47 protein-coding genes and 1 tRNA gene are annotated in these 52,857 nt (G+C 41.0%); 31 read left to right on the top strand and 17 right to left on the bottom strand.

Annotated elements, in window-relative coordinates; translation table 11 throughout:
• Positions 1 to 187 precede the first annotated feature (187 nt).
• The 4 genes from gap (at position 188) to ACOYVE_RS08040 (ending at position 3,880) form a co-directional block, all read left to right on the top strand.
• On the top strand, positions 188 to 1,246 hold the full coding sequence (gene gap / locus ACOYVE_RS08055; protein WP_014856584.1) for a type I glyceraldehyde-3-phosphate dehydrogenase: 1,059 nt from the start codon (positions 188 to 190) through the stop codon (positions 1,244 to 1,246).
• Positions 1,247 to 1,336: 90 nt separating this feature from the next.
• On the top strand, positions 1,337 to 2,536 hold the full coding sequence (locus ACOYVE_RS08050) for a phosphoglycerate kinase (protein WP_041356046.1): 1,200 nt from the start codon (positions 1,337 to 1,339) through the stop codon (positions 2,534 to 2,536).
• 116 nt (positions 2,537 to 2,652) lie between these two features.
• The gene (locus ACOYVE_RS08045; protein ID WP_422881498.1) at positions 2,653 to 3,573 is read left to right on the top strand and encodes a rhomboid family intramembrane serine protease; all 921 of its coding nucleotides are present in this window, start codon (positions 2,653 to 2,655) and stop codon (positions 3,571 to 3,573) included.
• Positions 3,551 to 3,880: a hypothetical protein gene (locus ACOYVE_RS08040; RefSeq protein WP_422881496.1), complete on the top strand. Its 330-nt coding sequence runs from the start codon at positions 3,551 to 3,553 to the stop codon at positions 3,878 to 3,880. The genes ACOYVE_RS08045 and ACOYVE_RS08040 overlap by 23 nt, the downstream gene beginning before the upstream one ends.
• Here ACOYVE_RS08040 and ACOYVE_RS08035 read toward each other — a convergent pair.
• Positions 3,873 to 6,416 carry a RecQ family ATP-dependent DNA helicase gene (locus ACOYVE_RS08035; RefSeq protein WP_422881494.1) on the bottom strand — a complete coding sequence of 848 codons (2,544 nt, stop codon included), beginning with the start codon at positions 6,414 to 6,416 and terminating at the stop codon, positions 3,873 to 3,875. The two genes, ACOYVE_RS08040 and ACOYVE_RS08035, sit on opposite strands and share 8 nt — an antisense overlap.
• A gap of 146 nt (positions 6,417 to 6,562) precedes the next feature.
• Between ACOYVE_RS08035 and ACOYVE_RS08030 the strand changes: the two genes are divergently transcribed.
• The 12 genes from ACOYVE_RS08030 (at position 6,563) to ACOYVE_RS07975 (ending at position 21,998) form a co-directional block, all read left to right on the top strand.
• Positions 6,563 to 7,510, top strand: coding sequence for a 3-hydroxyacyl-CoA dehydrogenase family protein (locus tag ACOYVE_RS08030; RefSeq protein ID WP_014856589.1), 948 nt, complete (start codon positions 6,563 to 6,565; stop codon positions 7,508 to 7,510).
• A gap of 9 nt (positions 7,511 to 7,519) precedes the next feature.
• A complete protein-coding gene (locus ACOYVE_RS08025) occupies positions 7,520 to 8,737 on the top strand; it encodes an acetate/propionate family kinase (RefSeq protein ID WP_014856590.1) in 1,218 nt (405 codons plus the stop codon).
• A gap of 145 nt (positions 8,738 to 8,882) precedes the next feature.
• On the top strand, positions 8,883 to 9,674 hold the full coding sequence (locus tag ACOYVE_RS08020; RefSeq protein ID WP_014856591.1) for an SDR family oxidoreductase: 792 nt from the start codon (positions 8,883 to 8,885) through the stop codon (positions 9,672 to 9,674).
• A 1-nt stretch (position 9,675) separates the two neighbouring features.
• Positions 9,676 to 11,229 carry an NAD(P)/FAD-dependent oxidoreductase gene (locus ACOYVE_RS08015; RefSeq protein WP_422881492.1) on the top strand — a complete coding sequence of 518 codons (1,554 nt, stop codon included), beginning with the start codon at positions 9,676 to 9,678 and terminating at the stop codon, positions 11,227 to 11,229.
• Between the two features lie 69 nt (positions 11,230 to 11,298).
• Positions 11,299 to 11,748, top strand: coding sequence for a hypothetical protein (locus tag ACOYVE_RS08010; protein WP_014856593.1), 450 nt, complete (start codon positions 11,299 to 11,301; stop codon positions 11,746 to 11,748).
• 15 nt (positions 11,749 to 11,763) lie between these two features.
• On the top strand, positions 11,764 to 12,108 hold the full coding sequence (locus ACOYVE_RS08005; RefSeq protein ID WP_014856594.1) for a nuclear transport factor 2 family protein: 345 nt from the start codon (positions 11,764 to 11,766) through the stop codon (positions 12,106 to 12,108).
• Positions 12,109 to 12,215: 107 nt separating this feature from the next.
• Positions 12,216 to 12,749, top strand: coding sequence for an outer membrane beta-barrel protein (locus tag ACOYVE_RS08000; protein ID WP_014856595.1), 534 nt, complete (start codon positions 12,216 to 12,218; stop codon positions 12,747 to 12,749).
• Between the two features lie 172 nt (positions 12,750 to 12,921).
• Complete coding sequence (gene mutS, locus ACOYVE_RS07995) at positions 12,922 to 15,540, top strand: DNA mismatch repair protein MutS (protein ID WP_014856596.1); 2,619 nt, start codon at positions 12,922 to 12,924, stop codon at positions 15,538 to 15,540.
• Positions 15,537 to 16,148, top strand: coding sequence for a DUF1684 domain-containing protein (locus ACOYVE_RS07990; RefSeq protein WP_014856597.1), 612 nt, complete (start codon positions 15,537 to 15,539; stop codon positions 16,146 to 16,148). Before mutS ends, ACOYVE_RS07990 begins: the two co-directional genes overlap by 4 nt.
• Positions 16,149 to 16,162: 14 nt before the next feature.
• On the top strand, positions 16,163 to 17,176 hold the full coding sequence (gene aroF, locus ACOYVE_RS07985) for a 3-deoxy-7-phosphoheptulonate synthase (protein ID WP_014856598.1): 1,014 nt from the start codon (positions 16,163 to 16,165) through the stop codon (positions 17,174 to 17,176).
• Between the two features lies 1 nt (position 17,177).
• The gene (locus tag ACOYVE_RS07980; RefSeq protein ID WP_014856599.1) at positions 17,178 to 18,266 is read left to right on the top strand and encodes a prephenate dehydrogenase/arogenate dehydrogenase family protein; all 1,089 of its coding nucleotides are present in this window, start codon (positions 17,178 to 17,180) and stop codon (positions 18,264 to 18,266) included.
• Between the two features lie 90 nt (positions 18,267 to 18,356).
• Positions 18,357 to 21,998, top strand: a complete 3,642-nt coding sequence (locus tag ACOYVE_RS07975) for an alpha-amylase family glycosyl hydrolase (RefSeq protein WP_014856600.1) — start codon at positions 18,357 to 18,359, stop codon at positions 21,996 to 21,998.
• Between the two features lie 69 nt (positions 21,999 to 22,067).
• Here ACOYVE_RS07975 and ACOYVE_RS07970 read toward each other — a convergent pair whose 3' ends face one another.
• The 6 genes from ACOYVE_RS07970 to ACOYVE_RS07945 are packed head-to-tail and all read right to left on the bottom strand — an operon-like array spanning position 22,068 to position 27,998.
• Positions 22,068 to 22,592 carry an outer membrane beta-barrel protein gene (locus tag ACOYVE_RS07970; RefSeq protein WP_014856601.1) on the bottom strand — a complete coding sequence of 175 codons (525 nt, stop codon included), beginning with the start codon at positions 22,590 to 22,592 and terminating at the stop codon, positions 22,068 to 22,070.
• Entirely contained in the window at positions 22,589 to 23,749 is a 1,161-nt protein-coding gene (locus ACOYVE_RS07965) for an ABC transporter permease (RefSeq protein ID WP_014856602.1), read from the bottom strand. Before ACOYVE_RS07965 ends, ACOYVE_RS07970 begins: the two co-directional genes overlap by 4 nt.
• Positions 23,746 to 24,867 carry an ABC transporter permease gene (locus ACOYVE_RS07960; protein WP_157867377.1) on the bottom strand — a complete coding sequence of 374 codons (1,122 nt, stop codon included), beginning with the start codon at positions 24,865 to 24,867 and terminating at the stop codon, positions 23,746 to 23,748. The genes ACOYVE_RS07965 and ACOYVE_RS07960 overlap by 4 nt, the downstream gene beginning before the upstream one ends.
• 51 nt (positions 24,868 to 24,918) lie before the next feature.
• Complete coding sequence (locus ACOYVE_RS07955) at positions 24,919 to 25,899, bottom strand: HlyD family secretion protein (RefSeq protein WP_014856604.1); 981 nt, start codon at positions 25,897 to 25,899, stop codon at positions 24,919 to 24,921.
• The gene (locus tag ACOYVE_RS07950; RefSeq protein WP_422881487.1) at positions 25,892 to 27,364 is read right to left on the bottom strand and encodes a TolC family protein; all 1,473 of its coding nucleotides are present in this window, start codon (positions 27,362 to 27,364) and stop codon (positions 25,892 to 25,894) included. The genes ACOYVE_RS07955 and ACOYVE_RS07950 overlap by 8 nt, the downstream gene beginning before the upstream one ends.
• A gap of 46 nt (positions 27,365 to 27,410) precedes the next feature.
• Positions 27,411 to 27,998 carry a TetR/AcrR family transcriptional regulator gene (locus ACOYVE_RS07945; RefSeq protein WP_014856606.1) on the bottom strand — a complete coding sequence of 196 codons (588 nt, stop codon included), beginning with the start codon at positions 27,996 to 27,998 and terminating at the stop codon, positions 27,411 to 27,413.
• Positions 27,999 to 28,128: 130 nt separating this feature from the next.
• Here ACOYVE_RS07945 and ACOYVE_RS07940 point away from each other — a divergent pair, with 130 nt between their 5' ends.
• The 9 genes from ACOYVE_RS07940 (at position 28,129) to ACOYVE_RS07900 (ending at position 36,930) form a co-directional block, all read left to right on the top strand.
• Positions 28,129 to 29,193, top strand: coding sequence for a hypothetical protein (locus ACOYVE_RS07940; RefSeq protein WP_422881485.1), 1,065 nt, complete (start codon positions 28,129 to 28,131; stop codon positions 29,191 to 29,193).
• An 8-nt stretch (positions 29,194 to 29,201) separates the two neighbouring features.
• The gene (locus ACOYVE_RS07935) at positions 29,202 to 29,729 is read left to right on the top strand and encodes an FMN-binding protein (RefSeq protein WP_422881483.1); all 528 of its coding nucleotides are present in this window, start codon (positions 29,202 to 29,204) and stop codon (positions 29,727 to 29,729) included.
• Positions 29,726 to 30,217 (top strand): hypothetical protein, encoded by a 492-nt coding sequence (locus tag ACOYVE_RS07930; protein ID WP_422881482.1) that lies wholly within the window; start codon positions 29,726 to 29,728, stop codon positions 30,215 to 30,217. The genes ACOYVE_RS07935 and ACOYVE_RS07930 overlap by 4 nt, the downstream gene beginning before the upstream one ends.
• Before the next feature lie 52 nt (positions 30,218 to 30,269).
• Positions 30,270 to 30,437: a twin-arginine translocase TatA/TatE family subunit gene (locus tag ACOYVE_RS07925; RefSeq protein ID WP_014856610.1), complete on the top strand. Its 168-nt coding sequence runs from the start codon at positions 30,270 to 30,272 to the stop codon at positions 30,435 to 30,437.
• An 87-nt stretch (positions 30,438 to 30,524) separates the two neighbouring features.
• On the top strand, positions 30,525 to 32,444 hold the full coding sequence (htpG, locus tag ACOYVE_RS07920; protein WP_422881481.1) for a molecular chaperone HtpG: 1,920 nt from the start codon (positions 30,525 to 30,527) through the stop codon (positions 32,442 to 32,444).
• Complete coding sequence (locus ACOYVE_RS07915; RefSeq protein WP_422881480.1) at positions 32,437 to 33,381, top strand: NAD-dependent epimerase/dehydratase family protein; 945 nt, start codon at positions 32,437 to 32,439, stop codon at positions 33,379 to 33,381. The genes htpG and ACOYVE_RS07915 overlap by 8 nt, the downstream gene beginning before the upstream one ends.
• Positions 33,382 to 33,487: 106 nt before the next feature.
• Entirely contained in the window at positions 33,488 to 34,177 is a 690-nt protein-coding gene (locus ACOYVE_RS07910) for a sensor histidine kinase (RefSeq protein WP_422881478.1), read from the top strand.
• An 11-nt stretch (positions 34,178 to 34,188) separates the two neighbouring features.
• Positions 34,189 to 35,580, top strand: a complete 1,392-nt coding sequence (locus tag ACOYVE_RS07905; RefSeq protein ID WP_014856614.1) for a sigma-54-dependent transcriptional regulator — start codon at positions 34,189 to 34,191, stop codon at positions 35,578 to 35,580.
• A 105-nt stretch (positions 35,581 to 35,685) separates the two neighbouring features.
• A complete protein-coding gene (locus ACOYVE_RS07900) occupies positions 35,686 to 36,930 on the top strand; it encodes a hypothetical protein (protein WP_422881476.1) in 1,245 nt (414 codons plus the stop codon).
• Here ACOYVE_RS07900 and ACOYVE_RS07895 read toward each other — a convergent pair whose 3' ends face one another.
• Positions 36,931 to 37,581: an HAD family hydrolase gene (locus ACOYVE_RS07895; RefSeq protein WP_014856616.1), complete on the bottom strand. Its 651-nt coding sequence runs from the start codon at positions 37,579 to 37,581 to the stop codon at positions 36,931 to 36,933. It lies immediately after the preceding gene.
• Positions 37,582 to 39,378: a PQQ-binding-like beta-propeller repeat protein gene (locus ACOYVE_RS07890; RefSeq protein ID WP_422881474.1), complete on the bottom strand. Its 1,797-nt coding sequence runs from the start codon at positions 39,376 to 39,378 to the stop codon at positions 37,582 to 37,584.
• Positions 39,379 to 39,509: 131 nt separating this feature from the next.
• On the opposite strand from ACOYVE_RS07890, the gene lepA reads away from it, so the two are divergent.
• Genes lepA through ACOYVE_RS07865 form a run of 5 tightly spaced genes read left to right on the top strand, consistent with a single transcriptional unit; the run spans position 39,510 to position 45,300 of the window.
• Positions 39,510 to 41,303 carry a translation elongation factor 4 gene (gene lepA / locus ACOYVE_RS07885; protein WP_422881473.1) on the top strand — a complete coding sequence of 598 codons (1,794 nt, stop codon included), beginning with the start codon at positions 39,510 to 39,512 and terminating at the stop codon, positions 41,301 to 41,303.
• A 15-nt stretch (positions 41,304 to 41,318) separates the two neighbouring features.
• Positions 41,319 to 42,221, top strand: coding sequence for a signal peptidase I (gene lepB / locus ACOYVE_RS07880; protein ID WP_422881471.1), 903 nt, complete (start codon positions 41,319 to 41,321; stop codon positions 42,219 to 42,221).
• 6 nt (positions 42,222 to 42,227) lie between these two features.
• Entirely contained in the window at positions 42,228 to 44,225 is a 1,998-nt protein-coding gene (locus tag ACOYVE_RS07875; RefSeq protein WP_014856620.1) for a S8 family serine peptidase, read from the top strand.
• A 2-nt stretch (positions 44,226 to 44,227) separates the two neighbouring features.
• Positions 44,228 to 44,872 (top strand): O-methyltransferase, encoded by a 645-nt coding sequence (locus ACOYVE_RS07870; protein ID WP_014856621.1) that lies wholly within the window; start codon positions 44,228 to 44,230, stop codon positions 44,870 to 44,872.
• Positions 44,869 to 45,300, top strand: coding sequence for a hypothetical protein (locus ACOYVE_RS07865; protein WP_014856622.1), 432 nt, complete (start codon positions 44,869 to 44,871; stop codon positions 45,298 to 45,300). Before ACOYVE_RS07870 ends, ACOYVE_RS07865 begins: the two co-directional genes overlap by 4 nt.
• Positions 45,301 to 45,337: 37 nt before the next feature.
• Here the strand turns inward: ACOYVE_RS07865 and ACOYVE_RS07860 are convergent, their stop codons facing one another.
• Entirely contained in the window at positions 45,338 to 45,778 is a 441-nt protein-coding gene (locus tag ACOYVE_RS07860; protein WP_014856623.1) for an RrF2 family transcriptional regulator, read from the bottom strand.
• 102 nt (positions 45,779 to 45,880) lie between these two features.
• A complete protein-coding gene (locus ACOYVE_RS07855) occupies positions 45,881 to 46,513 on the bottom strand; it encodes an IMPACT family protein (protein ID WP_014856624.1) in 633 nt (210 codons plus the stop codon).
• 81 nt (positions 46,514 to 46,594) lie between these two features.
• Between ACOYVE_RS07855 and uvrA the strand changes: the two genes are divergently transcribed.
• A complete protein-coding gene (uvrA, locus tag ACOYVE_RS07850; protein WP_422881500.1) occupies positions 46,595 to 49,426 on the top strand; it encodes an excinuclease ABC subunit UvrA in 2,832 nt (943 codons plus the stop codon).
• On the opposite strand, the gene ribE is transcribed toward uvrA, so the two are convergent.
• From ribE to ACOYVE_RS07820, 6 genes are all read right to left on the bottom strand, one after another.
• Complete coding sequence (gene ribE, locus ACOYVE_RS07845) at positions 49,423 to 49,887, bottom strand: 6,7-dimethyl-8-ribityllumazine synthase (RefSeq protein WP_014856626.1); 465 nt, start codon at positions 49,885 to 49,887, stop codon at positions 49,423 to 49,425. The two genes, uvrA and ribE, sit on opposite strands and share 4 nt — an antisense overlap.
• Before the next feature lie 12 nt (positions 49,888 to 49,899).
• Positions 49,900 to 51,117 (bottom strand): bifunctional 3,4-dihydroxy-2-butanone-4-phosphate synthase/GTP cyclohydrolase II, encoded by a 1,218-nt coding sequence (locus ACOYVE_RS07840; protein WP_014856627.1) that lies wholly within the window; start codon positions 51,115 to 51,117, stop codon positions 49,900 to 49,902.
• Between the two features lie 3 nt (positions 51,118 to 51,120).
• Positions 51,121 to 51,756 carry a riboflavin synthase gene (locus tag ACOYVE_RS07835; protein ID WP_014856628.1) on the bottom strand — a complete coding sequence of 212 codons (636 nt, stop codon included), beginning with the start codon at positions 51,754 to 51,756 and terminating at the stop codon, positions 51,121 to 51,123.
• Positions 51,749 to 52,198 carry a bifunctional diaminohydroxyphosphoribosylaminopyrimidine deaminase/5-amino-6-(5-phosphoribosylamino)uracil reductase RibD gene (ribD, locus tag ACOYVE_RS07830; RefSeq protein WP_014856629.1) on the bottom strand — a complete coding sequence of 150 codons (450 nt, stop codon included), beginning with the start codon at positions 52,196 to 52,198 and terminating at the stop codon, positions 51,749 to 51,751. The genes ACOYVE_RS07835 and ribD overlap by 8 nt, the downstream gene beginning before the upstream one ends.
• A 184-nt stretch (positions 52,199 to 52,382) precedes the next feature.
• Positions 52,383 to 52,568 carry a GIY-YIG nuclease family protein gene (locus ACOYVE_RS07825; protein ID WP_422881466.1) on the bottom strand — a complete coding sequence of 62 codons (186 nt, stop codon included), beginning with the start codon at positions 52,566 to 52,568 and terminating at the stop codon, positions 52,383 to 52,385.
• Between the two features lie 20 nt (positions 52,569 to 52,588).
• Positions 52,589 to 52,662: transfer RNA gene (locus tag ACOYVE_RS07820), tRNA-Cys, on the bottom strand.
• Between the last annotated feature and the right edge of the window lie 195 nt (positions 52,663 to 52,857).

Raw genomic sequence — 52,857 nt, 5'->3', positions numbered from 1 at the left:
ACAATTATAAAAAATTATACTTACTTAGAGATGCATTAAAAACAGAATTAGGATTAAATCAAACAAAGGTTGCTTAATTTATGCGGAGTCTCTCTGAAATAATTTCAACTAAATTTGACTTTTTGCCAGATAATTATCTATATTTGTGTCCGAATTTATACACAAATTCGTAATTGGAGGATAAATTATGGCAGTAAAAGTAGGTATTAACGGATTCGGAAGAATCGGCAGATTAGTACTCAACGTACTAGCTGAAAAAGGTTACCTCGGCAAAGAGGTAGACGTTGTAGCTGTTGTAGATATCAGCACAGACGCAAAATATTTTGCTTATCAGTTAAAATATGATTCCGTTCACGGAAAATTCAAAGGAACACTCGGAAGCGAAAAAAGCGATCCGTCGCTTGAAGCCGACGATGTGCTTGTCGTCAACGGACATAAAATCAAATGTGTAATGGCTCAGAAAGAGCCCTCCCAATTGCCCTGGAAAGATCTCGGAGTAGACATTGTAATCGAATCGACAGGGTTGTTTACCAGTTTCGACAAAGCCAAAGGTCATATCGACGCAGGCGCTAAAAAAGTATTGATTACGGCTCCGGGCAAAGGCGACGTTAAAACAATCGTTATGGGCGTGAACGACGATTCGTACGATCCCGAAAAGGACGTCATCGTTTCGAACGCTTCGTGTACAACTAACTGTCTTGCTCCCGTTGTTCACGTGTTGATGAAAGAAGGAATCGGAATCGAAACCGGTTTGATGACCACAATCCACTCTTACACAGCAACTCAAAAAACCGTCGACGGTCCATCGAAAAAAGACTGGAGAGGCGGAAGAGCCGCAGCCATCAATATCATACCTTCGTCCACCGGCGCCGCAAAAGCGGTCGGACAGGTATTGCCTTCGACCAAAGGCAAATTGACCGGTATGTCGTTCCGTGTGCCTACCGCAGACGTTTCGGTTGTAGACCTTACATTCCGCTCCGAAAGAGACACTTCGATCGAAGAAATCGACGAGTTGATGAAAAAAGCTTCCGAAACATACCTCAAAGGTATTCTCGGTTACTGCGACGAAGAAGTTGTATCGACCGATTTCATTCACGACGAACGTTCTTCGATTTACGACTCGCTGGCTACTCTTAAAAACAACTTGCCGGGAGAAAAGAGATTCTTCAAAATCGTTTCCTGGTACGATAACGAATGGGGTTATTCCTGCAGAGTTGTCGATTTACTCCTTAAAATGAGTAAATAATATCGACTAAATTTAAGGAAAGACGCAGTCGACGGAAAAGCCGCGCTGCGTCTTTTTTATATCGGGTAAAGAAAATCGATGGAGGATAAAATGAAAAAATTAAGTATCGACAAAGTAGACCTCAAAGGAAAAAGAGTTCTGGTTCGCGTGGATTTCAACGTGCCTTACGATGAAAACATGAATATTACTGACGACTTGAGAATTAGAGCCGCGTTGCCGACAATTAAAAAAATAATGTCCGACGGCGGAAAAGCAATTTTAATGAGTCATCTCGGCAGACCCAAAGGGAATCCGAATCCCAAGTATTCCTTAAAACCGGTTGCAGCTCGTTTGAGCGAATTGCTCGGAAAAGAAGTGAAATTCGCCCCTGATTGCATAGGCGATGAAGTAAAAGCCATGGCTGATTCTCTGCAGGAAGGCGATGTATTGTTGCTGGAGAATTTGCGTTTTCACGCTGAAGAAGAGAAGAACGACCCCGAATTTGCAAAACAGCTTGCAAGTTTAGGAGACGTTTATATTAACGACGCCTTCGGAAGCGCGCACCGCGCTCATGCTTCCACGGAAGGCGTTACAAAATATATCGACGTATGCGCCGCCGGTTACCTGATGCAAAAAGAATTGGACTATCTTGGCGGAGCCATCGCAAATCCCGAACGCCCGTTTACGGCTATTCTGGGCGGTTCGAAAATATCGGGCAAGATTGACGTCATCGAAAATCTCCTGCCGAAAGTAGACAACCTTTTGATCGGCGGAGGAATGGCTTATACGTTTTATAAAGCGATGGGTTACGAAATCGGTAAGTCTCTGCTTGAGGAAGAGAAGATTGACCTTGCCAAAGAAATGCTCGAGAAATTCAAAACATCCGGAAAGAACGTATTGCTGCCGAAGGACAACGTGGTAGCTCCGGAATTCAATAACGACGCTCCCGCCGAAGTAGTCGACTCGGATAAAATACCAGCCGACAAAATGGGGCTCGATATCGGACCGAAAACAATAGAAGCTTTCAGAAAAGTAATCCTCGAAAGCAAAACAATAATCTGGAACGGGCCGCTCGGCGTTTTCGAATTCGATAATTTTGCAAAAGGCACCTTTGCAATTGCAGAAGCGCTTGCCGAAGCTACGGCTAAAGGAGCAAAAACCATAATCGGAGGCGGCGATTCTGCCGCGGCAATTAAAAAAGCAAATCTCGAAGATAAAGTCTCTCACGTTTCGACCGGGGGAGGCGCCTCGCTTGAATTCCTCGAAGGCAAAGTCCTGCCGGGCGTTGCCGCTTTGAACGACGACAATTGATAATTTATGCCGGGGCTGACTCCTCTCGATGAGTCAGCCCGCATTTAATTTCTTCGATGTAGGGCATTTCTCGTAAAAAAAAATTATTTTCGTATATAAAAAAGAGCGATTAATAAATGGGACTTGATTCAAGAGACTATTATCGGCCGTCTGGTTTCGGAGGCTTTTCCTTCTTCCCGAAGGTAATAAAAAATTTACTGATTATTAATGTAGTTGTATTTTTAATTCAGTTAATATTCGAGAACTTTACGTTCGGGGGTATTCCCGGATGGTATTTCTTAAACAGATATTTCGCGCTTAATCCGATCTCGGGATTCGATCAACTCGGAGAGCCTTATAATTTCCAGATATGGCAATTTATAACTTACCAGTTTATGCACGGCAGTTTTACCCATATTCTGTTTAATATGTTTATGCTCTGGATGTTCGGAATGGAAATTGCGAATTTAATGGGCCCGAGAAAGTTTTTGATATTTTATCTGGCTTGCGGAATTGGAGCCGGTCTGTTTCAGATATTATTGTCGCCTCTGCTGGGTTCGGTCTCGGCGCCGACAATCGGAGCTTCAGGCGCGGTTTTCGGAATAATGATCGCCTTTGCAATGTTTTTCCCCGACCGATATATTTTGTTCTATTTCCTTATCCCTATCAAAGCCAAATATTTGATCGCAATTCTTGTATTGTTCGAATTCGTTTCCGTAAACGAGCCCACAATCGTAGCTCACCTGGCTCACATCGGCGGAGCAGTTACGGGATTCCTTTTCATTATGCTCGACCGCAACTATCATTTCAGATTCGATAATTTGTTCAATTTATTTAAACGGAGCCAAAGTTTCGGCAGCTCCGCTAAATTCAGAAAGCCGCGTAAATTCAAAGGAACTGAAATCGAAGAAGCCGAATTCTATGAATTGGATTCCGACGAAGAAGAAATTACACAGGAAGAGATCGACAGAATTCTGGACAAAATTAGCCAAAGCGGGTACCAAAATTTGACGGAACGTGAAAAGAGAATTCTTTTTGAAGCCAGTAAAAGAAAATAAAATTATACTGTTGGCATTCTTTTTTTTGCCCGCATTATTTTTCGGTTGCAAACAAAAAACTCAGATCGAAGATCGGATCGCTTCGGAGCTATACGTTCACATTTTGATAATCAATGAAAAATACGGCGCCGAATCAGATTCCTCAAAAGTTTATAAAAAAGAACTTTTCAAAAAATACAATATCGATGAAAAACAGTTTGATGATTATTTGAAGAGTCTTGAAGAAGATAAAGAAAAGTGGGAACTATTTTTTAATTTATCGGAAGAATATCTTAACCGTTTGAAGGCGGATGGAAATATTAACTGAATCCTTTCCGGGCAAGAGCGATTCGCAATTTGGAATAACTGATTTTTCCCTCAAAAATTTTATACAGGTTTTTAATGTCTCGTATCCCCTCGTTAATTTTTTCATTGATAAGTTCGAGCTCGCCTTTATCGAAGAGATAATCCGTTTCCAGTTCCGGCAATATCCCGATTAAAGTTTCGAGCTGAATTGAGATTACGGATTCCGGCAAGCCGGTTATCGACGACATGTCTCTTAAAGAATATCTCTTTTGAACGAGCTCGTAAATTTTCCGGAAGTTTTGAGGAAGATTTTTCTCGGAAAGTTTTTTATCTAAAGAACTTTCTTCCTCCGCGGTTTTAATTACCGACAGAATTTCTTCTCCCAATTTATTGTACATATATTTTGTGAATCCGCGTATCGACATCAACTCCGAATAAGACGATGGTTTGCGACGGGCTATTTCAATCAAAACGTCGTCGGGACAAATCATATATGCAGGCTGATTGAATTTTTGAGAGGCTTCTTTCCGTATTTCTTTCAATTTATTCAAAAGGATCAAACGGGATTCGTAATCGTTGAAATCGTTTCTTTTAATGGCGACTTTTAATTTTACAAGTCCGTTCTTGCACTCGATTTTATTTTCGTTTTGCAAATCGGTAATCGAGTCCTCGATTTCCCAAGCGGCAAAATGAGCGCATGAGGCATACGAAGCGTAATTGCCGTAGTTAGGATCGGCGCCCGTTAATATTTTTGTTAGCGTTTGCGTATGTAAAGGATTGTTGTATTCTCTCAATACGCTGAGAATATGTCCCTTTATATAATCGTTGTCGGATAGCGCGATTTTTACGTTTGTGCAGTTATCGCACTTGCCGCATTCGTAATTATCGTTTTTCTCGCCGAAGTAATACAGTATGAATTTCATACGGCAGTCGTTAGTATGCGCATAGTCTATCATTCGTTGCAATTTCGTGCGGTGGTGTTTAATCAGGCGTTCGTTGTCCGAAAAGTCGAACTTCAGCAGATCATTCCGAAGCCTTTCTTTAATAAATTTGATTTCAACATGGAGGGTAGGTTTCGTAAAATTAATTATGCCGCTTCGATCGAGAAGTTCGAGATTTTCCGCAATTTCTTTTTCCGTTGCGCCAATAATTTCCGACAATTTTTTTATGCTGATTTCGGTTTTACGAACAAATATTTTTTCTTTATAAAGTTTTGCCAGCAGATACAACAGATCTTTAAGTTCGTTGTCTTCAAGCTTTTTTGCGAAGCTATCGATTTTTTCGTATGTGTGAGGTATTGCAACATAATATTTACTCGAATTGCTTTTATCCGGTTTCATATAGCCGGATTTTTCCAGAATTTTTAGAGAAGATTCCAGAAGCGCTTTGTTAATCTTTTGTTTTTCGAGATAAGCGATTAGGGCGGGCTCCAATCGCGCCGGTTTGTCGGGGAATGTATTCAGAGCTATTTTATGGTGGTCGCAAATTGAATTATAAACCAATTCGACCTGGCTCCGATTGGGAAAAGAATTATTGATGAAATATTCCTGAATATTGACGTCTTGTTCGTCGTACAATAAAAAAATATTTGAAGGCTTGCCGTCCCTGCCGGCTCTGCCGATTTCCTGGTAATAATTTTCAAGATTGCCGGGAATATTGTAATGCACGATTGTTCTGATGTCGCTTTTGTCAATGCCCATGCCGAATGCATTTGTGGCAATTATAGTTTGCGTTCTGCCGCTTATAAAGTCGTCCTGAATGATTTTTCTCATTTCGGTGGTTAAACCCGCGTGGTAGTATGAAGAGACGACGCCGTTGTCGGTCAGAAATTTTGCCAGTTCTTCGGTGTACCTGCGAGTCGCGGTATAAACTATTGCGGGCTTGCCGTTCTCGTTGAGTATCTTCAAAAGCGTTTCTTTTTTCCTGAGGGTTCGTATTACATTAAGATGCAGATTGCTTCTTTCGAAACCGTAGACAAAAACTCGCGGATTTTTCATCCCCAATTGGGCGACTATATCTTCGCGTACATCCTCGGTTGCGGTAGCCGTAAAGGCGGAAATTTTCGCGATGCCGACGTATTCGCCGAATTCTTTTATTTTTCGGTAACTTGGTCTGAAATTATGCCCCCATTCGCTAATGCAATGGGCTTCGTCGACAAAGAGGAAAGCGGGTTTAACGCTTCTGATTTTTTCGGTGAAATCTTTATTGTCTAATTTTTCGGGCGCGACATAGAGCAGCTTAATTTTTCCCGAATCTATATTGCGATAGGTCGAATAAATTTCTTTTGGGTCGATGGAGCTGTTAATGTAAGCGGCGACTTCTTCTTTTTGATTAATCGAATCGACCTGGTCTTTCATCAATGAAATAAGCGGCGAAATTACGATCGAAAGGGAATCGGAAAGAAGAGCGGGGATCTGATAGCAAATCGATTTGCCTCCGCCTGTCGGCATTATTGCCAGCGTATTTCTGCCTTCTAGTATCGAGTCGATTATTTCTTTTTGACCGGGTCGAAAATTTTCGTAACCGAAAAATTCTTTTAGTATCTTTTCGGGCTTCATATAAAATCGGGACTAATTCTCATATTTGAATCGTTTTTTTTAGATTTAATAAAAAGTTTACAAATAAAATAACAAATTTATCTTATTTCTTATTAAATTGTTGGTACGAATTTTGTTGCGATTCGCACAAAAAATTAAGGTAAGAAATGTCCGAAGAAAAATTACGCCTGGAAGATCTCCTGGGCGAAAAATTAGCCAACGGCGATAAAGACAAAATCGACTATGTCGCTATTATCGGAGGCGGTTTGATGGGGCGCGGAATAGCTCAAACTATTTCGGCTGCCGGCATCGACGTTGTTATAATCGAAAAAGACGAGGAAAACTGCAAGAAATCGCAGGAAAGTCTCAAAGCCTCGATGGAAAGAGAAATTTCCAGATGGGCGATGACGCAAAGCGAAATGAAATCGATTCTGAGCAGAATTAAATGGACTACCGACCGATCGGAAATTCCGGAATGCGATCTGGTTATTGAAGCCGTCGACGAAAATTACGAACTGAAAAAACAGATTTTCAAAGAACTCGACGAAATAGCAAAACCCGATACGATTTTTATCTCGAATACCTCTACGCTCAGTTTGACTAAGATTGCCGAAGTTACAAAGAGACCCGATAAGATTATCGGTATGCACTTTTTGAATCCCGTTCCGAAAGTTCCGTTGGTCGAATTGGTGCGCGCGCTCGAGACTTCCGACAGGACGGTCGAGATTATAAAAAAATTTGCAGCGCGAATCGGTAAAACTCCTGTACAGGTATACGAGTATCCCGGTTTCGTAACAACGCGCGCAATCGTTCCTTTGCTGAACGAGGCGATGTACATTCTACTCGAAGGTATTGCATCGGCGCAGGATATCGACACGGCAATGAAATTGGGCTACAATTTTAAGATGGGTCCTCTCGAAATGGCAGATACCATGGGACTGGACGAAGTCCTTGCCTGGATGGAAACTTTATGGCACAGCCTGGGCGAACCGCGTTACAGACCGTGCCCGATTCTGCGAAAACTCGTACGGGAAAGAAAGCTCGGCAAGAAAACAGGCGAAGGTTTCTTTAAATACGACGCCGACGGAAAAATAATTACTTCAACGATGCAATAGAGGTTTGAAATGAAAGTTCTGGTATTAAACAGCGGAAGTTCTTCGATCAAATATCAATTCTTCGACACCGATGAGAAAATAGCCCTTGCCAAAGGAATGGTTGAACGAATCGGAATGTCGAGCGCGGTATTGACGCATACGCCCCACGGAAAAGAGAAGATAAGAATTGTGGGCGAAATTCTGGACCATTCGATTGCCATTGAATATGTAATTGCAGTATTGCTCAGTCCTAATCACGGCGTAATTAAAGATAAGAAAGAGATCGACGCGGTAGGCCACAGAGTGGTTCACGGCGGCGAAACTTTTTCCGGCTCGGTTCTAATTACCGATCAGGTGATGAACGCTATTAAAGAAAATATCGAACTGGCGCCGCTCCACAATCCCCCGAATATCAAAGGAATTAATGCAACCAAAGAACAACTTCCTAATGTGCCTCAGGTTGCGGTATTCGATACTGCATTCCACGTTCAAATGCCTCCGAAAGCCTTTTTGTACGGCATTCCATATGAATTGTACCGAAAGTATAAAATCAGACGATACGGATTTCACGGAACTTCGCATCGTTACGTATCGGAAAGAGCCGCGGCTCTCTTGAATCGTCCTATTGAAGAATTGAAAATAATTACCGCTCATTTGGGTAACGGATGCTCAATGGCGGCGGTCGATTGCGGTAAATCGGTCGATACTACTATGGGCTTCACCCCGCTCGAAGGCCTCTTAATGGGAACGAGAAGCGGCGATATGGATCCGTCCGTTATTCTCTATATTATGGGCAAGGAAGGTCTGTCTATTTCCGAAGCAAATACATTATTGAACAAGCACAGCGGATTGATCGGTTTGAGCGGCGAAAGCAGCGATATGAGAGAAATTGAAAACGCCGTGCTCGAAGGGAATAAAAAAGCCAAAAATGCTTTCGACGTATTTACATACAGGATCAAAAAATATATCGGCGCATATGCCGCTGCAATGGGCGGCTTGGATGCGGTAGTCTTTACGGGAGGCATCGGCGAAAATTCCGATATGGTAAGAAGAGACGTCTGCGCCAATATGGAATTCCTCGGTATTAAACTCGACGAAAATCTGAACCAAAATCCCAAAGGAGAGGCTGTTATATCGTCCGAGGATTCGGAAGTAAAAGTATTGCGCATACCGACAAATGAAGAATTGGTTATAGCGCTCGACACGGAAAAAATTGTAAGAGAACAGTTAAATAACCTCCCCTCTTAAAACGGTTTCCTCGGTATGAGGAATTCTTCATAGCATAGCCTCCTTAATTTGTTAAATGCAGGCTCTTACGAGCCTGCTATTTTTTTATAATAACCGCAAATATTATCTTCGCATTAATAATTATAAATTATCCGCGAGGTGCTCAGTGGAATTGTTCTTGAAAGGAAAAACCGTTCTGGTTACTGCCGCCAGTATGGGAATAGGGAGAGCTACGGCAGAGTTGTTTATTAAAGAGGGATGCAAAGTCGCAATCTGCTCCCGCAATAAAGACAATTTGCTTAAAACCGTTTCCGAAATCCGGAATATTTTCAACGTAGAACCGATGTGGGTTGTATGCGATATCAACAAAAGCGAAGACATAGAAACAACGGTCAAAAAAGTAAAAGAAGAATTAGGCGATATCGACATACTCGTAAACAATTGCGGCGGTCCGACGCCGGGTTTCTTCGAAACTATAGACGATAAAAACTGGGAAGATGCTTTTCAGCAGGTGCTTATGAGCGCAGTAAGATTTACCCGGCTTGTTCTTCCGGGAATGAAAGCCAAAAACTGGGGCAGAATAATTAATATTACTTCCCTCTCTGTCAAACAGCCGGTCAATAACCTGGTGTTGTCAAATTCATTTAGAAGCGCGGTAACCGCATTCGCAAAAACCTTGAGCAATCAGGTGGGAAAGTTTAATATAACCGTCAATAATGTAGCCCCGGGTTATACTTTGACGTCCAGACTCTATGAATTAGCCGTTGTGCGAGCCAAGGAAAGCGGAGTATCGCACGAAGAAATTTTATCTTCGATGGCAAACGACGTTCCGATGAAACGTCTCGGACGTCCGGACGAAGTTGCCTCTTTAATCGTCTATCTGGCTTCCGAACAAGCGGGCTATATTACGGGTTCCACTATCGCCGTAGACGGCGGAGTAATTAAATCGACATATTGACATGCAAAAAGAAATCGACTTAATCATACCGCCGGAAAACATCTTTAATTATGAATTTATTCGAAATGCGGCGGCCAAAGAGACCCGGACTAATATCGAAGAGATTACCCGCGTGTCGATAATAAAACGCTCGGTCGACGCACGCAGAAAAAATCCCGTCTACAGAATTAAAGCAGTTGTTTTTATCAATGAAAATCCTGCGGAAGAAACGGTCAATTTTGATTTTAAAAACGTAGAAAAAGGAAAGCGGGTAATAATTGTCGGTTTCGGACCCGCGGGTATGTTTGCAGCCTTACGATTCCTTGAACTCGGCATTAAGCCGATTATACTGGAAAGAGGCAAAGACGTGCGAAGCAGAAGAAGAGATTTAAGAGCCATACAACAATTCGGCATTGTTAATCCCGATTCCAATTATTGCTTCGGCGAAGGAGGCGCGGGAACATACAGCGACGGTAAATTATATACGCGATCGACTAAAAGGGGAGACGTAAAAAGGATTTTAAATCTTCTCGTTTACCACGGGGCGCAATCCGAAATTCTGATTGATTCGCATCCTCACATAGGCTCAAATATTTTGCCTAAAGTAGTCTCTAACATACGCGAAACAATTCTGAAACACGGCGGCGAAATTCATTTCAACTCGCGGGTGACGGATTTTATTATCGAAAATTCGCGTATCGGAGGAGTAATTGTAAACGATGAGAAGGAATATATTGCAGAGGCTGTAATCTTAGCCGTAGGCCACTCTGCTAGAGATATCTATTACTTGCTCGACAAAAAGGGGATACTGATAGAATCGAAGCCATTTGCGCTAGGAGTAAGAATAGAGCACCCGCAAAATTTGATCGACAGTATACAGTATCACTCAAAAAAACGGCATCCGAATTTGCCGGCGGCAAGCTACAGTATTGCCTGCCAGGTGGATGATAAAGGCGTTTATTCTTTTTGTATGTGTCCGGGCGGTATAATCGTTCCGGCTTCTACGGCGCCGGGCGAGCTGGTGCTCAACGGTATGAGTTTATCGAGACGCGATTCGCCGTTTGCAAATTCCGGACTTGTGGTGGCTGTGGACGAAAAAGATTGGGAGGAATATAAAAAAGCCGGAGTTTTTGCCGGATTGGAATTCCAGAAGTCGATTGAAATTGCCGCATTTGAATCCGGAGGAAAAAATCAAAAAGCGCCCGCTCAAAGAGTTATAGATTTTTTGAAGGGCAGGTCCTCGGATTCCCTGCCGCCGACGTCTTACATACCGGGCGCGGTTTCATACGACTTGAACGAATTGTTCCCCGAACGGATTAAAAAGAGTTTACGCGAGGCTCTGCTGATTTTTAATAAAAAGATGCCGGGCTTTATTTCCGCCGAAGCCCAAATTTTAGCAGCCGAAACGAGAACAAGTTCGCCGGTTCGTATTCCGAGAGACAGAACAACGTTTCGGCATTTACAGATCGAGGGTCTTTATCCCGCCGGAGAAGGAGCCGGCTATGCCGGCGGAATTGTTTCGGCCGCAATCGACGGCGAAAAAATAGCCGAGGCGATTGCCGGCTATCTTATGTGAAAATTCTTTTTTGATTAAAATTCAATTTTATTTATTTTGTTGCCAGAGGGATTCTAATTATAAACTTAGATGATGATTGATAAAGAATCATATAATCTGACAGGAGCTCTGCTTGCGGTATTCGATAATATTATTCTGACGGCTTTGTTTATTGCGAGATTATACAGGCGCCCGAAAACGGAATATATTCTCGGCGTTCTATTTCTATTCTCATGTTTCCCCGCATTATTTCTGCTTATAAAAGCTCATTTATTCAATAGACCGTTTATCTATCATCTTCAGTTGATATTGCTGTGTCTGTTCATCATTGTCGAATTTTTATTGGATTATTTATTGAAGATCGATTTCAGGAAAAATAAAATTATAACGACACCTTATGTTGCGTTATCTTATGCCGCGCTTGGCGGAATGACCGGAGCGGCGTCGTATACGGGTATGAAATGGTTGATATTATCGGCTGTTACTTTTTTGTCGGTCGTCTTTCTCAGTTTATACGTTCATATTAAAACGGGATTATAAAATAGGGAATGCCGCATGGAAGCGATTGAAGTCGTTAAAGAATGGGTGAAACTTTTCAATAAAGCAGACGCGGGCGGATTGTCGGAGCTCTACAGCGAAGACGCTGTTAATTACCAAATCCCAAATGAACCGGTCGAAGGCAAAAGCGCAATCAGGGATATGTTTAAGAAAGAATTTGCCGAAGCCGAGATGGTCTGCATTGTGGAGAATCTGCTTCAGGACGGAAATTGGGCTGCGCTTGAATGGCGCGATCCGCTGGGGTTGAGAGGGTGCGGATTCTTTTACATCGAGGACGGTAAAATAAAACTTCAAAGAGGGTATTGGGATAAGCTGAGCTTTATGAAAACACACAATAAATAAATTCGCTTTAACGAGGGTACAAGACATAGTTAGAAGCAATTACTCGATTATTATATATTCTAATTCTTCTTAATTAGCCATATAAATCAACAAACAAAGAGGGACGCATGAAACCAACAGCAATCTTTTTTTTGACGCTTCTGATATCCGGAACTCTTCAGGCGCAATCTCCGGTCGGGCAAGGCACATACACGCTAAACGGTTCCATATCGTACGAAAGCAGAACTAATGACGGCAGCACCTTTAATCAATTTCGTTTCGAGCCGCAAATCGGATATTTCTTCGTCGATAATTTATATACCGCAATTTCATTGACTTATTTTCATTACGGATTTGAAAGCAATTCTGACAATTATTACGGTTTCGGTCCGGCGATTCGGTATTATTTCGATTTAAGCAAAAAATTAAAACCATATCTCGGAGCTGGGATGACTTATATGGAAATGAAAAACGGCTCGTCTTCAAACTATACTGAAATCAAGTTCTCGGGCGGAGCTGATTATTTTATTACCAATTATTTTGCAATTGAAACTGCGATAAATTACAGTAGGATTAAATTGGGGGAATCGAACTTATATTCCGGAAATGACGTAACCAAAATAATAAATTTCAGTATCGGAGTGAATTTCTTTATTCATTGACGATTAAGCGAATACCGACAGGCTGCTCTCAGTTACGGGCAGCCTTTAAATATTCTAAAAGAGAAAAAATATACGTAATTTAATTTGTCACAACCTCCCTTGAATCAATCCAAATTGTTATTCGTCTTTCATTATAGTATATTTTTATCCCAAAAAATCGAGATTTACCTGTATGAGCGTTACCCCGTTAATGGCTCAGTATACGAGGATAAAGAAGGAATATCCCGATACAATCCTGCTTTTCAGGATGGGGGATTTCTACGAAACGTTTGAGGAAGACGCAAAAATTGCTTCTAAGGTTTTAGGCATTACATTAACCAAACGAGCCAACGGCGCCGCAGAGGACGTTCCGCTTGCCGGTTTTCCGCACCACGCCATCGATTCGTATTTACCCAAACTGGTGCGCGCAGGCTATCGAGTGGCGGTTTGCGAACAGGTGGAAGACCCTAAACTCGCCAAAGGAATTGTAAAGCGAGAGGTAATCGAAGTGGTCACTCCGGGTGTGGCTTTCTCGGATAAATTGCTCGACCATAAAAAAAATAATTACCTGCTTTCGATTTACGGAGACGGGGAGAGATACGGACTCGCATTTTGCGACATTTCGACAGGCGAATTTCAAACTTATGAAACGGATAAAAAGCTTTTGCCCGAGCAGCTCGGACTGATTAATCCCGCTGAAATTTTAATTCCGAAAAAATTGAAGAATTTACTCGAGCCGTTAATCGGCAGGTATGCCAAAGACGCAAGAATTACGAAAATCGACGACTGGATATACGACTTCGACTATTGTCAGGATTTGATACTTAATCATTTCGAGGTCAAAACCTTGAAAGGCTTTGGAATCGAAAATATGAATCTTGCAGTGTCGGCGGCGGGAGCGGCTCTCAATTATTTGCGCGAAACCCAAAAAGCCAATCTTCCGCATATAAATCGAATATCGGTTTATAATCCGACCGAGTACATGGCGCTCGATTACGCCACAAAAAGAAACCTCGAAATTTTATTTACGATTCAAAGCGGCGAAAGGGAAGGCTCGCTAATATCGATTCTCGATAAAACCTCCACTTCGATGGGCGGACGTCTTCTTAAACGGTGGATTACAACTCCGTTAAAAAAACTCGAACCGATACTGAAAAGACAGGAATGCGTAGAAGAATTATTTGAGAATAAATCTCTCAGAAAAAATTTACGCGAAGAGTTAAGCGAAATCGGCGACATCGAAAGATTGATTGCCAGAGCATGCACAGGCAGAATTAATCCGAGGGAAGTAATCAATCTGAAAAATTCTCTCAAAAAAATTCATTTGATAAAACAACTGCTCGATCAATCGTCTGCCGAAACGCTTCGGCAAATAAACGACAATATGAATCCTCTTGAAGAATTGGTGGCAAAAATTGAAAACGCAATCAATGAAGAGCCTCCTGCCTCGCTCCACGACGGCGGAGTTATTAAACCGGGATATAATCCCGAACTTGACGAATTGCGCAGTCTGGCGTTCAACGCCAAAGAATGGATTGCGAACTTGCAAAAAGAAGAAAGGCAAAAGACGGGCGTTTCTTCTTTGAAAGTCAGTTACAATAAAGTGTTCGGTTATTATATCGAAATAAGCCATGCCAATAAAGATAAAGTTCCTGCTCATTACATCAGGAAACAAACACTCGTTAACAGCGAGCGTTATATTACTCCCGAGTTAAAAGAATACGAAGAAAAAATTCTAAATGCCCAGGATAATATCGCCAAGTTGGAATTCGAATTGTTCGAACAGATCAGATACCAGATTGCTGCGGCTACCGAGCGGGTACAGACGAACGCCCGCTTGATTGCAATGCTCGATTGTTTCCTCTCGTTTGCAGAATGCGCGGAGCAGTACAATTACGTCAAACCGACGGTCGACGACTCCGATGTTATCGACATAGTTGACGGCAGGCATCCGGTAGTGGAACAGATTTTGCCTCCCGGCGAAAAATTTACTCCCAACAGTTGTCGTTTATCTTCTTCGGAAGACCAGATAATAATTCTAACCGGTCCGAATATGGCGGGAAAGTCGGTTTATTTGAGGCAGATCGGTTTAATCGTACTGATGGCGCAAATCGGTTCTTACGTCCCCGCAAAAGAAGCGCGAATCGGTATAGTCGACAGAATTTTTACGCGTGTCGGAGCCAGCGATAACATAACGACGGGAGAAAGTACGTTTTTAGTCGAAATGCAGGAAGCCGCAAATATTTTGAACAATGCTACAAATAAAAGTCTCATTCTGCTCGATGAAATAGGAAGAGGTACGAGCACCTTCGACGGCATTTCGATTGCATGGGCTATTACGGAATATTTGCACGAAAATCCTGAAATTGCCGCAAAGACTCTCTTCGCCACGCATTATCACGAGTTGAACGAAATGGCGGAGATTTTTCCCAGAATAAAAAATTATAAAGTCGATGTGAGAGAGTACGGCGATAAAGTTATCTTTCTGCATAAAGTCAAACCGGGCGGCGCAGACCACAGTTACGGAATTCAGGTGGCGCAGATGGCGGGATTGCCGGTTTACGTAACAAACCGCGCCAAAGAAATTCTGCTCAATCTCGAGAGTAAAGAGCTGACTCCTTATGAAATTAAAAAAGAAAAAATTTCCCGCATCAGAAAAAACGACGAAATGCAAATAAGTCTCTTTGAAATGAAAGACGAAGAATTGCGTAAAGAAATTGAAGACTTGCCGATCGATTCTATTACGCCGATTGAGGCGCTCAACAAATTGAACGAATTAAAAAGAAAAATTAAAGAAGAGAAAAAAACATGAAACTACTTTATTACGTATTGTTTTTGTCCGTTTTTATTATCTCGTGTTCGGATAAATTATCGCCCGAAGAAACGGCGTACATAAAGAAAATTGAAGAACATCGCGGGCAAGTTAACGAATTTATGAAATCGGACCCCCGCTCACCGTTTAATTTCAAAAATAAAGTGGAATTTCACGAACTGAATTATTTCGATGTAAATCCAGAATTCGTTTTCAAAAGTAAATTGTATGAATATCCGGAAAAAGATACGGTTATAATATACGGAACTAAAGGAGAGCCGAGGGAAACGATTAAATACGGTTATGTGAAATTTCACTACGGAGGAGAAGAATATAAAGTAAATGTATACGAATCGACCGGAAGCGACGGGACAAAATATTATTCAATCTGGTTCACTGATAAAACTACGAACAAAGAATCCTATGGGGTGGGCAGATATCTCGATTTTGAAAAACAGGATGATCCGAATTATATTTACACTATCGATTTTAATCTTGCTTATAACCCGTATTGCGCGTACAACCCGAATTATTCCTGTGCAATACCTTCGAAGGAAGATTATATTCCGTTGGAAATAAGGGCGGGCGAAAAAAAATTTCATAATTAAGGAGGTAATTTAAAGTGGTTGTAATACTCGAAAAAAACGCTACAAAAGAGCAGGTTCAAAACGTAATAAATCATTTGGAAAATTACGGCTTCAAAGTTCATATTTCCGAAGGAGCCGAAAAAACTATAATAGGCGCAATCGGAGTTCAGCCCAATTTCGACATACGAAATATCAGCATCCTCGAGGGAGTGGAAGACGTTTACAGGGTTACCACTCCGTACAAACTTGCCAGCCGGAGTTTCAAAGAGGAAAATACTGTAATAAAAATTAAGGACGTGGAAATTGGCGGCAATAAAATAGCAATGATGGCGGGTCCATGCTCGGTCGAAAACGAAGATCAGATTTTCAAACTTGCCGAAACCGTAGCCAAATCCGGCGCAAAAATTTTAAGGGGCGGCGCGTTCAAACCGAGAACCTCGCCTTATTCGTTTCAAGGTTTGGGCGTCGAAGGTTTGAAAATGATGCGCGCGGCAGCCGATAAATATAACCTGCTTGTAATAACCGAAGTAATGCAGATAAGTCATATCGAGTTGATCGAACCGTACACCGATATTTTCCAGGTGGGCGCGCGCAATATGCAAAACTTTCCGTTGTTGAAGGAACTGGGCAATGTGAAGAAACCGGTTATGTTGAAACGCGGCATTGCCGCTACGATCGAGGAATGGCTCATGTCTGCCGAGTATATTTTGAGCGGCGGCAATCCGGATGTGATGCTCTGCGAAAGAGGAATCAGAACATTCGAAACTTACACGCGAAATACTTTCGACCTGTCGGCTATTCCGATTGTCCATAAGAAGAGTCATTTACCGGTAATAGCCGATCCTTCTCATGCTACCGGATTGCGCGATCAGGTGCCGCCGATGGCAAGAGCCGCCGTAGCCGCTGGAGCGGACGGTTTAATGATCGAGATACACGACGACCCAGAAAGGGCTCTTTCTGACGGCCCTCAGGCTTTATTACCCGATACTTTTATAAATCTGATGAAAGAGCTCGATGCTATAGCAAAGGTAATTAACAGGTCATTATAAATTGCACTTTAAAAAAATAGCTTTTCTCGGTTTGGGATTAATCGGCGGGTCGTTAGCCAAAGCGCTTAAATCGGCAAATCCCGGTTTGTTAATTTCGGCTTACGACCGCCGCGATGTGCTCGAAAAAGCGCTCAACGAAAAGGCAATCGACCGCGGACTCGATACAGTAGAAGATGCATTGGACGACGATTTGATATTCCTTTGCTTCCCCGTCGACAAATCGATAGAAACTTTTAAGAATTTGATTCCGAAACTGAAGCCGGGGCAGACAATATCGGACGTCTGCAGCGTAAAAGAAATATTCCATCAAATATGGAACGAATGCGGCGGCAATTGCAGCGGGTTTTATATCGGCGGTCATCCTATGGCGGGAAAAGAAAAAAACGGTTACGAGCATTCCGATTCTACCTTATTTGAAAACAGCGTTTATATTTTAAGCGACTCGTCAAAAAACTATCCGACGTTGAATGAATTTGCGGATCTTATACATTCAACCGGCGCGCATATTACTTTCTTGAATCCGAAAGTGCACGATATAATAGTTGCTGCAGTCAGTCATTTGCCGCAATTACTTTCGGTATCGTTGATTAACTCCGCAGTTATTAAAGACAGCGATATTAATTTCTTCGATTTCGCAGCAGGCGGATTCAGAGATATGACTCGCATTGCCGCCAGCGATTTTAACCTCTGGGAGCCGATAATCAGATACAATCAAAAAAATATTTTACAGGCTATAGATAATTTTTCGTACGATCTTACGGAATTGAAAAACGCTATAGAAAAGGGAAACTACAAACTATTGGCGGAAAAATTCGAAAGCGCCCGCAAAAAAAGAGACGAAATTCCAAAGAATACTAAAGGCTTTATCAACCCGCTCTTCGACATTTTTGTCTTTGTTAAAGACCAGCCGGGAGTGCTTGCCAAAATAACCTCTGCGCTCTATGAAGCGGGAATTAATATAAGGGATCTGGAACTGTTGAAAATAAGATTAGGCTCCGGCGGCACGTTTAGGATTTCTTTCGAAACTCAACAGGACGCGGATAAAGCCAAACATATTATCGAGAGCATCGGATTTACGACGCGCATTTAATCGTTACGGATTTCCGGAGGCAATTTATCCTTACCTTAAATAGTTATATTTGATTATATTACACATCATAAACCAGATGAATAAAGCAAGATGGCAAAAACTAAAGTCGCTTCGTCGCTGTTTCCGTATAATCTAAGTAAAAATTCGTATCCCAAATATGAATTTCATGTTGCGGCAGATATCCGAAAAAAATACGATATCGAAGATGAATTCTTTTCGATAGAAGGCAATTTGGTTTTTGCAGACTTTCATGCAGTCCGCAAGCTTGTTCATAAAATCAACTCTAAGCGAAATCCTTCGGATTACGTTCAGGCAGGCAAAGTTAATGCAGCGGCATTAATCGACGAAATTTACCATTACCTTTTCAGGATTTATGAGGAAAACGTTAATCCGGGAGTAATCGAACGAGCCGCCGATTTTATTACGAAACATTTGAGTGAAAATCAGTATAGAAAGTTGCTGTTTGAATTTTTAGAATTATTCCCTACTACCGATATATTCAGGGGGCGTATCGGAATTTACGATTATCTCAATTCGATGACCGCCGGGAAAAAGAATACCGATATTGTACTGGAAGAGTTGATACTTCTTCATTTTGCAAATCAAAATCCCGCTAACAAAAAAATCAGAGAATTATTCGACGATAATTATTTCAAGGAGAAAGACCTTTATTACAAGAGTATAGAAATTCTGGAACAGTTCTTCAAAGAAGAAAAGCGCTTCGGATTGGAAAATCAGGATTTATTTACTTTTTTCAAAACGCCGTTTCAATACAGTCCGGAAGATATAGAAGGGCAACTCGATTTTATAAGAGAAAAGTGGGGCGTTTTATTAAATGAAGATTTTTTGAAAAAATTATTGCGCAGCAAAGATTTTATTAAAGAAGAATATATACAGGGCGGAGGTCCCGGCGGAGCGCCGGCGGTAGCTCCGAATTTCTTTGGAGTTCCGGACAATGCCGATATTCTTCGTCTCGGTAAATCAGGTTATCAGTATGCCCTCGAAGCGCAAAAAGATTATGAAGAGCCGGAAAATTTTACCGCCGATACCGATTGGATGCCCAAAGTAGTATTGATTGCAAAAAATACTTATGTATGGCTCGATCAACTGAGTAAGAAATACCAGAGGCCAATAAAAAGACTTGATCAAATACCCGATGAGGAACTCGAAACTTTAAGACGCTGGGGGTTCAACGCGCTCTGGTTGATCGGCATATGGGAAAGAAGCAGCGCATCGAAAAAGATTAAACACTTGATGGGAAATGTAGACGCTATCGGGTCGGCTTATTCACTCTACGATTATATAATTGCCGAAGATCTGGGCGGAGAAGAAGCTTATCAAAACCTGAATAAAAGAGCCAGACATTTCGGCATACGTCTCGCAAGCGATATGGTGCCAAACCATACGGGAATTTATTCCCGCTGGATTGTGGAACACCCGGATTATTTCATACAGGCATCTTACCCTCCGTTCCCGTCATACAGTTTCACGGGACCTAATTTGTCGGACGATCCGTCTGTCCAAATTCGAATAGAGGACGGGTATTGGGATCGTTCTGACGCGGCTGTCGTATTCGAATGGATTAATAATCATACGGGCGAAAGGCGTTATATTTATCACGGCAACGACGGCACTAATATGCCGTGGAACGATACTGCGCAACTGGATATGATCAAAGCGGAAGTGCGCGAAGCCGTAATTCAGAAAATATTCGAAGTGGCTCGCAAATTTTCGATTATTCGATTCGACGCGGCGATGACTTTAACCAAAAGGCACTTTTCGAGACTCTGGTATCCGGAACCGGGCAAAGGCGGGGACATCCCCTCGAGGTCGGATTTTTCGATGACCAAAGAAGAATTCGACAGATTGTTTCCCAAAGAATTTTGGCGCGAAGTAGTCGACAGAATTAATCAGGAGATGCCCGACACTCTACTCCTTGCAGAGGCATTCTGGTTAATGGAAGGATATTTTGTAAGAACGCTCGGCATGCATCGGGTCTATAATTCGGCTTTTATGCATATGCTGATGAAAGAAGAGAACGATAAATTCAGGGATTTGATTACGAACACACTTGAATTCGAACCTGAAATACTAAAACGGTATGTTAATTTTATGAGCAATCCCGACGAAGAAACAGCAATAAAACAATTCGGCTCGGACGATAAATATTTCGGTGTTTGTATCTTAATGTCGACTTTGCCCGGATTGCCGATGTTTGCTCACGGTCAAATTGAAGGTCTTACCGAAAAATACGGAATGGAATATCAAAGGGCGTACTATCACGAATCGCCGAATCAATGGTTAATCGACCGGCATGAAAGAGAAATATTTCCTCTCCTCGGCAAAAGATATTTGTTCAGCAATGTTGAAAATTTCTGGCTTTACGATTTTATTGACGACTACGGGCATGTCAACGAAAACGTAATATCTTTTACCAACAGGGAAAACGACGAGAAGACTCTCGTGTTTTATAATAATAAATACGAAGCAACCTCCGGGAAAATATTCAGATCTACGCCCAAATTGGTGCAGCGAGGAGGTAAGAAAGAATTACACGTAAAAACTCTTTCAGACGCTCTCGACATTAAATCCTCTAAAAATTATTATTACGTCTTTAGAGAACATGTAACAAATCTCGAATATCTCAAATCCGGCTATGACCTTTCGATCGACGGATTCTATATAGAACTAAAAGGATTCCAATCTGCTGTGTTTCTGGATTTCAGAGAAATCTACGATGAATTCGGAGATTGGAAAAAGCTCGAACGTAAACTACAGGGGAAAGGCGTTCCAAGCATATCTCGAGCAATGATAGAAATGCAACTCGAACCGATACACAAAACATTCCTCGATATTTTCGAAGATGATTCATTGGAGGAATTTTACGATAATTATATTCACGGATCGGAAGATATAAACAGCGGAGAATCAATTTTAAAAGGGAGATTCAATAAATTAATCGACACCGTTTGCGCGCAATTTGAAATCGAGTCGGATAATCATTTGATATGGAAAAATTTCGAACTCGAAGTCGAAGCCCTGAAGTTTCTAAACGGCGCATTACAGAGGCATTTTATTGTGGATGAAAATATTCCGAATAAGGAACTGCATAAAGCAATAATTACAAATGAATACAGAAACTACAAAGACGATACGATCCTTTATTTGATATGGCTGGTAGTATCGAATATGTCGTCGCTTTTCGAAGACGATGGAGATTTGAACAAGAAAAATTACATTAACAAGATATTGCTCGATTCGCCCATCAGGCAAATACTCAAAAGAATCGGCAAGGGCGAATTCGAATTGTTGCGGGAATTATTGCTGCTTAAAATCTTGCAGGACATCAATAACGGAGCCATCGAAATGTTTTGCGACGGCGGGAAGAATGAACAAGTAGAGAACGGAAAATACGAGTTCAATTGTATACTCAATTTGCTGAATGACGAGTCGGTTAGAACATATATCGGTGTCAATGAATACGAAGGAGTAGTTTATTTCAGCAAGGAAAATTTCGAGGAATTTTTAGATTGGCTATTTACGCTCTCGGTAATCGAAAAAATAATTATGTATATACTCACGGAAAATGATAACGAAAGAGCCGAAGAAAATTCGGAAAAAGAAATAGTGAAAATCATTAATAACGCTTTCAAGAAATATACAGTGATTAAAAAGCTTTCGGAAGAATCCGGTTACCGACTCGATATATTTAAAGATTTTTTGAGAAAATAATAAAACGGCAGAGCCGTTATGACTCCGCCGTCACAGGGGTTGTGTGAAGCACAGCTCATAGAGCTGAACTTATAAATTGGGAGTTATTCTCAATCCCAAGCTGTTCGTCCATCCTGAGAATTCCATTCCGTTGAAATAAACGCCCATGTCGAAATTAATCGAAAGATTGTCGAGCAGTTTATAATCGACGCCTGCGCCATACCGTGCGTACAATTTGAATTTATCGTCGGAGGGCAAGTTGTCGTAGTCATATTTCTTATATGACGTGACAAATCCGGCGGATATATAGGGAAAGATCAAATCAGTATTAAACGGTTTAACTACGGCGGTTAAACCGGTTCTGTAATCGGTTTCTTTACCGCTCAATTCTTTCATGTCGCCTTTCAGATATTCTACTGTAAATGCTACGGTAAATTCTTCTGTAATGTCGTATCCGGCTAGCGCTCCGTAACCGACGGGAGTTTTTATATCGGTAATTCCTTTGTCGCCGATGTTGTTGAAGTGACTGAAAATAATTCCTGCCGAGACTCTGCTTTGAGAAAAAGCGGATAGCGGCAAAGTTACAAGTATCAATAACGTTAATAATCGTTTCATTTTATACCTCTGTTTAATTTGTGAATTCTGATTAGAGAAGCGGCTAAGTAGAACAATAGAAGCAATGTAAGATGTAAAATCTCGGGCAGGAGGTTTGGAATGCCCGCCCCGGCTTGAGATAACCGCGTAAAAAGATTCATGTAAGGCGTGAATGGCGCTGAATAACTCAACAATTTAATTACAATAGGCATTGCATCTAATTTCCAGCTGTATCCCGAAAAGAGAAATATGGGATACGATGTGAGAGCCATTATCTGAAGCGCGTGTAATTTTTTCTTGAAGAATGAAGAAATAAAAATACCGAAATAAACAACGCTGCCGAGGAACAGAAATCCGGTTATTGTAAGAACGATATAACTGCCTTTGAAATCAATTCCGAACAGAGGGAAAATTATAATAGTAAAAAACAACAGATATACGGAATACAGAAGTATATAGTAAATACCCTTCGCAATAAGTGTTTGCAATATACCGTAATTATCCCCCCACAATGTGATTTCGTCGTTTTCCCTCATTTGGGCTATGCTTTCGGAAACGCCCATTAATAGCGTCTGGTGCAATATAAGAACCAAAACGGCGGGTATTAAATAATAACCGTAGCTGTCCGACAAATTAAACAAGTTACGGATTTCAAGTTGCACGGGCTCGGATAATATCTTCGCCTGTTCCGGAGCATAGCCTTTCGATATGAAAACAGAACTTTTAATTTCATCGTTGATAGAAGCGACGGTTTCGTTTATACCTTTATTTAAATCATTCGAAATCAAAAAACGCGATGTGTTCAGATATACTTTAATAGCGTTCTTTTCGTGTCTTTTCAATCTTTCTTCGTAATGCTTCGGAATAACAATTATTCCCTGAACCGAGCCTTCGCTTAACAACTTTTCGTCAGGGAATTCGATTTCGTATTTGACGCCGATATTAGAGTGGGCGTCGAGTAAACGAATTAATTCTCTCGAGGATTTTGTTTTGTCTAAGTCGGCCACAGCCACCGGAACGTCCCGCTCCACTTTATTGATATATACGGAGCTGTAGAAGAAAGAATAAAATAACGGAGCGAGAATGAGTATTGAAAGAAGATCAAAGTCTCTTCTAATGTTTCGCGATTCGTCGACAATAAGGCATGTTATATTTTTTATGATGTTTTTAATTCTCATTTAAGTTGTTCGCTGGTAATTTTATTGATTCTGTATTTTAACGCAATATATGCCGCTGCAAATGTGATTATCGCAAAGAATATTAGCGCAGCTAATTCCGACGTCATATCTGACGGATTCGCGCCGGCGCGGATGATTTTTATAAAGGCTTCGAGGAAGTACGTAAACGGCATTGAATAAGCCAGGGCTTTATGAACCGAGGGCATTGCCCAAACCGGGAAAGTATAACCGCTGAGTATAAAAGCGGGGGTGTTTATGAATATTGTCAGCTCGGTTGCAAAAAGTTGATCATTAAATAACGAGGATATCAATATACCCGAATTGACGTTGACGGCGATGAAAATAATAAATAGCAGTAATAATACGACGTACGAACCATTAACAGCTATATTGTAGAGCGGAAAAATTATAAAAAGAATTATCAACGTCATGAAAAAATAAAGCGTAAAGTAAGGCGCGAACTTTCCCGCAAAGATTAATAAAGAGTTCCCGCGCGAAATCAAAATCAGTTCTCCAAAGGCTCTTCCGGTAAATTCGGAATTTATTATCAGCGACGTCGAAAGCATAATAGCGATCTGAAGCGTAAAAGCTATTAAGCCGGGCGGCAGGTAGCTCACGTAACTGTAGTTGGGATTATAGAGCGAACTCGTTTCTATTTTAACCGGATTAACCAACGGGTAGGCGATTGTTTCGTTCATCGAATTCTTTTCGAATTTATTAAGCAGCGTTCCGGCCGAAAAAGTCTTGACGATTGTGGAAGCGTCTTTTAATATGAGATTGCTCGTAATAATATTAGAGCTGTTTTTGTACACAATTATCCTAGATTGCAGCCCTCGCTTAATTGAACGTTCGAAATCCGAGGGTATATAAAAGACCGCTTCCGTTTTGCCGCTATTGAAACCGTCTTCAATCATATCGATTGAAACGTATGAATCGATTATTTCCATTGACGGGGAAGCGTCGATAAGCCGTATTAATTTTCGCGAAAGCTCGCTTCTGTCGCAGTCGTAAACCGCTACGGGCAACTCGCGTAAAATTTCTTTTTTATATATCGAATTGAGTATCAGTATAAGAATGAAGGGCATAACAACCGCAATGAATATTGAGGTTCCGCTCATGCCCCGAATTTCTCTCTTTGCGATACGATATATTGTTTGCAAATTCATTTCCTAATTCTCTAAATTTATCTGAGCCGTCATGCCCGGCAGAAGCTTGAAATTATTATCAATTGGGACCAGATGAACTTCAAAGGTTTTAAGATCGAAATCGCCTTTCCGGTTTGTAGGTTTCCAATCTGCAAAATCGCCCAAAGGGGAAATGTAATTAACCTTCACTGACAGTTCCTTGTTGCCGAGAGCCCGAATGGTTGCCTTGAAAATTTTCCCCTTGGAGATATTTTGCATTTCGTCTTCTCGGACGTGAAGTATTACATATCGGTCGTTTTCGGGAAGAATTGAAAAAACTGGGTAGCCTGAATTAATCAGTTCTCCTATATCGGCGTAGATGTCGGTTACTTCGCCTGAAATGGGAGATTTAATCACAAGCTCCTCATAATAAGCCAGAACTTCGTTGTAGGCGTTCTCCGCTTGAGTAACAAGTCCGCGCGCCGCCGAAATCTCTTCTTCGCGCGCGCCTTTGAGAGCCATGTCGTATTTGGCTTTTGCGGCTTCCATCTGGGCTTTTGCTGCATTGTATTTAAATTCGATTTCGTCGAATTCCTGCAGCGAAATAACATTTTCTTTATATAGCTCTTTAAATCGATTATAAGTTTTGGAAACGTATTCGTATTGAGATTTAGCCTGGAGATATAAATTCATAGCGGCTTCTTTTTCTTCATCACGAGCGCCGTTGAGAGCCATCCGATATTTCGCATTCGCCGCTTCTAAGGCTCCTTTTGCCTGTTTCAATTTGGCTTCGAGCTCCCTGCTTTCAATTATTGCAAGTGTGTCTCCAATATTTACTTTGTCTCCCTCGCGGACAAATATTTTCTTAAGCCTTCCGGGTATTTTAGAGGATACGTCGACTTGACGAGATTCGACCAAACCGGTAATAATCTTTTCGTCGCCGGAGGAGATACCGGAAAATGCAATAAAGAACGCTAAACTGAAAAATACGATTGCTAAAGATGGAATTATGATTTTCTTATTCATGTGAAAGCTCCTGATTCTTCCAAACGTCAAAAAATTTGTCGAAATCACCCGAGGCATAAAATAGCTCGGCTAACGACTTATAATATTGGTATAAAGAGGCGGTTCTCTCGAGTTCGACTTTTTCGAGAGACAATCTGGCGTCCACGACCTCCAATGAAGTTCCCATTCCGTTCAGGAATCGTTTTTCGTTTTGTCGAAGGTTTTCTTGGGCTAATTTCATGTCGGTTTCTAACTTCTTAAATCTTTCGGAAGCGTTATTAGCTTCGGTGTATGATTTTGTAATCCATAGATTAATCTGCTGAAACGATTCGTTCATTGTCTGTTCAACTTCGGATTCCAGATAACTTGCTTTCTGCAAATCGAGATAACTTCTGAAACCGTTGAACAAATTGATATTTAATTGAAGTCCTACTGCCCAACGCGGCTCCAGGGAAGATAAATACTCGGGATACATTTCGTATTTTCCGAAAGCGAGCAGCTTAGGTAAAAACTCGGAACGGGCAAGATTATAATTTTGTCTGGCGGCGTCTTTTTTGGTTCTAATGATGTTTAACAGCGGCTGCTTGTTAAAAGCTTCGGCTTTTAGTTCGTCAATGCGCAAATCCGTATTGTTATAGGAAAGGCTGTCGGTCAGTCTTATTTCGGCATTCTGTGGAATATTTAAGAGTTGCTTGAAATTTATGAGCGCAAGCTCCAGATTGTTTTTGTCGTTAAGTAAATTTGTTTCGGCGTCCGCAAGCGCTACTTCCGCTCTTAAATAATTATTATATGAAATCAGGCCTTCTTTGTATAATTTCCAGGCGTCTTCCTTATGCTGACGGATACCCTCGAGTACCGATTGTCTGGTTTTGACTATCTCTTCTATTAGAATCACTTGAAAGTATGCATCGGCGACTTTATAGCAAAGTTGATTTTTGACTGATTCCAATTCGAGTTCGGCAGACTTAAGCTCGCTCGATGCGTAATTCTTTGCAGCCAAAAGTTTACCGCCCAAAAAGATGGGTTGATAGCCGACTAAGGTGGCGGTTTTAAAATCCTGTTTTTTAAAAGTCATACTGAACGGGGAGAGAAGTGAATTCAGCCCCGAAGCAATTTGTGTTCGTACCGCCGATTTTTGGGCGTCGTTAAATGCAGGGAGACCGTTTAAAATATTATAAATATTTTGTAGTTCGGTCTGCGAAGCGGCTTCCAGGCTTATGATGGCATCTTTAATCGGATTCAAGTTTATACTCATGTCGTCATTTAAGTGAGTGTACGATGCCTCCACCGAGACCGAAGGTAGAAAATTACCCCAGGTTTTCTTCTCTTCGGCCTGTTTTGATTTAAGGCGGGACTCGTATTTTTTTACCGTAAAACTGTTTTCAAGTGCAAGCTCAATCGATTCTCGAAGAGATATTTCGAGATATTGAGCTTTTAATATGCCGGCAATAAAAAACAACGTTAAAAGAATTTTGCTTCTATGCATGGCTTATTCCGAAAAATGAATCATTATTCATAAATAATTAAAAAAATTATTTCATAATTCCGTGTTTGATTAAAAACTTAAAATTTTGACGAATTTTACTCAGGGGCAATTTGCTGGGAGTCATTGCCCATTGATGGAGCAGATTGCGTATGGAGCCGAATATGAAGTGCCGGAATATTTTTAGATCGATATTCTTGTTAAAAAATCCGGCTTTTATTCCTTCTTTGATTACTTTTTCGCCTTCGTCCAAGAATTTTTCGTAATAGAGCGAGTATTTATCGCCTGATATTCGATTCATACTTTCCTGCTCGTTGACAAACACAATTGCCACTGAGGGATTTTCCGTAAACATGTCGAAAATAAGGTCGATCATTGCGTCTACTTTTTCGATGGGGGAAAGAGCTTCGTTTCCTGTAATCGCGATCAATTCGCTGTAGAGTTTTTCCCAGAGCGTGTTATAAATTTTGATTAGGATATCGTCCTTATTCTTAAAATAAAGATAAACGCTCCCGGTGGCAACTCCCGCCTGATCCGCAATCTGGGAAATTTTGGCTTTGTGGAATCCATGACGCGCGAATATATCGACCGCAGCTTCGAGAATGTCTCTCTCTTTATTTCCTTCTTTTACTCTCATGGCTTATTATTAATGAATCACAATTCAAAAATAATCGACTGCCAAATTTTTGTCAAGAAAATTTGGAAAATTATTTTTTATAATTTATATTTGGTCTAAATAAAAATCAATCTATGCGGAGGTATACTTTATGCGTTTCTACTTTTCCTTACTAATGTTTTTTGCTTTCGGTTTAACGTCTGTTGCTCAAACAGACGAGTTTTTCGAATCCAAAGCCACTATTGGCGGATACGGCGAACTCCATTACAATTATTCGAAAACTGAAAATTCAAAAGCTTCCAAGACTCTGGATTTTCACAGGTTCGTGACTTTCCTCAGCTATAATTTCAATGAAAAATGGTCGTTTAAGTCGGAAGTTGAGCTGGAGCACAACTTTGTGCAAAACGGACAGGGAGAGCTTGAGCTTGAGCAAGCTTATGTGGAATACAGACACGCCGATTGGTTCGGATTCCAGGCCGGCGTCATTTTGCCTTCAGTCGGACTGATTAACGAATATCATGAACCGCCGTTATTCTTCGGTGTCGAAAGACCGGATTATCATAACAAAATTATTCCCACTACCTGGTTTGGCAATGGAATTTCTTTCTTCGGGAATTACAAGTCGTTCGACTATAAGCTGACCATAATGGAAGGGCTCGACAGCGACAAATTCAGCGAATCGAATGCCATCCGAAGCGGAAGACTAAAAGGTTATAAAGCCGATGCGGAGGATTTGTTGTATAATCTGCGCCTCGATTATGTCGGGTTTAACGGATTGAAAGTAGGCGGTTCTTACACATACAATAACGCTTCGGGCGACACTTCGCAAAATGCAATATCAATTTATGAAGTTCATGCTGATTACAGGATGAATAATCTTTACATAGTATTTGAATACGGTAATATCGACTATGAAAAATATAATTTGAGAAAATCCAACGGATTTTATCTCGACCTCGGGTACGACATTTCCGGGCTGTTGAACTGGAAAACGAAAGTAATTCCTTTTGTAAGGTATTCCGATTATAATACGGCAGCGTCGACTATTACCGGAGGCGATTCCGAAAAGGCGAATCACTATTCCTACTGGATGGTCGGCTGTTCGGTAAAACCGATCGACAAAGTGGTATTTAAAATAGATTACGGCATGCGGACTAAAGAACTCGGTTCGCAGGAAACCACTCTTTTCAATTTAGGCGTCGGATATATGTTCTGAGAAAAATTATGGTCCGATTTTTTATTATATATTTATTGTTGTTAAGCTCTGTCTGCGCCGGTATTAAGGAAGAAGCCGAAAAAACCGTCAAAAGTTTTTTCGGCTCCGGCTTTAAAGTGGAAATGATTAAATACGATATACCGGACGATATCAAAACAAGACTGGAGAATAAATACCGTCAGAAATTTTTCAGGGACAATTTGTACATATGGAAAATATACCGCGGAGATACTCTGCGAGCCGTTGCGGCGCTGGACAACGTTTACGGTAAATCGCTACCGATTACCTTTCTAGTAGTTTTCGATACGCAGGCAAAAGTAATCAATGCGGAAATAATAAAATACAGAGAATCTTACGGAGGAGCGGTAAAAGAAAAAGTTTGGTTGCAGCAATTCCGCGGGAAGGACGCTTCTTCGTCATTCGAATTCGGCAAGGAGATCAATTCCATCAGCGGCGCTACAATTTCCGCCGGGTCTGTTACCAAAGGAATAGCCAAACTAACCGAGTTGATAAATATTATTAAATCCGATTTATGACTCTAAAACTGAAAAACCTGGATAAACACCTTAAACTTTTCCTTGCCATATATTTGTTTACCCTTACGGCAGGCGTAAGTATCGGCGTATTGTTTGTGAGGCATACCACTCATATGTCGACCGAAGGAGTAATTGAAAGATTTAACGGATCACAGTCAGGCGACGACTTTGAGATAAAGGAAACTTATCCTAAACCCGTATCCGAGCTAATTATTACAACTCACAATCACATACTGGGATTGTCGTTCGTATTTTTCACCGTGGGACTTATATTTTATTTTAATTCGGTTATCGGCGGGAAATGGAAAATCTTTTTTATGGCGGAGCCTCTTATTTCGCTTCTCGTATCCTTCGGGTCAATTTGGCTGATCAGATTCTACAATCCTTCCTTTGTTTACCTTACCTTTATTTCCTCTCTCTTAATGTTTGCGTCGTTTTACGTTATGGTCTCGGTTTCTTTTTTTGAAATTTGTTTTATAAAAAAATAATGAAGGAATGAATAATTTTTATTATCTTTTGTCCGTAAAAAAGAGGTGAAAGATGGGAAATCTAGGCGCAACTGAAATTATCCTGATAGTTTTGGTGCTTGTTTTATTATTCGGAGGCAAGAAAATACCGGAACTGATGAGGGGATTGGGACAGGGAGTAAAATCTTTTAAGAAAGCCATCAACGAAGACGACGATAAACCCGAAAACGACAAATCTTAAATGCCCGCTCCGGATTGAAGCTGAACCGAATCATCATTATTTTTGCGGTAGCATTTTGTATGGTTTTTCATAATATGGGGAGGAGATATGGGAGAAGTGCATACCGCTAAAAAGTACAAATTCAAAGCCGAAGTTAAAAAACTGCTCGACATTTTAGTCCATTCATTATATACCAGCAGGGAAATATTTCTGAGGGAATTAATTTCGAATGCCTCCGATGCTCTCGATAAATTACGCTTCGAGACTACCAGAGGCTCCGAAGTAGTCAATCCGGAATTACCCCTTGAAATCAGAATTACAATCAATAAAGAAGATAAATCGATTACGGTTTCCGATACCGGAATCGGTATGAATTACGATGAAATTACAAAAAATCTCGGTACGATTGCAAAATCCGGAACGGAAGAGTTTTTAAAGATGGTCGCCGATTCGAAAGACGCTGCAAATATCATCGGTCGTTTCGGAATCGGATTCTATTCCGTTTTTATGGTGGCAAAGGAAGTTATAGTCGCATCGCGTTCATACCGAAAGGAAGATCAGCCTGTCGAATGGCGCTCCGACGGCTTGGGACAGTATGAAGTATCGGTATTGGAAAAAGAATTGCCGAGAGGCACTTCAATCAAAGTATTATTAAAAGAAGACGCCGAAGAGTTTCTCGAAAAGTGGCGACTCGAATCGATTATAAAAAAGCATTCGAATTTTATTTCATTTCCTATTTTCGTTGAAAACGAAAAGATCAATACTGTATCTGCAATCTGGAAAGAACCCAAAAGTTCGATTACAAAAGAGCAGTACGAAGAATTCTATAAATTTCTCACGCACGACACCGAGCCGCCTGCGGACATAATTCATAAGTCGATTGACGCTCCGATACAATTTAACTCTCTGCTCTTTATCCCTAAGAAAAGCGACGAATTTTTCTGGATCGACAGGGACAATTACGGATTAGACCTCTACGTAAGAAAAGTCCTCATTCAACACAAGAACAAAGACCTTCTGCCGGAGTATCTCGGTTTTGTTAAAGGCGTTGTCGATTCTGAAGACCTGCCCCTCAATATTTCGAGGGAGACACTTCAGGAAAATGTAATTTTCAACAAGATAGCCTCGAGCGTTACTTCAACTGTACTTTCGTATCTTGCCGATAAAGCTAAAAACGACAGGCAAGGATATGAAAATTTCTGGAAGGAGCACGGTAAAATATTTAAACTCGGTTATGTCGACTTCGGCAACAGGGAAAAATATATCGAATTGCTCCGTTTCAATTCGTCTTTCTGCAAAGACGAAACCGAAGTGATTTCTCTAGAAGAATATGCCGGCAGAATGAAAGAAAATCAAAAGGAAATTTATTACGCAAGCGGGCCCAACCGCGAAGCGATTCTGAGTAATCCGCATATCGAAATCTTTAAGAATAAAGGCATCGAAGTCCTTTGCCTCTTTGATCCAGTCGACGAACTGGTAATAAATTCCGTCGGCAAGTATAAAGATTTTCCCCTTAAGTCGATTGAAAACGCAGACGCAAAAGCGCTGGAAAATATCAAAAGCGATGAAAAAGAATCGGAAGAAAAGAAAGAAGAATTAAGCAAAGACGACAAAAAACATTTCAGCAGTCTGCTTGCAAAAATGAAAAAAATACTGGGAGATAAAGTTGAAGACGTAGTCGAATCCCAAAGACTTGTGGAAAGTCCCGCCTGTCTTGTATCGACAAACGACGGTTTAACTTCCACAATGGAAAAAATCCTAAGAATGACGAATAAGGAAATTCAACCGAGCAAGAAACGTTTTGAGATTAATCCGAACAATAAATTAATCCGCAACTTGCTGGAAGTCTTCAAGAAAGATTCGAACGACGAGGTAATCAAAGAAGTTACTGAACAGCTTTATTATATTTCACTGCTCAACGACGGCGAGTTGACCGATCCCCATTATTTTACTAAGCTGGCGAACAAATACCTGGAAGAATCGAGTTCCTGGTATATCGATTACTCGAATAAAGGAAAGAATGAATAAGAAAAAAATAGTTATTACCGGAGGAGCCGGTTTTATAGGGAGCCATATAGCCGAAGCCTGGCTCGAAAAAGGCGCCGAAGTTCATATTATTGACAATCTTAGAACCGGCTTCCTTTCCAATATTGAAAAACTCGACGGGATTATTTTCCATAATGGCAGCATAACAGACAAAGAATTGGTGTTCGAAGCGACAAAAGGCGCCGATTATCTGCACCATCTGGCCGCTGTTATATCCGTGCCCGAATCGATCGAAAATCCAGAGGAATGTATCGATATAAATGTGGGCGGATTGATAAATATTCTCGAAGCGGCTAAGGTAAATAAAATTAAAAAGGTAGTGTTCAGCAGTTCTGCCGCTGTATACGGCGATAATCCCGAACTGCCGAAATCGATCCATTCGCCCGTATTTCCCAAATCGACATACGGCATTACAAAACTCGACGGCGAATTTTATCTTAAAATGTACCATGAACAATTCGGAGTCAACGGAATCGCTCTGCGATACTTCAATGTGTTCGGAGCCAGGCAGAATCCCGCCAGTCAATATGCCGCCGCTGTGCCCATTTTTATTACTAAAGCTCTCAAGAATGAAGATATAACCGTATTCGGCGACGGAAATCAAACGCGCGATTTTATCTATGTTAAAGATGTTGTAAAGGCAAATATCCTGGCAGCCGAATCGGAGATCGAACAGGGGATTTATAATGTGGCTACTGGAGTAAGCATTACGATAAACGACCTTGCCCGGATGATTGTCGATATAACCGGAAGCAATTCGAAGATTGTGCATCTCGAAGAACGGCCGGGCGATATTAAACACAGCGCGGCTTCGATTTCGGAAACTATAACAGAACTCGGATTTGCGCCCGATATACCTCTTAAGACGGCGCTGGAGGAAACAATCAGTTCTTACAAATCAAACGGAACTAAGGAATAATTCGAGTCTGACATTTTTTAATAAAAAAATCTTTTTGTAACTTTGCTGCAAGTGATTGGATTATATATTAGCACAGGTGGTTCCAATAAAAGGGTAATATAGGGTTTTGGAAGATTATATCCAGAATAACAAACTGACGCTATTAGGTAAGTTAACGGCAGGATTGTTGCACGAAATTCGCAACCCTCTTACTGTCATTAAATTGAATCTCGACTATCTCAATATGTTCGAAAAAGAACTTTCTTCCGAGCTGAGAGAATCGGTGGCGTCTTCGCTGGAAGCTTTCGAACGGATTAATTTTATAATCAGCGACGTGCTCGATTTCACTCGCAAATCGGGCGACCGCCAAAAAAGCGTTTCCATTAATATAATTGCAGAAAGAGCAATCGATATTATCTCTTTTACCGCTTCCAAAAGAAACATTAATATTATTAAAGAGTTCGATCCGAACATTCATGAGATTAATATTAACGAGAATAAATTGCTGCAAGTGATGCTCAATTTGATAAATAACAGTATCGAAGCTTCGAAGGATAAAAGCGATATTTATGTAAGAACGTCATACGCCGAAACTCCGGAAAACAAAAAAATTGTCTGGGAAGTCGAAGATTTCGGATGCGGCATAAAAGACGAAGACAAAGAAAAAATTTTGTCCGGATTTTATACAAGCAAGGTTCAGGGAAGCGGAGTAGGACTGACGGTTTGCAAAAGATTGCTCGAAGAAATGGGCGGTCAACTCGGCTTTGAATCCGAATACGGAAAAGGCTCAAGGTTTTTTATCACATTTGTTTTTTAACTCGGGTAATTATGGAACCGAAAATTCTAATTATTGACGACGACGATCTGGTTTCGCTGTCTCTCAAAAAAGTGCTGGTTAAACAGGGCTATGCAGTGGATGTATGCAACGACGCAGGGCAGTGGGCGGATGTTGTTAAAAATTTTCAACCCGATTTGATCCTTCTCGATATTTATCTGACTACGCATAACGGCATCGATATTCTTAAACTGATTAAAAAAGATTACACCGCATTGCCGGTTATAATGATTACCGGTTATGCCGACATTAAAATGGCCGTCACGTCGATTAAACTCGGCGCCTTCGACTTTCTGTTAAAACCGATCGATCTGGAACAACTCAATATCGTTCTCGACAAAGCGCTCGAAAATATTAAACTGAGAAGCGAGATCGACAGACTCCATACGATTCTGGAAACGGATAAATTGACCAAAGAATTTTTCGGACGAAGTCCCAAAATTCAACGTCTCCTCGATTCGGTCGAAAAACTGGCTTCGAGCAGCGATACTACGATTTTACTCGAAGGAGAAAGCGGCACCGGTAAAGAAGTTTTTGCGCGGTTTATTCATCAAAACAGCCCGAGAGCCTCGGCTCCGTTTATTACCATCAATTGCGGTTCGATCCCGAGGGAACTGGCTGAAAGCGAATTGTTCGGGCACGAAAAAGGCGCTTTTACGGGAGCTTCTCAGAAAACCAAAATGGGAAAATTCGAGCTTGCTAACAACGGCACGCTTCTGCTCGATGAAATCGGCGAACTGAGCCTCGAAATGCAGGTTAAACTTTTACGCGTTTTGCAGGAAAGAAAATTTTATCGGCTCGGCGGCGAAAAAGAAATCAGCGTAAATGTGAGAGTTCTCGCCGCGACGAACAGGAATCTAGAAGAAGAAGTTAAAAAAGGAAACTTTCGCGAAGACCTGTTCTATCGTCTTAACGTCGTAAAAATCGACATTCCGCCTTTAAGAGAGCGGCAGGAAGATATTCCGTTTATAGCATATTCATTCCTGCAGGAATTTAATCAGAAATTCAATAAATCGATTAACGGTATCGATCCCGCCGCTCTCGATTTGTTAAAGTCTTACAGGTGGAAAGGAAATATCCGCGAGCTTAGAAACGTTATGGAGAGGGTTGTCCTTCTCTGCGAAGAAGACATGCTTCGAGTTCATCATTTTGCATTTCTAATCGAAAATAAGTCGGAAGAAGATAACGATTCCGACGCCTTCGTTCTGAAAATACCTTCCAAAGGCATCACGATGGACGAAGTCGTTAAGACATTGATACAGAAAACCCTTTTGATTACAAACGGCAATCAGGTACAGGCGGCAAAAATCCTCGGACTGTCGAGGTCAAAACTCCGTTACAGAATGGAACAGCTCGGAATTGAAGTTACCAAACAAATAAATTAAAGTTTACTCCCCGATATGAGATTTTTATTCTTTTTAATTCCTTTTATTTTTGTCGCCAATCATAATTACGGGCAATATTTACATCCTTATAACGCAGATTCCTACATGGGAGGCGGATTAGGCATCAATTGGATTAACGGCGCTCCTCATTATTCATTCCGAATGTTCCCTGAATTTTCGATTTCGAAAGTAGGAATCGGACTTGATTTGAGGATCGATTTTACATCCGACGGCAGAATCCGTTCTGAAAATTTCAACGAATTTTCGGATTACCTGAGCATGATCAGGTATGTCAGGTACGGTCAGAAACACGATCCGTTATATATCCGTCTGGGCGCTCTTGATTATGCAACTTTGGGACACGGCAGCGTGCTTTATCTTTATAATAACAGTCCGTCATTGGATTCGCGAAAAACAGGGCTGGCATTCGACGCTGATTTTAACGAATACGGTTTCGAATCGGTGTATGGTAATTTCGGCAGTAGCGGATTGATCGGAGGGCGTATCTATGTCAGACCGCTTAAATTTACTTCGTTGGCAGAAATTCCGATTATCGGTTCAATTGAAGTCGGCGCAACTCTGGTCACCGATACGGATGAAAATGCAGGTATTACGTCGGGAATGTTTGTCGACTCGCTTTTTGTAGCTACCCGTAAAGAAAGCAATCCTACTGTTATGGGTTTTGATTTCGGACTTCCTGTTTTGAGATCCGATTTGGCGGACCTCGAGTTTTATGTTGACTACGCTAAGATTATAAACTTCGGCGGGGGAGCTTCTATCGGGGCTCTATTCGGGTTCAAAGGTTTTTCATTGTTAAAACTTCATGCAAGAATCGAAAGAAGATTCAACGGAAATAAATATATCCCGTCGTACTTTAATGCTATTTATGAAATTGAAAGGTTTGCATTGCAAAACGACAAAAAGACTTTTACGAGCAAGTTAAGCGCATTAAATCGGGCAAAAGCGGGGAGCGGATATTTCGGTGAATTGGCAGGCGACTGGCTCGGTATTCTAAAAATTACAGGAAGTTTCAGTAAAACCGACGGAATGAACGACGGCATTCTGCATTTACAAGCGGTATTCAACTCTGAAAATTTCCCGTATCTATTTCGCGCCGGATACGACAAAGGGGGCATCGGGAAATTATCGGATTTTTTCGGCGCCGACGAGCGTTCGCTTGTATTTGCGGAAGCAGGTTATAAACTTCAAAGGTATTTTCTTTTTTCTGTTTTTTACAGCTGGACATTCGAACCCGTAAGGAATCGCTTAAACGAAATCAAAGGCTACAAACCTCAAAGAAGAATCGAACCGAGAATCTCGTTTATTTACCCGATCGGAAACGGAAACTGATTATTCGAAATTGTCAAAAATAAATTTTTTGAATTCCTCCACGCTGTAGAATTTGAAATCGGCTTCAACGCCGGAGAACTTCTCTCTCGAAAATTTATCCCACAAGACGAGAGCGCATTTAACGCCGGCATCGCGGGCGGCTTTAACGTCATTTGCAACGTCTCCTACCATCAATACTCGTTCACCTTGAAGATTGAATCTGGAAAGGAAGAGCCTAATCCCTTCGGGATCGGGTTTGTGTTTTTCAACATCGTCGCCTGTTATAATCAAATCGAAGTAATCGATTAAACCGAGTTCTTTTAATGTGATTTCGGAGGATTTTCTTCCTTTGCCGGTGAAAATTCCTACCGGTATCGAGCGGCTTTTTAAGAAGATTAAAACTTCTTCTATGCCTGGATATGCGGGCGCTTTTTCTTTGTGGTTCTTCCGGTAATATTCGTAATAATCGTTTCTTGCCTCGCCGTATCTTTCAGCCATATACTCTTTAAGGATAACGTCTTCGGTGGGACCGAAAAGAGCGACTATTTCGTCGTTGCTCATTCTCTTGTTCAGATATTTCTCGATAACATGGTTGAATGTATCGAATATAAGCTCGTGAGTGTCGGCAAGAGTTCCGTCGATGTCGAAAATAATTCCGTCAAAATTTTTCATTCATTTTACCAGTTTGTTTAAGTTCAGATTATAGATGGCGCCGTCGGCTGTGGCGATTAATAAATTTGAGTCGGACAGTGGCAATACTCCGATAATCGGCGAGTTGCCCACTGAAAGAAGCCGTTCGATATTTTTGTCGCCGTTCCATAAATATACAATTCCGTCGACAGCCAGGAGATACCGGTTGTCTTTAATGGCAAGCGGAGGAAATGCATGGAAGCGAATTTTTTGGTCGAGTTTGATTTCTTTAATTGTATTTCCGTTGTGTACGGCAAATGCATATAAATTTTCCTCGTCAAACGAAAATATGTATTTGCCGTCGCCGCTGAGACTTATTTCTTTCCTTAATTTATACCTGTCTCTGTACCAGTTCAATTTGCCGAGCAGATAATCAATACAGAAAAGTTGACCGTTGTCGGATACGACAAATATCGACTTTGATGAAATAACTAAATCGGAAGCCGAAAGGTTGTCTCCTTTCCGGTATTTCCAGCGCCAGATGAAAAGTCCCGTTCGCGCGTCGATGCAATATAAAAAACCGTCGTCGGATGTGTAGAAAATTTTATTCTCGCGGAGAATAAGGTTGTCGTTGATAGCTTCTTTCGATATGTCATTAACCCAATATTCCTGCAAAGTTTCGAGATCGTAACAGTAAACTTTTCCTTCGTTTGTGCCGAAGACCAGGGCTTTTTTGGAATTAGTGACTTTGGGAATCATTAATTCTTTGTCGCCAGAATATTCAATCGGCAAGAGGGAAGTAGTGACGTATTCATTGAATCCGATCGACTGGATTTGCTCGCCCGTCAAACTGATTGATTGCAAGTCGCCTTGAAAAGTAACCGCATTTAAAGTCCGGTCTGCTATTGTAATAGAGCCGTAAACATCGCCGTTTAAATCATAATCCCATAAAATTTCGCCGGTAGTATCTCTGCATGTCAGAATGCCCGCTGCGTCTGCAGCAAAAATTTTGTTGTTGAAAAAAAACGGACGACTGTATAAATCGTTCTCCAAACGCGTTTTAAATACAATGGCTGAATCCGGCAAATTATCTGTGTCGATTTCTATCTCTTCTTTTGATACTTCAATTCTTTTGTCTATAACTTCTAACAATTTACCAGAACGTATTATTATCGAGTCGGCTGTAATACGGATTTCGGGAATTTCCCATTTATTTGATTTATTCGGTTTGAAATTTTCAAGATTGAGAGCCGGATAGCCGTATAAATTTGTCAACTCGGTTTGTGGAGAGTTTCCGCAGACGATAAGTTTTAGATTTTTGGAAGCGATTAGCTTCATCGCCTCTTTCCAGTTGTCAGCCGTATTGTTAATCGGTTCGGGAAGGAAAAGATAAATTTCGTCCGATAATGAAATTGTGTCGAGAGTTTCATTTAGCCAGTTAAAAATTTCGCCTGAAAAATGCCGATAGTTTTTGTAAGGTATGATGGGCGAAACGCCCAGCAAGAAAAAATCGGCGGCTTTCAAATCGAACCTGTCGTTGAATATTTCGGGCATTTCCAAAAGCGCATTTAACTTTGAAAGATTATCTGCCGAAGGAAGTATAAGCGTTTCTTTGTTAACCTTGTTTAAAAACGTTTTAATTTTATCTGCCGATTGATCTTCGCCGGTTAAATCTCCGAGCAAAATGACTATGTCGGCGTCGCTTTCATAGTTTATGTAATACGTTAAGGAATCGAGTCCGGAAGAAAGTTCTGGAGAAGAAATAACCGCGACGTTTAAACTTTGCGCAGACAGCGCGTATGCGGAAAAAAGAATTAGTATCGGAAATAATCGTTTCATATAAAAAGTCCTTATTGTACGACTACAAATTTAATAAAAAATCGATTGGCAAGGCGATTCCGGGAAAATGCTCAAATTGTAAATAGAGTCACTTATTCATATATTTCGCACCGGATTATTATTATATAGGCATGCAAAACATACGTAATTTCTGTATTATCGCACATATAGACCACGGCAAATCGACCATAGCCGACGGATTGCTCGAATTCACGCAAACAATTTCGGTGAGGGAAGCAAAAGAACAACTGCTCGACAGTCTCGACCTGGAGCGCGAAAGGGGAATTACCATTAAATCCCACGCCATTCAAATGAATTATAAAGCCGACGACGGCAATAATTACATTCTCAATTTAATAGATACTCCGGGACACGTCGATTTTTCTTACGAAGTATCCCGTTCGCTGGCCGCATGCGAAGGAGCCTTATTGGTTGTAGACGCGGCACAGGGCGTCGAAGCGCAAACAATATCGAATTTATACATGGCAATCGACGCGGGTTTGGAAATAATTCCGGTAATAAATAAGATCGATCTACCCAGCGCAATGGTCGAGCAGGTAAAAAAGCAAATTATCGATTTGATCGGCTGTAAAGAAGAAGAAATAATATTAGCTAGCGCAAAAACGCGTGTGGGTATAAAAGATATACTCGAAGCGATTGTTGCAAGAGTCCCCGCTCCTCAGGGCGATTCGGACGCTCCTCTGCAAGCTCTCATTTTCGATTCGATATTCGATTCTTACCGCGGAGCGATCGCATACATAAGAGTTGTAAACGGGGTTATAAACGAAAAAGACGAAATAAAATTTTTTGCAAGCGGGAAAAAATATCTTGCAGAGGAAATCGGAATTCTCCGGTTAAACCGAATAAGAACCGGAAAATTGGAAGCCGGTAATGTAGGGTATCTTATTGCCAATGTTAAAGAATTGCAGGATACCAAAGTTGGCGATACTGTTACACATGCGCGCAACGGAGCTGAAAAACCGCTGCCCGGCTATAAAGAAATAAAACCGATGGTCTACAGCGGGCTTTATCCGACCAATTCCGACGATTACGAGGATTTGAGAGACGCGCTCGAAAAATATAAACTGAACGATTCTTCATTGACCTTTACGCCCGAAACTTCCGCAGCCCTCGGATTCGGTTTCCGTTGCGGTTTCCTCGGTATGCTCCATATGGAAATTGTACAGGAAAGGCTCGAAAGAGAATTCGGACAGTCGATTGTCACGACTTTGCCTAATGTCGAATACTGGGTGTTCAAAAAAAACGGCGAAAAAATAATTGTCGATAATCCTGCTGATATGCCGCCGCAGGGTGAAATCGAGCGGGTGGAAGAGCCGTTTGTTAAAGCGCAAATCGTTACTCCAAGCGAATATATCGGGAACTTAATGCAGCTTGCAATTGAAAAAAGAGGTGTATATATAAATACTACTTATATTGACCCGACAAGGGCGGATATGGCCTTCGAATTCCCCCTGGCGGAAATTATCTTTGATTTTTATGATAAATTGAAATCGATTTCGCGCGGATATGCCTCGTTCGACTATGAATTTATCGGCTACAGAGAATCCGATTTGGTGAAGCTCGACATACTCCTAAACGGAGAAAAAGTAGACGCTCTTTCGGTAATCGTGCACGAAAAGAAAGCTTATACATGGGGACAAAAAGTCTGTTCCAAACTGAAAGAACTGATTCCCCGTCACATGTTCGAAATTGCCGTCCAGGCTGCTATTGGCAATAAGGTAATTTCAAGGACGAATATTAAAGCGCTCAGAAAAAATGTATTGGCTAAATGCTACGGCGGAGATATAACCAGAAAACGAAAGCTGCTCGAAAAACAAAAAGAAGGTAAAAAGAGAATGAAACAAGTCGGAAATGTGGAAATTCCACAGGAAGCTTTCCTGGCCGTTTTGCAAATAGAAGACTAATATTATTGGAACAATATGGAAAATAAAAACAAAAAATCAGACATCCCCGTTAAAACTACTTTTCAAAAAATTTACGATCAATTCAAGAATCTATTATATGCCGCAATTGCCGCTCTGTTAATCAAAACATTTTTTATCGAGACTTCGAGAGTGCCTACCGGCTCGATGGAAAAGACCATTCTCATCGGCGATTTCCTGTTTGTAAATAAGTTTATATACGGAGCCACTTCTCCGCGCACAATCCCGTTTACGAATATAGTATTGCCGTATTTTCAATTGCCGGCTATTACGGATCCGGAAAGGTACGATATAGTGGTATTCGAATATCCCGGCGACAGAGATGATTTGCGTCCTACAGTTATAAGTAATTACGTGAAAAGATGTATCGGTTTGCCGGGCGATACTATAGAGATTATCGATAAAGTCGTTTTTATCAACGGAGAAGAAGCCTGGATACCGCCTCACATTCAATACGTAAATCCTTATGTAACACCGAAGGGGGTGGCCAATCCGAGAATATTTCCCAAAGGAGCTAATTTCAATGAAGACAATTACGGACCCGTGGTAGTGCCCAAAAAAGGGGATGTAATTAAGTTATCGACAGAGAATATTGAACAGTGGCGCACAATAATCGACAGGGAATTCGGAAGAAGGGTTGTTACGATTGAAGGCGATAAGATTTTTATCGACGGAAAAGAAATTTCCGAATACACAATTCAAAAAGATTATTATTTTATGCTCGGAGACAATCGCGACGACAGCGCCGACAGCCGCTTCTGGGGCTTTGTGCCGCGCGACAAAGTTATCGGCGAGGCGTTTATGATTTATTGGTCTTGGGATCCCTCAATACCTTTTTCCGATTTCTTTAAATTACTGGGCTCTGTGCGCGTTAACAGAATTGCCAAATTAGTCCACTGATGTATAATGAGATTAATTCTTTTATCTTTAATATTACTCTTACTAAACGACGGTATATCAGCCCAGTCGAAATATTTCGTCTTTCTTAAAGATAAGGGAAATACTGCCAGCCTCAGCAAAATTAGCGCGGAAAAAATTCGATCGTTATTGACTCCTCAAACAATCGAAAGACGAAAAAGAATTTTCGGCGAGAATAATTATCTTCGCTTCGAGGACATGCCGCTGGATTCCGGTTATGTGGACAGACTCAAGAGCTTGGGAGTTGAAATTGTTCATCAATTAAAGTGGTTTAATGCAGTTTCGTGCTACATCGACGAAGATAAACTGGAAGAGATAAAAGCTTTGGATTTCGTCGACTCGATACGAAAAGTAAAAATTTACAAATTCCGCTATCCTGGTGAAAACAATCCGTTAAGCGGCAATGCCGTAGCCAAGACGCAGTTTAATGAAGATTACGGTTATTCCTTAAAGCAGAATCTCCTTTCTCATATACCATATCTCCACGATCTCGGAATAACCGGTAAAGGCGTTTTAATCGGACTCTTGGACACGGGATTTCGTTATAAAGATAATCCCGCGTTAAAATTTGTAAATGTAATCGGTGAAAAGGATTTTATACAAAATGACGAAATAACGGAAAACGAGCCGTCAAAAGGCGACGCTTCGAATCAGGACAGACACGGCACTGCGGTATTATCCATTATAGCGGGTTATGCCCCGGGAAATTTAATTGGTCCGGCATACGAAGCCTCTTATTTACTGGCAAAAACCGAGTATGTTCCATCCGAAACTCATCTGGAGGAAGACAATTACGCAGCCGGAGTAGAATGGCTCGAAGCAAACGGAGCGTTTATTATTAGCAGTTCTCTCGGATACAATATTTTCGACAAACCAGAATCTTCCTATCTTTTTGAAGATATGAACGGCAAGACAACCATAGTAGCCCGCGCCTTGAATAAAGCTTTTGAATTCGGAGTGGCTACTTTCACTTCCGCGGGCAATGAAGGTGCGACAAGCTGGGGAGCCGAATTCGGAGATAATTTATACGGAAAAATAGTAAGCCCGGCGGACGCTTTTAATGTTATTGCTGTAGGAGCGGTCGACGACAGCAACAGAGTTGTCGATTTTAGCAGCAGGGGACCGACTTCGGACGGGCGCGTGAAACCGGAACTGGTTGCTATGGGTTCAGGTGTAAGTTACGCTACTTCAAACGGTTATTTTACCGGAAACGGGACTTCTTTTTCGACGCCTATAACAGCGGGTATTGCCGCTTTGCTGAAATCATTTTATCCGCATCTGACTAACGCTCAAATTCGGTACATTATGCTCGAGTCGGGAGATAATGCTTCTTCTCCGAATAACGAAAGAGGGTGGGGATTAATTTCCGCTTTGAGAGCTGTAAATTTTCCTAACCTTAACCGTATAAGCAATTCATATATCCTCAATAAAACTTTTTTCGATACGCTCGATTATGAGATTTCAAATCCCGAAATACATTATTCTACGGACAATATGAATTTTTCCGTTTATAAATTAACCAAAAACGAAAAGAATGTTTATCAGTTTCAGTTGCCGTTTTTATCCGACGGAGAAGTTCTTTCGTTTTATTACACATATGAAGCAAACGGACAACAAATACGCGTTCCTTCGTCAGCTTATTATAAAATTCAATACGGTAAGTTGAACGTGGGTTATAATCTGAACGTTGAAGAAAGAACGCTGCCGGATGAATTCACGTTGCTTCAAAATTATCCCAATCCTTTTAACGCTGAAACGAATATTGAATTCGCTCTACCGGAAGCCGCAAATATTGATTTGTCTATTTACAATTTATTGGGGCAAAGAATATATACGCTCTATAGCGGCGAACTTTATGAAGGATGGCATAAATTCAAATGGTACGGAACGAGTAACAATAACCTGCATGTATCAAGCGGGTTATATTTCTGCAGACTGCTGGTAGACGGCAAACAAAAAGTCATTAAAATCGTATTGATGAGGTAATTATGCCGGATATAGTAAATAAGATACAATTGGATTATCTAAAGACTTTACGTACCGGCGGCGACCCGCTTATAAATGAAATGGAAGAATTTGCCGCGAAGAACAAAATTCCGATACTCGATTGGAATGCGGCAGAGTTGTTGGAGCGCTTAATATTAATTTCGCGTCCGAAGAGAGTGCTTGAAATCGGTATGGCTATCGGATATTCAACCATACGGATGGCAAAGGTTATCAGGAAAAAAGGGATAATTGATACGATTGAAAAGAGTAAAGACAACATTGCGCTTGCCGGCGAATTTATCGAACGCTCCGGCTTGTCGGATAAAATACAAATTATAGAAGGCGACGCTTTGTCAGTAATGCCATCCCTGCAAAAAAAATATAATTTGATCTTCCTGGACGCCGACAAAGAAGACTACGAAAAGCTTTTTTACTACTCGTTAATGCTCCTCAAAAAAGGGGGAATTATATTTATCGATAATTTGTTGTGGCACGGATATACTGCGGCTACCAGGGTGCCGGCGTCTTATAAAAAGTCAACGCATATAATAAGGGAATTCAATCGACTTTTTCTGGATCATCCTGCCTTAAAAGCTACGATTTTACCGGTAGGAGACGGAATTGGTTTGGGGGTGAAAATAAAATGAGAGATCCGAAATTGGAAGCCGAAAAAATTTGTAATTATATTGAAGATTTGTCAAAAGGAAAGCTTCATTTTAAAGAGGATATCTACAGATTGACGGAGCTGTCGATACAAACCGGCAAAATGGAACAACTCGAGGAACTATCGTTTCATGCCAAGTTTTCAAAGGGAATTATTAATATTATCCAAAAAAAAGACGAACGTCTTGAAAACGAATATTTACAAAAGATTGAGCAAGAATATCTCGATACGGTAATAAAAATCAGGGAATTACTGACGAATATCCTTACGGAGTCTACGGATTTTCTTCGTTCTATTTTCGAAGAGAAATATTTACGGCTCACTCATGAATCGATGAATAATCTGAAATTTCTTTGTGAGGATTTGAGTTTCCTAAAACTTTATTTTAACGATATGAAATACGGTAAGTGAAGAGGGTTGCAGTTTAACCGCAACCCTTCTCTAATAGTTATTGGGTATTTGCGTTATTCTTGCTGAGGGTCTCGGCATATTTTTCGGCTACTTCCTGAACCGATTTACTGGATATCAAATTATAAATTCTGTTTCTCAGTTCCTCCCATTCGTCGTGCAGCGGACATGGATTTTCTTCTGAACATTCTTTTAACCCGGTAACGCATTTTAGATTAATTACCGGTCCTTCGACTCTTTCCACAATTTCCAATATAGAGCTTTTCTTTGCCAATTCGGTAATTCTAAAGCCGCCGCCTCTTCCTTTATAAGAATCGACATACCCGTATTTTGCCATTCTCTGGAGTATTTTTGCCAGATAATGAGACGGAATATCTTCGCTTTTAGCAATCTCCGACGACATTACTAATCTGTCCTTAGGCTGCCGCGCCAAAAATAAGATTGCTCTTATTGCATATTCTCCCGTTTTCGTGTAAATCATACTGAGGTCCTCTCTAAGATTATTAAAAAGAGATTAATATCTTAATTAAAATTAGTTATTTAGTCTGTATTTGTCAATATTTTCGGACATGATATATAAAATTTATTTGAAAATTTTTTCAGTCTTTTCCGATAAGTCTACCGGTCGGATTCCGCTATTTTGCGGAGGGAAATGCGATTCGAGGTCGGTTTTGAGCAATTCGTAATTTGAAGCGGGAACGGCAAATATGATTTCGGGTACGGTGGTGTATAAATTATCTTCAATTTGCGCCTCGTATTTCGACAAGAAATGGTGTACCGAACTTGAATGCTTATAATCATATTTTAACGAAGTACGTAAGTAAAGAGTTAATTCTTTAATTTCAGAATTCTTGAGCATTTCGAAAGCGGCGTGATAATATGCTTTCCCCAGCGGACCGACTCCCAATTTTACGCCTCCGAAATACCGGGTTACAATTACGATTATATTTGTTAAATCAAAGTGATTAATCGCATTATATATCCTTATGCCGGCCGTGCCGTTTGGTTCTCCGTCGTCGGAATACCTGAAATTTCCGTCGGCTGTTTTGAAAGCATAGCAATTGTGCGTTGCGTCAAAATATTTTTTTCGGGTCTGTTCCAATATTTCTTCGGCCGATTCGATTGTTGCTATAGGAAAACCCTGACTGATGAAGAGGGAACCTTTTTCCCGGAATTTATATTGACAGTCTCTGAGCAACGTTTTTATTGCATTCATAAGGGGCTACCGGAAAAATAAATTGATTTTAGTCAGTTTATTATATAAAATAACAGATTGAACTCGAACAAATTTATTGAAATGGAAGAATATAATAAAATTATCATAAAAGGCGCGCGGGAACATAATCTGAAAAATATTGATCTGGAAATACCCCGGGATACTCTTACCGTTATTACGGGGTTGTCAGGCTCGGGTAAATCCACGCTTGCTTTCGATACAATTTATGCCGAAGGACAACGGCGCTACATTGAATCGTTGTCGACATATGCGCGTCAATTTTTGACGCTTCTCGAAAAACCCGACGTAGACCTGATAGAAGGATTGAGCCCTTCGATATCGATTGAGCAAAAGACTACGGCGAGCAATCCCCGCTCAACCGTAGGCACCATAACCGAGATTTATGATTATCTCAGATTACTCTATGCCAGGGTTGGAAAAGTATATTGTTATAATTGCGGCAGACCGGTTGAGAAACAGTCATCCGATCAGATTATTGATATTATACTAAATGAATTCGATGAAAAGAAAATTCAGATTTTGGCTCCGGTTGTTCATGGCAGGAAGGGGCATTACAGGGAATTGTTTAACGAAATTCTCAGAGACGGTTTTTTGCGGGTTCGTGTCGACGGAACCGTACACGAATTAATCGATAATTTCAAAGTCGACAGATACAAAACACACGATATCGAGATCGTTATCGATCGATTGAAAGTAAACCAGTCCTCCAAGTACCGTATTCGCCAGTCGATCGAAGTCGCATTGAATTACGGCAACGGAAGCGTAATTATTAACGACGGAGAAAACGATCATTGGTATAGCAGGGATTTTGCCTGCGCTCACTGCGGAATCGGATTTCAGGAGCTGGCGCCAAATTCGTTTTCTTTTAATTCGCCTTACGGCTCATGCCCCGAATGCGACGGTTTGGGCGAGAAAAAAGAGCTCGATATTAATTTAATAATTCCCGATTGGAATAAAACTATTAATCAGGAAGGGATAGCGCCGTTGGGCAAACCGCGATCGATCTGGTTTTTTAAGCAGCTCGAAAGCGTGGCTAAACTATACGGATTCGACTTCGATACGCCGTTGAAAGAATTGAACAAAACACAACTTGACATTCTGTTGTACGGCACAAATGAAAAAATTCCATTTACATATTCATACGCAGGAGACAAAGAAGTAACGTACATGCATAAATTCGGCGGAGTAATGAATTATATTAAACATTACTATGACAACACTTCGTCGAATAAAATTCGTCAGTGGGCGGAAGCTTATATGAGTACACTTACTTGTTCTGCCTGCAACGGGGGAAGATTAAAGAAAGAAGCGTTGTCCGTTAAAGTCGGCAATTTGAATATAGCAGAGGTTACGAATCTCTCAATCGATAAAGCTCTCGAATTTTTCGATAATCTGGAGCTAACCGAAAGGGAAGAATTAATTGCCAGACAGATTCTCAGAGAAATAAAATCGCGATTACAATTTTTGTTGAATGTAGGCTTGAGTTATTTAACCCTCGGGCGTTCCGCCAGAACTCTTTCGGGCGGCGAATCTCAAAGAATACGGCTTGCCACTCAAATCGGCTCTCAACTCTCCGGCGTTCTTTACGTGCTCGACGAACCGAGCATCGGGTTACACCAGTCGGATAATGTAAAACTTATCGAATCCTTAAAAAATCTGCGCGACCTCGGCAATACTGTAATTGTAGTTGAACACGACAAACAAACAATCGAAAACTCCGATTTCATTGTCGACCTCGGTCCAAGAGCCGGAGAACACGGCGGGGAAATATGCGTTCAGGGAAAAACGCAAGAATTAATTCTAGCTGAAAACGGATTCAATTCTCTTACTCTAGACTATATAAAAAATAAAAAAAAGATTGAAGTGCCTGAAAAGAGAAGGAAAGGAAGCGGAAAATTTTTGGAATTAACAGGCGCGTCGGGAAATAATTTAAAGAATGTTAATCTTAAAATACCGCTTGGCACATTAACCCTCGTAACCGGTGTAAGCGGTTCGGGCAAATCGACGTTAATTAACGAAACTCTGGTTCGTGTTCTTTATAAACATATTTATAATTCCAAAGTAGTCCCATTGCCTTATAAGGAAATTAAAGGTCTTGAGTATATCGATAAAATAATCGAAATTGACCAGACGCCTATCGGGAGAACTCCGCGATCTAATCCTGCCACCTATACAGGCATATTTACTCATATCAGGGATTTATTTGCTCAACTGCCCGAATCGAAAGTACGCGGTTATAAAGCCGGTCGTTTCAGCTTCAATGTAAAAGGCGGCAGATGCGAAGAATGCGGCGGCGACGGAGTCAAAAAAATCGAAATGAACTTCTTGCCTGATGTTTATGTAATTTGCGAAGCTTGTAACGGAAGAAGATATAACAGGGAAACGCTTGAAATCCTTTATAAAACTAAATCGATTTCGGATATACTGGATATGACGGTTGAAGCAGCGCTTCGGTTTTTTGAAGATTTGCACGTGCTTCACAGAAAAATTAAAGCTCTTTACGACGTGGGACTGGGGTATATTCGGTTGGGGCAGCAAGCTACGACTTTATCCGGAGGAGAAGCGCAGCGCGTGAAATTAGCGACGGAATTGAGCAAAGTTGCAACGGGCAAAACGGTTTATGTACTCGATGAACCGACTACCGGACTCCATTTTGAAGACGTAAGAATTTTATTAAATGTTCTAAATCAACTTGTCGAAAAGGGAAATACTGTAATAGTCATTGAACACAATCTGGATGTAATTAAAGTTGCGGATTATATAATCGATTTGGGTCCCGGAGGGGGAGAAGCCGGCGGAAATATTATTGCCGCCGGAACGCCTGAGGAAATTGCAAATATCAAAGAAAGTATTACCGGAAAATTTCTCAATGAAGAATTAAATGACCGTTAAATTTTACTGAATAGGTCAGTCATCTCAATGGCGGACAATGCTGCGTCCCAGCCTTTATTGCCCGCTTTAACGCCTGCTCGTTCCAGCGCCTGATCCATCGAATCAGCCGTAATTATTCCGAATATTACGGGTAGTCCGCTGTTTAACGAAACATTGGCTATTCCTTTTGAAACTTCGGAAGCCACATATTCGAAATGAGGGGTTCCGCCTCTTATTACGGCGCCCAGGCAAATTATAGCGTCAAATTTTTTTGTTTGCGCCAACTTTTGCGCAGTTAACGGAATTTCGAAAGAACCGGGTACCCAGTATACCTGAATATTAGATTCATCTGCTTTGTGACGGATTAAGCAATCGAGAGCGCCGTTTAATAATTGTTTCGATACCATTTCGTTAAAACGCGAAACAACAATTGCAAATTTTTTGCCTTCCGCATTTAGTAACCCTTCGGTAGTTTTAACCATGCTTCCTCCTGATTATAAATTTTTTATAATATGTCCCAATTTTTCCGCTTTGGTTTTAAGATACTTTTTATTTACTTCATTTGCGGGTATTTCAATCGGTACGCGCTCTATTATTTCGAGGTCGTATCCTTTTAATCCGATAATTTTTTTCGGATTATTCGTGAGTAATCTTATTTTTGAAATGCCGAGGTCTTTCAAAATTTGAGCTCCCATGCCATAATCCCTGAGGTCTGCCTTGAAACCGAGTTCCTCGTTTGCTTCCACGGTATCTTTACCTTTCTCCTGAAGTGAATAAGCCAACAACTTGTTTACCAAGCCGATTCCTCTTCCTTCTTGTTTCATATAGAGCAAAACGCCTCTTCCTTCTTTTTCGATCATTTCGAGGGCTGTGGCGAGTTGGTCTCCGCAGTCGCATCTTAAAGAACCGAACACATCGCCCGTCAGGCATTCGGAATGAACTCTAACTAAAACGGGATTACCGTCGGATATGTCTCCTTTAACCAGCGCTATTGCATTCTCGTGCGGTTCTATTGTGCTTTCGTATAAATGAAGCTTGAAATTACCGTGTTTGGACGGCAGGTCGACAGTCACGATTTTTTTAATTAATTTTTCTTGTTTCCTGCGGAATTCAATTAAATCCGCAATGGAAATAACAGGCAGGTTATGCTTTTTAGCGAATTCGTTTAATCTTTCGCCTCGGCACATTGTACCGTCGCTGTCGAGAATTTCACACAAAACACCGGCAGGGAAAAGTCCTGCCAGATTGGCAAGGTCGACAGCGGCTTCGGTATGCCCGGCTCTTTTTAACACGCCTCCCGGTTTTGCTACAAGAGGGAATACGTGTCCCGGACGCACGAAATCATCTGCGCCTGCGTTTTTATCGGCAATAGCCTTTATTGTTTTTGCCCGGTCAAAAGCCGAAGTGCCTGTAGTTGTGCCGTATCGATAATCGATAGATATCGTAAAGGGAGTTTGGTGCGGGGAAGTGTTGTATTTTACCATTAAGTCGAGCCCAAGCTGATCGGCTCTTTCGGGTGTAATTGCCACGCACAAAATGCCCCTTGCCTCGCGGGTAATAAAATTTACCGCTTCAGGAGTAGCAAATTCGGCAGCCATAATAATATCGCCTTCATTTTCGCGGTCTGCATCATCAACTACAATAACCATCTCGCCTTTTTTGAATCTCTCGATCGCCTGATCGATTGTATTCAACTTATTTTCGTTGGACATCTTTTAATAACCCATCTTTTTTAATTTATCAGTCGTAAAATTTGAATCTTCTTTCGAATTAATCAATTTTTCTACATACTTGGCAATCAAGTCAACTTCGATATTAACGAGATCGCCTGGTTTTTTGAATTTTAGTGTTGTATGTTCCCACGTATATGGAATAACGGATATTACCAAGTACTCTTCATATAACCGGGCAATAGTTAAACTGACGCCGTTAACAGCTATAGAGCCTTCATCTATAAAATATTTTTTCAATTGGTAAGGATACGAAATTTCCAATAAATAATTTTCTCCTTTGGGAATTATGCCTCTAATTTTCCCCGTATAATTAACATGTCCCTGTACTAGATGTCCGCCGATTCTTTCGTTATATTTTATTGCGCGCTCTAAGTTAACAAAATTACCCGCGTTATAATTACGGAGGGTTGTTTTCAGCAACGTCTCTCCGACAGCATCAACGTTGAATAAATTATTATTTATCGACGTAACTGTTAGACATACTCCGTCTACCGCTACGGAATCTCCCAATTTTAAATCTTCGAATATATTTTTTCCGCTAATCGAAAATTGTATCCCGTTCTCGATTCTGTCGACTCTCTCTATTTTCCCTATTTCTTCTACTATACCGCTAAACATTTTTAAAACTTTCAAAATAATTTTTATTTAATTCTTTAGATTCATTATCCAGAATTCCCACAATTACTTCTATACCCGCTTGTCGCAATTCCTCAATACCTTTGCCGTTCACCTGCGGATTGGGATCTATTGACGATATTACAACTTTTTTGATTCTGTTCTTAATTATTAATGGCACGCAGGGGGGAGTCTTTTTATTTGTATGACAGCACGGTTCGAGATTGCAATAGAGGGTAGAGCCTTCAAGATTTACTCCGGCATTATTAATCGCATTAGCTTCCGCATGCGGTCCGCCAAAATATTCATGATACCCCTCGGATAATATTTTATTATCTCTTACGATGACGCATCCCACTATGGGGTTTGGCTCGACTTTGCCTTGCCCTTTGCGCGCTAATTCAAAACATCGCAAAATATAATCACTGTCTTTTCTTGTATCCATAAAATTAAAAAATTTCGTATCACAAAAATAACTTTATTTCAGGAGTAAAAAAATTAATAGTACTACTATTTCTACGGATGTGTGTAACGACATAATAGAATTAAAGGGTGCATATTAGAAGTAAAATTTAAGATTAATTTTTAGTGATTGATAATAGTGTATAAGATACCGGATTGAAAAATAATCATCTTTTCATGGCTTCGGATTTGTTTTCGTAAGATTCATAATAAATTAACTCAAAGGGTCTACGGTGGCGGGTGGACTTGACTGATCCATTCTGATGTTCCCTGAAACGACGTGAAATGTCGGATGTCAATCCGACATATCTCTTGTTGTCTTTCAGGCTCCTTAAGACGTAAACGTAAAACATGGGAGTGCAAAAAAATGCAGAGGCGGCGGTCGGATTCGAACCGACGAATAAAGGTTTTGCAGACCTTCGCCTTAGACCACTTGGCTACGCCGCCAATAATAAAAAAACTTTTTTTTGAAGAACGATTAATCAGCGGTCGGATTCGCCCGCCTGAGGCGGGTTGCAGACCTTCGCCTTAGACCACTTGGCTACGCCGCCAATAATAAAAAAAACTTTTTTGAAGAACGATTAATCAGCGGTCGGATTCGCCCGCCTGAGGCGGGTTGCAGACCTTCGCCTTAGACCACTT

Origin of the sequence: Melioribacter sp. (genome assembly GCF_049325435.1) — a bacterium.
GTDB lineage: Bacteria > Bacteroidota > Ignavibacteria > Ignavibacteriales > Melioribacteraceae > Melioribacter > Melioribacter roseus.
The sequence above is the reverse complement of the archived record's forward strand: the minus strand, read 5'-3'. Positions and strand labels throughout refer to the sequence as shown.

Excerpts from the sequence above, each read along its gene's own strand:
- gap (WP_014856584.1), top strand. The coding sequence starts at position 188 with ATGGCAGTAAAAGTAGGTATTAACGGATTCGGAAGAATCGGCAGATTA.
- ACOYVE_RS08050 (WP_041356046.1), top strand. The coding sequence starts at position 1,337 with ATGAAAAAATTAAGTATCGACAAAGTAGACCTCAAAGGAAAAAGAGTT.
- ACOYVE_RS08045 (WP_422881498.1), top strand. The coding sequence starts at position 2,653 with ATGGGACTTGATTCAAGAGACTATTATCGGCCGTCTGGTTTCGGAGGC.
- ACOYVE_RS08035 (WP_422881494.1), bottom strand. The coding sequence starts at position 6,416 with ATGAAGCCCGAAAAGATACTAAAAGAATTTTTCGGTTACGAAAATTTT.
- ACOYVE_RS08030 (WP_014856589.1), top strand. The coding sequence starts at position 6,563 with ATGTCCGAAGAAAAATTACGCCTGGAAGATCTCCTGGGCGAAAAATTA.
- ACOYVE_RS08025 (WP_014856590.1), top strand. The coding sequence starts at position 7,520 with ATGAAAGTTCTGGTATTAAACAGCGGAAGTTCTTCGATCAAATATCAA.
- ACOYVE_RS08015 (WP_422881492.1), top strand. The coding sequence starts at position 9,676 with ATGCAAAAAGAAATCGACTTAATCATACCGCCGGAAAACATCTTTAAT.
- ACOYVE_RS08010 (WP_014856593.1), top strand. The coding sequence starts at position 11,299 with ATGATGATTGATAAAGAATCATATAATCTGACAGGAGCTCTGCTTGCG.
- ACOYVE_RS08005 (WP_014856594.1), top strand. The coding sequence starts at position 11,764 with ATGGAAGCGATTGAAGTCGTTAAAGAATGGGTGAAACTTTTCAATAAA.
- ACOYVE_RS08000 (WP_014856595.1), top strand. The coding sequence starts at position 12,216 with ATGAAACCAACAGCAATCTTTTTTTTGACGCTTCTGATATCCGGAACT.
- mutS (WP_014856596.1), top strand. The coding sequence starts at position 12,922 with ATGAGCGTTACCCCGTTAATGGCTCAGTATACGAGGATAAAGAAGGAA.
- ACOYVE_RS07990 (WP_014856597.1), top strand. The coding sequence starts at position 15,537 with ATGAAACTACTTTATTACGTATTGTTTTTGTCCGTTTTTATTATCTCG.
- ACOYVE_RS07975 (WP_014856600.1), top strand. The coding sequence starts at position 18,357 with ATGGCAAAAACTAAAGTCGCTTCGTCGCTGTTTCCGTATAATCTAAGT.
- ACOYVE_RS07970 (WP_014856601.1), bottom strand. The coding sequence starts at position 22,592 with ATGAAACGATTATTAACGTTATTGATACTTGTAACTTTGCCGCTATCC.
- ACOYVE_RS07965 (WP_014856602.1), bottom strand. The coding sequence starts at position 23,749 with ATGAGAATTAAAAACATCATAAAAAATATAACATGCCTTATTGTCGAC.
- ACOYVE_RS07960 (WP_157867377.1), bottom strand. The coding sequence starts at position 24,867 with ATGAGCGGAACCTCAATATTCATTGCGGTTGTTATGCCCTTCATTCTT.
- ACOYVE_RS07955 (WP_014856604.1), bottom strand. The coding sequence starts at position 25,899 with ATGAATAAGAAAATCATAATTCCATCTTTAGCAATCGTATTTTTCAGT.
- ACOYVE_RS07950 (WP_422881487.1), bottom strand. The coding sequence starts at position 27,364 with ATGCATAGAAGCAAAATTCTTTTAACGTTGTTTTTTATTGCCGGCATA.
- ACOYVE_RS07945 (WP_014856606.1), bottom strand. The coding sequence starts at position 27,998 with ATGAGAGTAAAAGAAGGAAATAAAGAGAGAGACATTCTCGAAGCTGCG.
- ACOYVE_RS07940 (WP_422881485.1), top strand. The coding sequence starts at position 28,129 with ATGCGTTTCTACTTTTCCTTACTAATGTTTTTTGCTTTCGGTTTAACG.
- ACOYVE_RS07935 (WP_422881483.1), top strand. The coding sequence starts at position 29,202 with ATGGTCCGATTTTTTATTATATATTTATTGTTGTTAAGCTCTGTCTGC.
- ACOYVE_RS07930 (WP_422881482.1), top strand. The coding sequence starts at position 29,726 with ATGACTCTAAAACTGAAAAACCTGGATAAACACCTTAAACTTTTCCTT.
- ACOYVE_RS07925 (WP_014856610.1), top strand. The coding sequence starts at position 30,270 with ATGGGAAATCTAGGCGCAACTGAAATTATCCTGATAGTTTTGGTGCTT.
- htpG (WP_422881481.1), top strand. The coding sequence starts at position 30,525 with ATGGGAGAAGTGCATACCGCTAAAAAGTACAAATTCAAAGCCGAAGTT.
- ACOYVE_RS07915 (WP_422881480.1), top strand. The coding sequence starts at position 32,437 with ATGAATAAGAAAAAAATAGTTATTACCGGAGGAGCCGGTTTTATAGGG.
- ACOYVE_RS07905 (WP_014856614.1), top strand. The coding sequence starts at position 34,189 with ATGGAACCGAAAATTCTAATTATTGACGACGACGATCTGGTTTCGCTG.
- ACOYVE_RS07900 (WP_422881476.1), top strand. The coding sequence starts at position 35,686 with ATGGGAGGCGGATTAGGCATCAATTGGATTAACGGCGCTCCTCATTAT.
- ACOYVE_RS07895 (WP_014856616.1), bottom strand. The coding sequence starts at position 37,581 with ATGAAAAATTTTGACGGAATTATTTTCGACATCGACGGAACTCTTGCC.
- ACOYVE_RS07890 (WP_422881474.1), bottom strand. The coding sequence starts at position 39,378 with ATGAAACGATTATTTCCGATACTAATTCTTTTTTCCGCATACGCGCTG.
- lepA (WP_422881473.1), top strand. The coding sequence starts at position 39,510 with ATGCAAAACATACGTAATTTCTGTATTATCGCACATATAGACCACGGC.
- lepB (WP_422881471.1), top strand. The coding sequence starts at position 41,319 with ATGGAAAATAAAAACAAAAAATCAGACATCCCCGTTAAAACTACTTTT.
- ACOYVE_RS07875 (WP_014856620.1), top strand. The coding sequence starts at position 42,228 with ATGAGATTAATTCTTTTATCTTTAATATTACTCTTACTAAACGACGGT.
- ACOYVE_RS07870 (WP_014856621.1), top strand. The coding sequence starts at position 44,228 with ATGCCGGATATAGTAAATAAGATACAATTGGATTATCTAAAGACTTTA.
- ACOYVE_RS07865 (WP_014856622.1), top strand. The coding sequence starts at position 44,869 with ATGAGAGATCCGAAATTGGAAGCCGAAAAAATTTGTAATTATATTGAA.
- ACOYVE_RS07860 (WP_014856623.1), bottom strand. The coding sequence starts at position 45,778 with ATGATTTACACGAAAACGGGAGAATATGCAATAAGAGCAATCTTATTT.
- ACOYVE_RS07855 (WP_014856624.1), bottom strand. The coding sequence starts at position 46,513 with ATGAATGCAATAAAAACGTTGCTCAGAGACTGTCAATATAAATTCCGG.
- uvrA (WP_422881500.1), top strand. The coding sequence starts at position 46,595 with ATGGAAGAATATAATAAAATTATCATAAAAGGCGCGCGGGAACATAAT.
- ribE (WP_014856626.1), bottom strand. The coding sequence starts at position 49,887 with ATGGTTAAAACTACCGAAGGGTTACTAAATGCGGAAGGCAAAAAATTT.
- ACOYVE_RS07840 (WP_014856627.1), bottom strand. The coding sequence starts at position 51,117 with ATGTCCAACGAAAATAAGTTGAATACAATCGATCAGGCGATCGAGAGA.
- ACOYVE_RS07835 (WP_014856628.1), bottom strand. The coding sequence starts at position 51,756 with ATGTTTAGCGGTATAGTAGAAGAAATAGGGAAAATAGAGAGAGTCGAC.
- ribD (WP_014856629.1), bottom strand. The coding sequence starts at position 52,198 with ATGGATACAAGAAAAGACAGTGATTATATTTTGCGATGTTTTGAATTA.
- ACOYVE_RS07825 (WP_422881466.1), bottom strand. The coding sequence starts at position 52,568 with ATGTTTTACGTTTACGTCTTAAGGAGCCTGAAAGACAACAAGAGATAT.